The organism is Mesorhizobium sp. B2-6-4, from assembly GCF_006441495.1.
GTDB lineage: Bacteria > Pseudomonadota > Alphaproteobacteria > Rhizobiales > Rhizobiaceae > Mesorhizobium.
The window spans coordinates 222,369-274,772 of sequence record NZ_VFUE01000007.1 but is presented as its reverse complement, the minus strand read 5'-3'; the positions used below and the strand labels follow the sequence as shown (position 1 = coordinate 274,772).

Here is a 52,404-nt window from a genome sequence, read left to right as displayed (position 1 = left end):
CATGGGTCGGGCTTCGTCATTGCGCATGATGGGCTCGTCGTCACCAACTTCCACGTCGTCGGCGATGCCAGAACGGTGCGCGTGTCGATGCCCGACGGCGCCTCCAGCGAAGGCCGCGTGCTCGGCCGCGACGCCGACACCGACATAGCGCTGGTGCGCGCCGACGGCAGCTTTGCCGATGTCGCTCCGCTGGGCGATTCCAAGCGCCTGCGGCGCGGCCAGATCGCCATAGCCATCGGCAACCCGCTCGGCTTCGAATGGACCGTCACCTCGGGCGTCGTCTCGGCGCTCGGCCGCTCGATGCGCGCTTCCACCGGGCGGCTGATCGACGACGTCATCCAGACCGACGCCGCGCTCAACCCCGGCAATTCCGGCGGACCGTTGGTATCCTCGGCGGGCGAGGTGATCGGCGTCAACACAGCCATGATCCATGGCGCGCAAGGCATTGCCTTTGCCGTCGCCTCCAACACCGCCAACTTCGTCATTTCGGAGATCATCCGTTTCGGCCGCGTACGCCGCGCCTTCATCGGGGTGTCGGCCGACACCGTGAACCTGCCCCGTCGCGCGGCCCTTCTGTCGCAAGTGTCGAGCAAGACCGCGGTTCGGCTGCGCGGCGTCGAGAAGGAGGGCCCTGCGGCCAAGGCCGGCCTCAGGGAAGGCGATATCGTCGCCGCGATAGACGGCCGACCGGTCACCGGCGTCGACGACCTGGTGCGTTTGCTCGACGCCGAGCGGATCGGCCGCGAGACGCGGTGCACGGTGGTGGGCCGCACCGGTGTCAGCCAGGTGACAGTGACGCCAGTGGCAAGGGCTGGTTGAGGGTTTCCACTCAGGCGCTCACTGCACCCTGCGCATACTGTGCCAGGAATTCCTCGCTCGGCGGGATCGGCTTGATGACATCGATCAGGACGCCGTTGGGGTCCCTGGTGATGAAATGGCGCTGGCCAAAAGGCTCGTCGCGCAGGGACCGAAGGATGGGCAGGCCGGCGGCTGTGATCCGCTCATAGACCGCATCGGGATCACGGACTTCGAAGTTGATCAGCAGGCCCGAGCTCCGACCCCGTCCCTCTTCCGGGATCGTCTCATGGTCGTCTTGCACGATACCGAGATTGACGCGCTTGCTCTCCACCGATTGCAGATGCACGTACCAGTCGCTCGTAAACAGCGGCCGGAAGGCGAAATGTTCGACATAGAACGCCGCTGTGCCGGCAACGTCCCCGGTCATCAGCACCGGATAGTAGCTCGTCGTCTTCATCTTTCCTTCTCCCGTCAAGCAACATACAGTCTGCATGTAAATTGAATTAACATACAGGCTGCATGTATGCAACAGAGATCAGCGCGCCGTTCCAACCGTGACCGCACCGAGGCGACACGCGCCGATCTGATCGCCGCAGCGCGAAAACTGTTCATCGAAAAATCCTACGCCGAGACCGGCACACCAGAGATCGTCGCCGCGGCCGGCGTGACGCGCGGCGCGCTCTACCACCACTTCTCCGACAAGCAGGCGCTGTTCGGCGCCGTCGTCGAGCAGGAGGCAGAGGCCGTGGCGCGGGAGATCGAAGGCGCCGCGCCGCCTTCGATCAATGCCCGCGACGCGCTCATTGCCGGCTCCGACGCCTATCTTGCCGCCATGCGCGCGCCCGGCCGCACGCGGCTCCTGCTGCTCGACGGCCCGGCCGTGCTCGGCCGCGCCGAAATGGACGCCATCGACAACCGCCATGGCAATCGCTCGCTGCGCGAAGGGCTGGTCGCGGCGATGCGGGCGAGGACGATGAAGAAGCTTCCGGCCGAAGCGACGACCGCCCTGCTCGCCGCCGCTTTCGACCGCGCGGCACTTGCCATCGAGGCGGGCGGTTCGGCCGAAGACTACCGCAACGTTCTCACGGCACTGATCGATGGGTTGTTCCGCGCCTGATCCGAAGGCTCACCGGTGGTGAGATCCAGGGCAAAGGTTGGAATCAAATCTGCGCGCTTGAAATTTCCGGCTCTTCGTCGGGCACCTCGCCCGGTTCGAATTCGTTGAAGCAGCCAAGTTGGCGCTTGAACTGGTCGATCAGCCAGGCCGCCGCCGGCTTCGGGCTGCGGTCGGCGCGGTGCATGGCATAAAGCGGCGAACGCACCTCCCTGAAAGGCTCGAGGTCGAGTTCCACGAGACGGCCGGTAGCCAGATCGTCAGCGATCAGCCAACGCGGCAGCCCGCCCCAGCCCAGCCCCTCACGCATCAACATATGTTTGGTGCGCAGGTCCGTCAGTCGCCAGGTTCGGTAGGCGAAGACGCCAAAATCGCGCCCCTTGGTACGCTCGGACTGGTCGGTGACGACGAGTTGTGTGTGTTCGCGCGCGTCCTCGATCGCGACCGGTTTGGGCAGCAGCGCCAGCGGGTGGGTGGGCGCGGCCGCCAGCACTATCGACATGAAGCCTATGCCCACCAGGTGGACGTCGACATCGCCCAGCAGGCCGCCAATGCCGAGATCGGCCTGGCCACCGACAACATGGTCGGGGATCACGCCGAGTGTGCCGATGTGCAGGCGCAGCATCACGGTCGGAAATTGCGCCTCGAACGCCTTGAGCACCCGCACCAGCACTGGCGAAGGCAGCGCCGCATCCACCGACAGCGCGACTTCCGCCTCCAGCCCCCGATGGTGACCATCGACGCGCGAGCGTATGCGGTGCAGCACGCTGATCATCCGCCGCGCGTCTTCCAGCATCGCCCGACCGATCTCGGTCAGCTGCGGCTCTCGCGTGCCCTCGCGCTCGAACAGCTTCAGCCCGAGTTGCGCCTCGAGATTGGCGATGCCGTAGCTGATGACGGATTGCGCCCGGTTGAGCTTGCGGCCGGCGGCGGAAAAACTGCCGGTGTCGGCAACGGCCACGAGGATCTGAAGCTGGTCGAGTGTCGGATTAGGCTGCATCATTCTATCTAATTAATGGATGGATCATATAGAAAATATACCGGTTTATCTGATGGGTTGAAAGCCCATATGTAGCGGGACAATCCAATTCCACTGGAGAGACCCAACATGTCCATTCTTCTCGTCACGTCGAGCCCGCGCGGCGCTGCCTCGCACTCGACCCATATCGCCACCGAATTCGCTCAGAAGCTGCTCGCCGCCGACCCGTCGAACACGCTTGTCGTGCGCGACCTCGTCGCCAATCCGCTGCCGCATATCGATACCGACTATGCGACCGGCATATATACGCCCGCCGAAGCCCGCACGCCGCGTCAGGCCGAAGTGGTCGGAGTCTCGGATGCCGTGCTCGACGAACTGTTTGCCGCCGACACGGTGATCCTGGCGACAGGCTTCATCAACTTCAACATCTCCTCGACGCTGAAGTCCTGGGTCGACCATGTCGCCCGTTCCGGAAAAACCTTTGCTTACGGCGAAAACGGCCCCAAAGGCCTCGTCACCGGCAAGAAGGTCTATATCGTGCTGGCATCCGGCGGCATCTACTCGGAAGGCGCGGCCGTGCAGTTCGATCACGCCGTTCCCTATCTGCGCTCGGTGCTCGGTTTCATCGGCATGACCGACGTCGACGTCATCCGCATCGAAGGCGTCGCCAAGGGTCCTGACGCAGTAAGCGAAGCGCTCGCCAAGGCAACCGCCAAGGTCGACGCCGTGGTGGCTGCCAGCCGGGATGTCGCGGCAGCCGCGTAAAAGCTCTGATTGCCAACCAGATCGAAGGCAGGCGCCCGCGCCTGCCTTTTTGGCCTATCCAATGATGTGCCGCAGCAGTCCCGCCGAAGCGACTCCGATCAGCACGGTCGGCAGCATTGAAAATCGCGTGGCGGCAATCAGCGTGGCGGCCAGGGCCAGAAGATCAGCCGGGTTTTTCGATACGAAGGCAGGCGCGATCACCGAGATCAGCACGCAGCCGGGCGCCGCCTCCATCACGGCCGTTGCCCGCGCGCTGAGCACCCGATTGCGCAGCACGACATAGCCGCCGACGCGGCTGAGGTACGTGACACCAGCCATCAACACGATGGTGAGAGCCGTCTGCGCGTCGATCATGCCTCATCCCTCGACAACAGCCAGGCCGAGACCAGCCCCGCCAGCGCGCCCGCCGCTACATACCAGGCGCCGGGAACGAAAAGGTAGGTCAGCGCCGCGATGATCAGACTGACCAGCCACGGCCGCGCAGCGGCAACATCCTTCCACATGCCGCGCAGCAGTACCAGGAAGACGGCCGCGAACGCCATGTCGAAGCCGTAGGTCTCGGCGTCGCCCAGCACCGGGCCGAGCAAGGCGCCAATTGTGGTGAAGGCCACCCAGGTCAGGTACATCGCCAGTGCCGCGCCCATATAGTAGCGCCGGCTGAAGGCCGGCGCGACGCCGTCGGCGGCGCGCCGTTTGGCGTCGGCCAGGCCGAGCGCCCAGCTTTCGTCGCACATGAAGAACAGCGCGGAAAACACCTTGCGCCGCGGCAGGTCGCGCAGGAACGGCGCCAGTGCCGCCCCCATCAGGAGATGGCGGCTGTTGACCAGGAAGGTGATGGCGATGATGAGCAGGACATGCGGCGGCGACGTCCACAGCTGGATCGCCGCGAATTCCGAGCCGCCGGCGAAGTTCAGTCCCGTTAGCAGCGACAGTTCTGCGGTGCTGAGCCCTCTCTGTGTGGCCTGTGCACCAAGCACCAGCGCATAAGGGATGGTGCCGAACAGCACGGGCGCGCAGGAGGCCACGCCGCGCCGGAACTCGGAGTTCAGTCCGCCGCCCGCCGCCGATCTCGTCTCTGCAATGCTCATGATCTTCCTCCGGCCGCGCCGCGCGGCCGCCTCTGCCGGTTCCGTTGGATGTCGCTGATATCAGGGCAATCATAGTCGTCAGGCCTCGCAATTTGGTTGCGAAGATTGTTGTCTTTCACCATATTTTGGCATCTTATGCCATGAATCATCAGATGAACGGAATTTGAAGCCATGAAACTTGACGAGATCGACAGACGCATCCTGCGGGCGCTGCAGCGCGATGGGCGCATGGCGAACAATGAACTGGCCGCTGAAGTCGGCCTGTCGCCGTCGCCGTGCCTGCGCCGCGTCAAGCTCCTGGAGGAGGCCGGCGTCATCGACCGCTACGTCGCAGTGCTCAATCCGGCCCGCATCGGCAAGGGCCTGACCTTCTTCACCCGCATCTGGCTGAAAGCGCAGGACGAAGACACGATCGAGCATTTCGCCACCGAAGTGGCCAAGCTGCCGCAGGTGATGGAATGTTATCTGATGCTCGGCGACTGCGACGCCATGGTGCGCGTGGTGGCGGCCGGCATCGACGACTACCGCCGCTTCCAGTCGGAACATCTCAGCCGCATCAGGGGCGTGCAGAATGTCAAGACCGACGTTCCCAGCCAGACAATCAAATACACATCGGAACTGCCGATCTAGGCGCCGGGAAATGGCCCATCCCGGACTGGATAAAAAATGCAACCGGATTGTAGGATTGGTGCCGGCGCCGGCGTCCTTCGGACGCAAGCGGCAGGCCAGGTCAGGCCGTGCCGCACAACAAATGCCTTACGGCATGGGAGAAAACCATGAACCTTTCCTATCGTTGGGTCATTGTCGCGGCCGGCGCGCTGATGTCCTGTGTCGCCATCGGCACGATGTTTTCGCTGGCGATCTTCCTTGAGCCGATGGCGCTCGATACCGGTTGGTCACGCGCCGGCATATCGAGCGCGATGACGCTCAATTTCCTGGTCATGGGCCTTGGCGGCTTCGCCTGGGGCGCGCTGTCGGACCGCTTCGGCGCCCGCATCGTCGTCACGATCGGCGCGTTGCTTCTCGGCCTGGCCTTGGTGCTGGCCAGCCGCGCGGGCTCGCTTATCACCTTCCAGATCACCTTTGGCGTGCTCGTCGGGCTCGCGGCCAGCGCCTTCTTCGCACCGATGATCGCGCTTACAACAGGCTGGTTCGACACCAATCGCGGCCTTGCCGTGTCGCTGGTCTCGGCCGGCATGGGCGTCGCGCCGATGACGATCTCGCCCTTCGCCCGCTGGCTGATCTCGGCCTATGAATGGCGCACCGCCATGTTCGACATCGGCATCATGGCTTGGGTGCTGCTCCTGCCGGCGGTACTTCTGGTGCGCCAGCCACCGAAGCCTGTCGTGACCGACACCGGCTCCTCGCCGGTTGCCGAGGGCGCCGGCCTGAGCGTCGGCCAAGCGCTGCGCTCGCCGCAATTCATCGTGCTGGGGCTGACCTTCTTCGCCTGCTGCGCGGCGCATTCGGGGCCGATTTTCCACATGGTCAGCTATGCCATGCTGTGCGGCGTGGCGCCCATGGCCGCCGTCTCGATCTACAGCGTCGAGGGCCTTGCCGGGCTTGGCGGGCGTCTGCTCTATGGCGTGCTCGCCGACAGGCTTGGCGTCAAGCCGGTGCTGATCGCCGGCTTGTTGATCCAGGCCGTGGTGATCGCCGCCTATCTCTCGGTCAGCCAGCTCGACCAGTTCTACATGCTGGCCGTCATCTTCGGCGCCACCTATGGCGGCGTCATGCCCCTCTACGCGGTGCTGGCGCGCGAATATTTCGGCCAGCGCATCCTGGGCACCGTGTTCGGCGCCGCGACCATGCTGTCCAGCCTCGGCATGGCGCTCGGCCCGCTGGCCGGCGGCATGGTGTTCGACGCCTACGCCAACTACCATTGGCTGTTCATCGGTTCGGCCCTCATCGGGCTGGGTGCGGCAGGCATCGCCATCGCCTTCCCGCCACTGCCGCGCAGAGCGTTGCAGCCGGCATAGCGGAGCAAACGAAAGGGCCGGCCCAGGATCTGGGCCGGCCCTCGGGTCTGTCGAATTCTTGAGCTGTTCGTCGGCGCCTACCCGAACATCCGCTCGCCCTGCTCGTCGACGAGCTGGATGCCCTTCTTGATCGAGATGTCGACGGCATCGTCCAACCCGGCGAAGCGGTCGGCGCGGATGAATCTGTGTTCCTTCAGGACGCCGTCGACATCCTTGGAGACGACGCCGCAGGTCTGGTACTGGCCATCGGCCTTGTAGGGCGTGGCGCTGATCGTGAAACCCTTGTGCTCGACCTGCTTGGCCGGTGCGGCGCTCTTTGGCTCGGCCGCTTCATCACCGCCACCGCCGAAAAGACGCTTCAGAAAAGACATCGGACTTCCTCCAACAGCATTCATCCCGCACCACATAATCTGGCGCGGGATGAATTTCACTATCGCTCCTTGCCTGAACGGGCAAGGGCCGTGCCGGTTGGACCGAAGCCGGGTTATTTGCGCGACAGCGCTTCGAGCGCCGCGGCGGCGTCTTCGAGGATGCTCATCGCCTCGGCCTGCTTGTCCGCCGGCGCATCGACGATGTCGCTCAGCGCGGCGCGCAGCCGGTGGCGCAGCGCACGGAATTCGTCGCGCTTTTCCGAACGGCCGCCTCGGCCGTCGCGCCGATCCTCGCTATCGTCGTTCCAGCCGAACCAGTCGCGCGCCTTGGCCATCTTGCGGCCGAAGCGCTCGAGATGGTCTAGCACGCCGTCGATCATCTCACGGTTGTCGGCAAGATGCGCCTGCCCGGCCTCGGTGATCGAAAACACCTTCTTGTTGCCTTCGCTCGAGGACACGGCATAGCCTGCCTCTTCCAGGAAGGTCAGCGTCGGGTAGACCACGCCCGGGCTCGGGCTGTAGATGCCGCTGGTGCGCTCCTCCAAGGCCTTGATGATGTCATAGCCATGGCGTGGCGCCTCGGCCAGCAGCGACAGCGTGATCAGCTTGAGGTCGCCGTCGGCCAGCATGCGCCCGGCGCGGAACATGTCGCCCGGGCCGCCGCGTCCGCCGCCCCTGCCATGGCCGAACGGGCCAAAGCCGCCGCCCCCGCCTCTGCCGCCAAATTTGCCGGCCATGTGCATGAAGACGCGCTCGGCGCGATCGCCAAAATGATTGTGTCTGTGCATTGATTGCTCCTTGAGTTCTATCTTACGATATATCTTAGCTAGGCGCACGCCAGCATGGAGTCAAGACATATCTTACGATGTATCGGGCCGGAAGCGAACAGCATCTGTCGGACGCCGACCCGCCGGTCGCGCGCGAACATCTTCACCATGGTTGGAGTAGCCGGCGTTACCAGCGGCCATTGCGTCGGTTCCAGGCATAGAGCAGGTCGGCAAAGCGGTCGTAGCCGAAGCGAGCGAGCGGCAGGGTAAGGGCGTTGCCGAGCAACTTTGCCAGCCAGCCCTCGCCCGGCGTCAGCGCCCACACGGCGATGGCGACATCGGCGCCGACCAGTAGCCTGCCCTGAGCATCGGTCGCGTGCAGCCGGCGGCGGATGTCTTCCAGCGAAGCGCCAAATCCGGCCAGTGCTTCCGGTTCATGATTGATGTCGCGAAATTCGATCCGCCCGGCCTTGACCACCTCGATCAGCCGCCGCTTCTGCCTGGTAATGCCGGCATCGCAGACCGGGCAGCGCGTGTTGTACCAGACGGTCAGCAAGGGCCTGGTTCTGCTATCGATCACTTCAGGCCCATCGCCATCTTCGGCCCTACGCATTTGTTGTCGCGAAACAGCGCCCATTCTTCGCATAGCCGCTGGTGGGACAGCCGGCAAAATCCATATTCATTGCCGGCCTTGTCCTTCTTGATCACCAGGCGCCCGCCGATCTCTCCGCAATGAACCGATGCGGGATTGGACATGCCGACCGGTTTTTGCGGGGCAGTGTCGGCATCGATCGGCATCGACGACTACGCGGCAAGGCTGATAGCCAATATCGAAACTGTCTTCATCGCGATCTCCGCTGGCTGCATTCTATCACGATGAAGCGCACTGTCTTGCCGCAAGGCGCCGTCGAGCCGGCACCTGCTCATCGGCTCCGGAACGTCCCGATTTGCATCATCCAAGCGACGAGATGATCTCGCGGTAAGCAAGCTCCGGGAAAGCCTTCAGGGTCCGTGACTTGACGTTGCCGCCCGCGGCCAGCATCAGCGCGAAACGCGCCAGCACCGCATCGTCGGGCGCTTCGACCACCGCCACCATGTCGAATTCCCCCATGGTCAGGTAGAACGACTTGAACGATCCCCCCATCTCGCCCAGTTGCGTCTTGGCGGCATCGAGGCGCTTGGGGGATTCGCGCACGTTCTTCGCGCCCTGCTCGGTCCAGTTCATCAGCATGATGTAAGTCGTCATGGCACGCCTCCTCCGGGGCCACGGAGCACGGTACTCAGGCCATGGAGATGTCGACACGGCCTTGACCGGGGCGGGCTTCCCGGGTTGTCGCCCAGAAAAATGCATCCGACACCAAATTATCCTCCCTAAGGGCGCGTGCCGCAATGGCGAGCGCCAAAGAAAAAGGGCGCCACGATGGGCGCCCTTGATCTCTTCGCAATCGGTAGGCCTCAGCTATCCAGGAAGCTTCTGAGCTTGCGCGAGCGGCTCGGGTGCTTGAGCTTGCGCAATGCCTTGGCTTCGATCTGGCGGATACGCTCGCGGGTGACCGAGAACTGCTGGCCGACTTCCTCGAGCGTATGGTCGGTGTTCATGCCGATGCCGAAGCGCATGCGCAGCACACGCTCCTCGCGCGGCGTCAGCGAGGCGAGCACGCGCGTGGTGGTCTCGCGCAGATTGGCCTGGATCGCCGCGTCGATCGGCAGGATCGCCATCTTGTCCTCGATGAAGTCGCCCAGATGCGAATCCTCCTCGTCGCCGACCGGCGTTTCGAGCGAGATCGGCTCCTTGGCGATCTTCAGCACCTTGCGCACTTTTTCGAGCGGCATTGCGAGCTTCTCGGCCAGTTCCTCCGGCGTCGGCTCGCGGCCGATCTCGTGCAGCATCTGGCGCGAGGTGCGCACGATCTTGTTGATCGTCTCGATCATGTGCACCGGAATGCGGATGGTGCGCGCCTGGTCGGCGATCGAACGCGTGATCGCCTGCCTGATCCACCATGTCGCGTAGGTCGAGAACTTGTAGCCGCGGCGATATTCGAATTTGTCGACGGCCTTCATCAGGCCGATATTGCCTTCTTGGATCAGGTCGAGGAACTGCAGGCCGCGATTGGTGTATTTCTTGGCGATGGAGATGACGAGGCGCAGATTGGCCTCGACCATTTCCTTCTTGGCGATCGCCGCTTCGCGCTCGCCCTTCTGCACCTGGTTGACGATCTTGCGGAATTCCAGGATCGAGATGGCCGTTTCCGTGGCCAGATTCTGGATCTCGGCGCGCAGATCCCTGATCGCGTCCTTCTCGTTCTTGGTGAACTCCTTCCAGCCGCGCGAGGTCAGATTGGCGATCGAGCGCGTCCAGTTCGGGTCGAGCTCGGAGCCCTGATATTCCTTCAGGAACTCCTCGCGGCGCACGCCATAGCTTTCGGCGAGACGCAATAGCTTGCCCTCGTTCTGCACCAGGCGCTTGTTGATGTCGTAAAGCTGCTCGACCAGCGCCTCGATACGCGCCGTGTTGAGCGACAGCGACTTCACCGCCTTGATGAGCTGGTCCTTCAGCTCCTTCAAGCGGCGGTCCTGGCTGGGCGACAGCGTGCCGGCCGCGGCCAGCCGGTTCTCGACCTGCTGATCCTGCAGCTTGCGCAGCTTCTTGTAGGTGTCGGCGATGACGTCGAGCGTTTCCATGACCTGCGGGCGCAGCTCGGCTTCCATTGCCGCCAGCGACAGGCTGGCCTCGTCCTCGTCCTCCTCGTCGTCATCCCCGATGCCGCGCGTGTCAGCGCCGACATTGGTGATGTCGTCTTCATCGTCGCGTCCGCGGCGCGGCTTTTCCTCGACCTTAGGCGCTTCCTCGACGCGCTCCACCACTGGCGCCTGCTTGGCCTCGGGGCCGGCATAGGTGGCTTCGAGGTCGATGATCTCGCGCAGCAGGATCTTGGATTCGTTGAGCTCGTCGCGCCAGATGATGATGGCCTGGAAGGTCAGCGGGCTTTCGCACAGGCCCGCGATCATCGTCTCGCGGCCGGCCTCGATGCGCTTGGCGATGGCGATTTCGCCCTCGCGCGACAACAACTCGACCGAACCCATTTCGCGCAGGTACATGCGGACCGGATCGTCGGTGCGGTCGGTCGGCTCTTTCTTCGTGGTTGTGGCGGCGACGGCGGTGCCGGTCTGCTCGGCCAGTTCGTTGGCGTCTTCCTCGGCATCCGCCGCGGTGTCGCCGGCCTCGGCCTCTTCGCCCTGCTCGTCGTCCTCGACGACGTTGATACCCATGTCGGACAGCATCGCCATCGTGTCCTCGATCTGCTCGGAGGTCACTTCCTCGGAGGGCAGCACCGAATTCAGCTCGTCCATGGTGACATAGCCGCGCTTCTTGGCGGCCTTGATCATCTTCTTGACAGCATCATCGGAAAGGTCGAGCAGAGGGCCATCGGTGGCGCCTTCGCGTTCGGTCTCGACCTCTTCCTTTTCCTTTGTCGCCATAGTCTTTATCTTCTCCTAGCGGCCCGACATCGAGGCCGCGCAAGCTGTCGGACCGGTCAAATCGGCTGGGCTCGCTTTTGCAACGCGCTTCACCGGGCCAATAACTGCATCATCTCTTTGTTGGTGCCCTGTCGTCGCCCAAAACCGGTTTCCATTTTTGGGCGACATGCATTAAGTCCAGATTAACCCTGATATCTGTGGCAGGCTGGCTGCCTGTCCAGTGACCAAGACCTCACATCGCTGCTTTTCCCGTCGACGCGGGTGCGGGTTAACGTTTCGAATCGTCCTGATTCCGCCATTCTGCCGGAAGGTCAAGCGCCTCTCGCATGATTCGCATGAAAAAAGCGAATCAATTACCCGACTTAGCGCGGTCCGGCTCTAGAAGATCCATGACAACGCCGTCATTCCTGCACTTGCCGGCATGAGCCCGTCCCAACCCTCGGGCCGAAATGAGCTCCGCCTTTCTTCTGCTGGAGTATGATCGTTCCCGAAAACCGGGTCCCGCTTTTCGGAACCATGCTTCAGGCCCGACCAGCCCTGCCCGACGAAACACCGAAACCTTCGATCAGCGCTTCCGTCGCTTGTACATCCCGAAATTGCGCTTGAATTTCGATCAGATGGCGGAAATTCTCGTCCGAAGGATCCGCATCCATCGCCGCTTCCGCCTGTTTCAGCTCCTTATGTAAGGTGCGCGCGCTACGCTGCAAGTGCAGCGCCTGGTTCAGAGCGTCGCGGGCATCCTCGAGCGCTGCCGTCTCCAGCGCCGGCCACTGCCGCGCCCGCCTGATCAGGCCGACGGCACGCTCCCAGATCTCGGCGCAGCCGGCGCGCTCGATCGTCGCCACCACGGCGTGGCGGTCATTGGCCATGTCATGTGCCATCGCGTCGAGGATGGCACCGTGCAGCCGCCTCAGCTCGGGGTTGGCGAGATCAAGGAACTCGACATGGGCGAAATTCTCGTCGATCAGCGCCGGGTGGTTGACCAGTGCCACGATGATCGTCGCTTCGCGCACCGACATTCCTTCGTTGCCGCGCTTGACCAGTGCCGACTGGCCGAGACTTTCCGTGATGGCGATGCGACCACCGCCGGCTTTAGCGAATTGTCCGCCGGGAGCGGGCGCCTTGCCCTGCCCCGGTTTCCAGTCCGGACGACCTTGCCGCGTTGCGCGCTGAGAACCGAAGAAGCTCAGCACGCGCTCGCGCATCTCCTGCTGGTAGTGATATCGCAGGCTTTCATCACGGATGCGGCTGGTCAGTTCGCGCAGCCGCTTCTCCAGTTCGGCCCGCCGCTCCGGCGTGTCGAAGACGCCGCCCGCCGTCTCGCGCATCCATAACAGATCGGCAAGAGGACGCGCTTCCGCCAGCACGGCGCGGAAGGCATCCGGCCCCTCCGCCTTGACCAGGTCGTCGGGATCCTTGCCTTCCGGCAGCAGCGCGAAACGCGCCGTGCGCCCGGCTTGGACTACGGGCAGCACCATGTCGGCGGCCCGCCATGCGGCCTTCAGCCCGGCCTTGTCGCCGTCGAAGCACAGCACCGGCTCGGCGGCCATACGCCACAACAGTTCGAGCTGGTTTTCGGTAAGCGCCGTGCCGAGTGGCGCGACGACATTCTCGAAGCCGGCCTGCGCCAATGCGATGACATCCATATAGCCTTCGACGGCGATGACCGTGCCGCCCTTGGCCAGCGCTTTTCGCGCGCGGGCGAAATTGTAGAGCACGTTGCCCTTGTGGAAGAGCTCGGTATCGGGCGAGTTCATGTATTTGGCGAGCGCATCCGGCGCCAGCGCTCGCCCACCGAAAGCGATGATCTTGCCACGCGAATCCGGAATCGGGAACATGATGCGGTCGCGGAACCAGTCATAGGAGACCGGAATGTCGTCGCCATGGCGCACCAGCCCACAGGCCTCGATATCAGCCTTCGGCACGCCCTTTGCGGCCAGATGCTCCTTCAGCGCATTGCGGCTGTCGGGCGCATAGCCCAGCCGGAAAGCATGCTGCGTCGCGGGCGTCAGTCCGCGGTCGCGCAGATACGCACGGGCCTTGGCGCCTTCCGCGCCCTGTAGCCGCTCCTGGAAAAAGGCAGTCGCCATTTCCATGACGTCGGTAAGGCTGGCGCGTTCCTTCTCGCGCCGCTCCTCCTGCACGTCGCGAACCGGCATCGGCACGCCGGCCATGTCTGCAATCTTCTCGACCGCCTCGGGAAAGCTCAGTCCGTCAAGTTCGGTCAGGAACTTGAAGTGATCGCCCGAGACCGAGCAGCCGAAACAATGATAGCGGCCCTTCTTGTCCTCGCAATGGAAGGACGGGCTCTTCTCGCCATGAAACGGGCAGCAGGCCCAATAATCGCCGCGCGACGCATTGGTCTTCTTGCGATCCCAGGCGACGCGCTGGCCGATGACCTGCGAAATCGGCACGCGATCGCGTATCTCGTCGAGGAAGGCGGGCGGAAAGCGCATCGGGGAACTCGTTTATCCCCTATATAATCATGCCCGCGAAATCCGGCGACCCCTAATGCTGACGATGCCCGGTTTCCACAGGGCAAAAGGAAAGGCGGCCGTTGCGGGCCGCCCTTCCTCCAGTCTGGCACTATCGGGACTTTACTGCGCGGCGATGGCGCCAAAGATGATGCCGGAGAGGGCGCCGACCAGCACATAGTCGTTGCCGACGCGGATCCATTCCTGGCCACGGCCAGGACGATGCAGGCCGTAGCGACCATAATCGCGGACCGGCTGATGCTGCCGCCAGCCGGAATATTTCTGGCCATTGCGCCAGTTGTTCCGCTTCACGACGACCTTCTTTTGAATGATACGCTTCTGGATAACGCGCTTCTGGATGACGCGCTTCCTGACATCCCGGTTGGTGGGCTTCTGCCAATCGACATTGGTATAGTTCGACTGCGGCGCGACCGGCGCATTGAGCGGTGCGGCCTGGCCCGTCAGGGACGTGGCGGCCAGCATCGAGAAAGCAAGACCGGAAAGAACAATGCGCTTCATGAAGGAATCTCCTTGGTTGTCAATGCCGCAGAAATAGCCGTCGAAGAATGAACCGAAACTGAACATGAGCATTACAATTCCGTAATAAATCCGCAGCTTTAGGCCGATTGGTTGAACATCCTCGCAAATTCCGGGCGAAGGGCGGGGGGCAACATCGGCCGATCCGCTGCGTCAGGGCGGCGGGGCTCATGCAACCATTTCGGCATCCGTCCATTCTCCGACACGCCCCGTCGCGCGCCGGCAGCCCTTGAAATCGACAAATTTTTATTATCCGGCTAAAATATTCGAGCTATTATCGGCCAACGCCATGATCATGATTCGCACCCCTCGTCCTTCCCCCGGCCGCCGCGCTGCCCGTGTCGCCGGCTTTGTCCGTATCGGTGCGCCGCAATGAGCGGCTCCGTGGTTCTTCTGCATCTGGCCGGGGCCGTGGCGCTGATGCTGTTTGCCACGCGCATGGTGAAGACCGGCGTCGAGCGCGCCTATGGCGACGTGCTGCGCCACAAGCTGCGCGCCACCATGCGCAATCCTGTCATGGCGGTGCTGGCCGGCACCGGCCTCGCTATAGCGCTGCAGAGCTCCACCGCCGTCACGCTGCTGGTCGGCTCCTTCGCCGGCTCCGGCATCGTCTCGGGCGCGGCCGGGCAACTGGCCGTACGCGGCGCCGAGATCGGTTCGGCTCTGGTGGTCAAGCTGCTCACCTTCGATCTCACGCTGCTGGTGCCGCTCTGCCTGATCACCGGCACGGTCATGTTCATGGCCACCGAGCGGCGCGACTGGCGCCAGACCGGTCGCATCCTGGTCGGCATCGGCCTTTTGATCCTGTCGCTGGAAATGATCGGTCAGGCATCCGAGCCGCTGCGCAACAGCCAGTTAATGCCGGTCATCATCAATTACTTCTCCGGCGATTCCATCACCGCCTATCTACTGGCGGCGCTGATCACCTGGCTGTTCCAGTCGAGCATCGCCGCGGTCCTGTTGATGGCGACGCTGGCGGGCCGCGGCCTGATCACGCCCGAACTCGGCGTCGTCCTCATCCTGGGCGTCAATCTCGGTTCGTCGATCATCGCGCCCATGCTGACCCGCTCCTCCGGCCCCGAAGTGCGCGTCGTGCCGATCGGCAACCTCTTGATGCGCGGGCTTGGCTCGCTGGTCATGCTGATCCTGGTCATGATCTTCAGGCCGCATTTCGCGTTCCTTGGCGCGACGGCAGCGGACCAGATCGTCAATGCCCACATCCTGTTCAACGTGCTGATCCTGCTCGCCGGCCTGCCGCTGGCGGGTCTCGTCTACCGAGCCTCGGAGAAGATCGTGGCGCTCGGCACCAAGACGCCAGCCGCCACGCTCGACGTCGTCGAACTCTCGGCGCTCAACGAAAGCGCGCTCGACGTGCCGAGCCAGGCGCTGGCCAATGCCACCCGCGAGGTGGTGCGGGTCTGCGAGACGGTCGAGATCATGCTCAAGCGCATCATCGAGCTCTACGAGAGCGCCGATGCCGACAAGATCAAGGCGCTGGCCGCCCTTGACGACCGCGTCGACCGCAAGCACGCGGCGATCAAGCTCTACCTCGCCAAGGTCACCAAGAACCCGCTGACCGAGGACGAGGCGTTGCGCTGCCAGGAACTGATCGGCGCCTGCGTCAAGCTGGAGCAGGTCGGCGACATCATCGTGCGCAACATGCTGGTACATGTGAAGAAGAAGTTCGACCGTGGACTGGAATTCACCGACGAGGGTTGGAGCGAGCTGTGCGCCTTCCACGCTTCGGTGCTCGCCAATGCGCGGCTTGCCTTCAACGTGCTGGTGTCGCGCGATGCCGAGACGGCTCGCCAATTGGTGCTGGAGAAGGAACGGCTGCGCGACGCCGAAAAAGAGACCAGCGCCAGTCATTTCCTGCGGCTGCGCGAAGGCACTGCCAAAAGCGTCGAGACCAGTTCGATCCACCTCGACACCATCCGCGATCTCAAACAGATCAACTCGCTGCTGGCATCGATGGCCTATCCCGTGCTGGAAGAACGCGGCCTCCTCGGTGGATCCAGGTTGAAGGCGAGCTGATCAACGACATCTCTCCCTTCTTTGAGACACCTCATCCCACCTCGCTTTGCGACGCCACCTCCCAACAAACAAGGGCAGAAGGAAGAGCGCCGCACTCTGTCGAAAAAATTGTATTGCGGCAGAATTGCATGGCGTCGGTCCTTCGGCGGCAAAATTGCCATTGCCGCGTTTCCATCGCTCGGGCTAGGCATATCAGCCAAAGCTTTCGGAGGAGATCGATGGACACCCATTCGCGCAGTTTCGCCAAGGCGCTTTCGTGGCGCGTGACCGGCACCATCGATACGATGATCATCTCGCTGGTGGTGACCGGAAGCGTCAAGCTGGCGGCCGCCATCGGCGTGACAGAAGTCTTCACCAAGTCGCTGCTCTATTATTTTCATGAGCGGGCATGGCTGAAGGTTCCTTATGGACGCAAGACCCCGTTCTGAACCCGGGGGCAAGATTTTGAACCCGGAGATCAAGAAAAGCTAAAGCGGCGACAAAAATTTCTGGATTGCCGGCAGCGCGCATCCGTGGTTTGAGGCCTGCATTCGAGGATTTAATTCCCGCCATGTCGCTTCCGCTCATCGCCCTGTTCATCGCTGCCTTCGCTTTCGGCACCACCGAATTCGTCATCGCCGGCGTGCTGCCGCAGGTGGCGCAAGGGCTTGGCGTTTCGGTTCCGACATCGGGCTATCTCGTCTCCGGCTATGCCTGCGGCATCGCCATCGGCGGTCCGCTTCTGGCACTTGCCACCAAGTCCTTGCCGCGCAAAACCTTGCTGCTCGGCCTCGCGGTCGCCTTCACCATCGGTCAGGCGGCCTGCGCGCTGGCGCCGGACTTCACCTCGATGCTGCTTCTGCGCATTGCCGTCGCAGTCGCGCATGGCGCTTATTTCGGCGTCGCCATGGTGGTTGCGGTCGGGCTGGTGCGCGGGGACCAGCGCGGCATGGCGGTGGCCGTCATCCTGTCGGGCCTCACTGTCTCCAACGTGATCGGCGTGCCAGCGGGCACTGCCATCGGCAACATCTGGGGCTGGCGCGCGACCTTCTGGGTTATGTGCGCATTGGGCGTGGCGGCCACGCTTGCCATGGCAGCCCTTTTGCCGCGCACCGCAGGCTATCAGGCCAAACCCGCCGGCCTCGCCCGCGAGGTCCGCGTGCTTGCCCGCCAGCAGGTCTGGACCTCGCTGATCCTGATGCTGATGCTGATGATCGGCCAGTTCGGCCTGTTCACCTACATCACCCCGACATTGCTTGAGATCACCGGCCTCGACGAGAACCTGGTGCCCTGGGTGCTCTTGCTCAATGGCGTCGGCGCCACGCTTGGCGTCTTCCTCGGCGGCAGGCTAGCCGACTGGAAGCTGATGCCCTCGCTGATCACCATGCTGGCCCTGCAGGCGGTGACGCTTGCGGTGATCTATGCCGTCAGCCCCTATCCCGTGCCGATGGTCGTGGCGATCGTCATCTGGGGCGGCCTCAACTTTGCCATCGGTACGCCGATCCAGACCCGCATCCTGTCCTGGACTGCGGATGCCTCGAACCTGGCCTCCTCGCTGATCCCATCCGGCTTCAATATCGGTATAGCGCTCGCGGCATCGCTCGGTGCCGCCATGCTCAATGGCGGTTACGGTTATCGCAGCCTGCCGCTGCTTGGCGCTGTGGCGATGCTCGTCGCAGTCGCGGTGGCGCTCGCCTCGCACATCTGGGAGTGGCGCAGCAACGCCACGCCACCGCTGACGGCAGCGGCTGAGTAGATTATCCGCGTCAGGACATCCACCACCGATCATGCCTGATCCGGGCGTGCACCGGCGCAAGCACGACGCGATGAACAGTCATGTCTCGCCCGGCAGCTGCGCAGCTCCAACGCATTACAGATCGATGCGGAACCGCAGGCTCTCCGCTCCGCCATAGGCGGCATCTTCGAGGAAACGTTCGACCAGTCTGCCGCCGTTGGCCAGGATCACTTTGTGCGAGGCCGGATTGCCAGGTTTTGCGGTGATGTCGACATGAGCCAGGCCGACCGCCCTCGCCTCATCCAGCATAAGCCGCAGCGCTTCCGTCGCGTAGCCGCGTCGCTGTTTCCACGGCACCACGGCGTAGCCGATATGGCCAAGCACGTGCGGCGGCAGCGCCGACGTGCCCTTCTGCCAGCGCAGGCCGATCGAGCCTGACGTCTCGCCGTCCCACATCCAGCGCCTGAAGCCCGGCAGGCGCGGGACCTGTCTGCCGTCAGGCAAGGTGATCGGCGGCCCCTTGGCCTCGGGATCATCGAGGCTGGCCAGGAACGCCGCCGGATCCTCCTCGATTGCGGCAAGCTGCTCGCGAGCTGCCTCCATGAGCCGTACATTGTCGGGCGACCAGCCGCGCTCGAGCGCAGCCTTGTAGGACGCCAGATGCTTGAGCCCGGGCTTGACGATTTCGATCATGATCCATGCTCCCTCGCAGGCCAAGCAGGCATAGCGATGGCCACTGGAACGCTCAAGCGGGCTGGAAGCGGATCGCGCCCTTGTTGAGGAAACACGCTTTGCTGAACAGCGACAGATCCAGCGGGTTCGGTAGCCGAACGTCGCTGATATCGGGAAACGGCTTCGTTGACGGATCGTAGGAGCGGTCGATCTGCGAGATGAAGACCAGGATCACGCCCCTGTCACGCGCAAAAGCCTTCAATGTCCGGACCTGGTCCATCAGCTCCGGATTTTCCCGCTTCTGGTCGAGCAGTTGCAGATAGTCGATGACCGCGAGCGTCCCGCGCGCCACCGATCCCAACACCTCGACGATGTAGTCGGCGCTGATGGCTTCGGAAGTGTCGGACGCGAACAATCGGTCGAACTGGGCGGGGTCCGCCCCGATGGCGCGAAACCGGTCCAGCACATCGCGATGTGTGTATTCCAACGAGAAGAACACGCTGCGATGGCCACGCTTCATGGCTTCGACCGCGAGCTCGAGGCTCATCAGCGTCTTGCCGTGGCCTGGTCGCGCACCGACCAGAACCAGGTCGCCGGGCATCAGCCGCGAGAACAGCCTGCCGGCGGCCGTCGTCTCGGCTGCCTTGGCCGCAAGCAGACTCCAACTCGCAAAACCTTCGCGGGCTGCAACACGGTCAAGCGCCTGATGGAGCGGAATCTTCTCCTTGCGGGACAACAGCCTGGCTTGACGCTTCAGATGGTAAATGGGCGCAATCATCGCAAACCTCCTGGTGCGAGCAGTCTTCGCAACCCCTCCTTATGCCTGGTGCTCGAACAGTCGGTTCGATGATCGGATTGCCCCGCATGAATGATGCTTTCCCGACGGAGGGAGGAGGCGTGGGCGCGCCGGAATCAGACAATACCCCAATGCTGACGGGTCGAAAACGCGCATACGTGCCGGGAATGCTGAACAAGATGTGTTTCGCCGGCCGGCATAAGCCGATTTATGATCGTGCCGGGGGTGATTCACCGCCAAAACACAAACGCTTCGACAGGAGAACGGGTCTGGTGCGGTTGAGATCTATCCCGCTGGGTGTCGTCGCCAGCCTCTTCCTCGTTGTCGTCGCTTTGACGGCACGGTCCTTTGCCGCGCCCTCGGCCATTCCGGCCTGGCTGCAGGCCCATGTCGGCGAAGGTGATGGCCAGATCTCAACTGTGGTCCTGGAGCGGGCCCGAGCGCTTTACCTGAAGAAAGTCGGCGCAGGAGCCGTTAACAATCCCTGCTACTTCGCCATGGATGCGACGCGCCCTAGCGATCTGGGCAACAACAAACTGGGTCACCGCTATTACATCATCTGCGAGGCCAGCCAGGCGTTTCGCGCCGTTTCGGCGGGCCACGGCAGCGGCCGGAATCTGAAGGGCGTCGCAGATTTCGCCAATGGCAAGCGCTGCGCGAAGAACTTCGGCAATGCGCTGGATTCGTCACTGACCGCCGGCGGCGCCTATATGACCGGCGAGGCGAAAACCTCGTTCAAGGGCTATTATCGCACCGCAGCGAAGCAGGACGTGGCTTTCATGCGTACCTTCGTGCAGTTCGATGGCGAGGGCGAGGCCGCGAACGCCAGGCAACGCGTGATCGGCGGGCATCCGGCGGAAGTGCTGAAGGGAATGTGTCTTCGCAAAGACCCGGCCAGCTCGCATGCCGACCATGACGGCTACGTGCCGTTCGGCAAACTGGTGGATTATGCCGGCGGCCGCAGCAATGGCTGCACCAGTTGGTCGGCGGCGGATGCGCGGCAGATCATCCCGATGGTGAAGGACAATCCGACTACGCTCTACATCTACCCTGAATCGCGCGACATCGCCGCCGTTGCGCAAATCGTGGCGGCGGGCCGTTCGCTGTCGGACGCTGGGCCCTATTGGAACGCATCCTGCCTGAAGGAAATCGGCGCTCCAAAATTCTGGCCGCGAAAGACGCTCGAGCCGATCATTGCCCAATACAGGAAGGACCACCCGGCACCGCCGCCGCAGCCGGTGCCGATCTGCAAGGAGCCGTGAGGTCCGTCCGGCTCGGGGGATGCGGGGTCTACGGGATCGCATCCCTCAGCGCAGAAAATCGAACACCGCCTGAATGAAACCGGATGGATATTCGACATTCGACAGGTGAACCGCCGGCAGGACGACCAGCTTCGCGCCGGGCACCGCCGCGGCGATCAGTTCGCTATGGCTGGCCGCCGTCACCGTGTCGTGCTCGCCGGCGATCACCAGCGTCGGCCGCGAGATCAGCGCCACGGTGCGGCGAAGGTCGGCGTCGCGCACCGCCGCAAAGAGGCCCGCCAGGCCTTGCCGGTCGATGGCGAGCAGCATGGCGCGAAATTCCTCGATGACGGGCTCGTTGGCCGCCACCATTTTTGCCGGGAACCAATTGTTGAGAAACGTTTCGGCGGTTTCGGCCATGTCGGGCGCCTGCCGGACGGCGGCAATGCGCTCGTCGAAATGGCGTGCCGGTCCGAGATGCGACGAGGTGTTGCTCAGGATCAGCCGGTCGATCCGCTCCGGCGCGTGGATGCCGAGCCATTGCCCGACGAAGCCGCCCAGCGACAGGCCGAGGAAATGCACGCGGCCAAGGCCGAGCGCGTCGAGCAGTTCGATCACGTCGCCGCCGAGCCGATCGAGCGAATAGGCGCCGGCCGGCACGCTCGATCCGCCATGGCCGCGAAAATCATAGCGCAGAAGATGGAAATGCCTGGACAACTCGCCGACCTGTCCATCCCACATATGCAGCGTGGTGCCGATGGAGTTCGACAGCATCAGAACCGGCTTTCGCGCATCGCCGTCGAAACGGTAGGCGATGCGCGTGCCGTCGCCAACAGTCACAAAATTCAGCTCACTCATGATGAAAGATCCTTCTGGAAGGGTTGAATGACAGAGCGTAGTCAGATCGTTGGTTTGTTGATATTACAAAGTCAGGACAATCTCTGTAATCAAAGCTGACATGGCTGAATTCACCTTGCACGACCTGCAGTGCTTCGACGCCGTGATCCGCACCGGCGGCTTTCAGCCGGCGGCGGCCCTGTTGCATCGTTCACACCCGGCTGTATTCGCCGCTGTCGCCAAGCTGGAACGGCAGCTCGACCTCGTTCTCCTGGACCGCAGCGGCTATCGCGTGCGCCCGACCGAGGCCGGGCTGTCGTTCCACCGCCGGGCGCAATCGCTGCTGCGCGAACTGGAAGGCCTGCGCGTGCATGCCGCCCAGCTCTCGATGGGCGAAGAAAGCGAAATCCATGTGGTGATCGGCGACCTATGCCCACGACCGCAGGTGCTGGGCCTGCTCGGGCGGTTCTTCGCGCAATGTCCCGGCACGCGTCTGCACCTGCACTTCGAGGCCGTCGGCGGCCCTTGGGAACGCCTTTTCGACGACGAGGCCGATCTGGTCCTGCACTGGATCGACAAGGGCGATGCGCGGGTGGAATGGATCGATTTGTGCAAGGTGCCGTTCATTCCCGTGGTGGCACCGGGCTTTCTGCCGGAGCGCATCGAGCCGCCGATCACACCCGACCAGATGCAGGCGCTCACCCAATGCGTGATGCGCGACACTGCCCGCCATTCACCGCAACAAGACTACTTCATGGTCGAAGGCGCGCCGCAATGCCTGGTCGCCGACCAGGGCATGAAGAAGGAGATCATCCTGCAGGGCCTCGGCTGGGGCCACCTGCCACGCTTCCTGATCGAGGAGGAGCTGCGTGATGGACGCCTGCGGTCCATCGCCGGCCCTCATATGCCGGGCCGCACCGACGAACTGGTGGTTGCGCGTCGCCGCGACCGTCCCCACGGGCCGGTCGCCAACCGTTTGTGGGATCATATCCAGCAGGAGGCGCCAGCATTGCGCCACGCGTTGGAGCCCCAGAAGGTTGTTTTATAGGCAGGCGAGCGCTGGCGCTCGCGCTCGACGCGCCGACTATTGCAAAAGCCCCTTGATGATGCCGCTTGCCTTGCCGAAATCCATCTGGCCGGCATATTTCTGCTTCAGTGCCGCGATCACCTTGCCCATGTCCTTCTGGCTGGCGGCACCGGTCGCCGCGATCGCCTCGCGCGCCGCGGCGGTGATGGCGGCATCGTCGAGCTGCGTCGGCAGGAAATCGCGGATGATCTCCATCTCGCTGCGCTCCTGCGCGGCCAGTTCCGGACGCTTGCCGTCTTCGAAGGCCTTGGCCGATTCTTCGCGCTGCTTCACCATCTTGGCCAGGATCTGCAGGATCGCCTCGTCGCTGGCCGGTTCCTTGCCGGCACCGCGATTGGCGATATCGCGATCGTGGATGGCGGCTTGGATCAGCCGCAATGTCGGCAGCCGGTGCTTGTCCTGCGCCTTCATCGCGCTCTTCAGGGATTCGGCGATTTTTGCGCGCATCGTGCTCTCTCCTTCGGTCGGCGCGGACAATAGCGCCCGGTGCGGACCAACGCAAACCCTGATATGTCGAGGCAAGCCTATGATATTGCTCAATGAAATAAATCGTAGCGGCATTTCCCATCATCATTGACCGACCTGCCCCCTTCCCCTATGTACTGGGCCTTGCATGAACTGAAGCTTGAGTGCGTGGAGGCAGCGAATTCGCCGCTCCGCGCCGTTTGCCGCGCAAATAGCCCGCCGGGCCTGTTTGAAGCGCGCGGCCTGATAGGAGTGCCGCCATGGCCGACACCGCGTCCACCCCCGCTTGGGCCACCGAGAAACCGACGGCATTGCTGGTGCTGGCCGACGGCACCGTCATTGAGGGTCGCGGTCTCGGCGCAACGGGTTCGGCGGTCGCCGAGGTCTGCTTCAACACCGCGCTTACCGGCTATCAGGAGATCCTGACCGATCCGTCCTATGCCGGCCAGATCGTCACCTTCACCTTCCCGCATGTCGGTAATATCGGCACCAACGGCGAAGACATCGAGGACCTCAATCCGGCTGCTCGCGCCGGTGCCGTCGGCGCCGTGTTCAAGGCCGATGTCACCAATCCCTCCAACTACCGCGCTGCCGGCCATCTCGATCAATGGCTGAAGAAGCGCGGCATCGTCGCCCTCTCGGGCATCGACACCCGCGCGTTGACCGCGTTGATCCGCGAAAAGGGCATGCCCAACGCCGTTATCGCGCATGCGCCCGACGGCGTCTTCGATCTTGACGACCTGAAACGCCGCGCCGCCGCGTGGTCCGGCCTGATCGGCCTCGACCTCGCCAAGGAGGTCACGTCAGGCCAGTCCTCGGTGTGGCGCGAGACGCCTTGGGTGTGGGACGAGGGCTTTGGCGAACAGGACGAGCCCTCCATGCATGTCGTCGCCATCGACTATGGCGTCAAGCGCAACATCCTGCGCCTGCTTGCGGGGCTTGGTGCCAAGGTGACCGTGGTTCCGGCCAAGACCGGCGCCGAGGAAATCCTCGCCATGCAGCCGGACGGCATCTTCCTGTCCAACGGCCCCGGCGACCCTGAAGCCACCGGCGCCTACGCCGTGCCGGTCATCCAGGACCTGCTCAGGACCGAGATTCCGGTGTTCGGTATCTGCCTCGGCCACCAGATGCTGGCGCTGGCGCTGGGCGGCAAGACCGCCAAGATGCATCAGGGCCATCACGGCGCCAACCATCCGGTCAAGGACCACACTACAGGCAAGGTCGAGATCGTCTCGATGAACCACGGCTTTGCCGTCGACGCCGACTCGCTGCCGTCAGGCGTCGAGGAAACCCATGTCTCGCTGTTCGACGGCTCGAATTGCGGCATCGCGCTGACAGGCCGGCCGGTATTCTCGGTCCAGCACCACCCCGAGGCCTCGCCCGGCCCGCAGGATTCGCATTATCTGTTCCGCCGCTTCGTCAACCTGATCCGCGAAAAGCGCGGCGAGGAACTGCTGGCCGAACGGGCTTAGTTCCGACAGATCCTCATATTCGTGCCCCATCTTCCGCGACGCCTTTGGTGACGGTTCCGAGTGCCGCAGGCCTCGCCACTTTCGTAACGAAGACAACGAGCGCCAGCACTAGGAAAACCGCGCCAACCAGGTAAGGCGCACCGCCGAAGGTCACTGGCGCGCTTGGCCCGGTGAACCAGGAAAAGATCGCGGTATAGAGCAGCGGCGTGACGATCGATGTGATCGAGAAGATCGACGTCATCGCGCCTTGTAATTCACCCTGCGCCGAAGGCGGCACCTTGGCGGCGGCGAGGCTCCTGAGCGGCGGGTCGGCCAGCGCTTCCAGGCAGCCGACGACGATCACCGCATAAATCATCCAACCCTGCGTCGCGAAGGCGTAGCCGAAAGCACTGAGCGCCGTGAACGCCAGACCGATCACCGCCGTCCTCCACTCGCCAAGCCTGGGAATGATGCGTGGCAGCACCGTTGCCATGACGATGGCTCCGCACAGGCCGAAAGCGCCGAGCGAAAAACCGATCTGCTGCTCGTTCCAGCCATAGCGATAGTTGGAGACGAACGACCAGACCGCCGGATACATCATGTGGCCGAGCGTCATCAGGAAGAAGACGAGCCCGATCCAGCCAATGCCTTGATATTGGCGCATCTGCAGAAGCGTGCCGACTGGGTTGGCGCGCTTCCACTCGAAGCGGCGGCGGTGCTTTTCATCGAGCGTTTCGGGCAGCAGGAACAGCGCGATCAGGAAGTTCACCAAGGCAAGTCCGGCGGCGAAATAGAACGGCACGCGCGGCCCGAAGGTGCCGAGCAGTCCGCCAAGGACGGGCCCGATGACGAAGCCGACGCCGAAGGCGATGCCGAGCAGGCCGAAATTCTTGGCCCGGTTCTCATCGTTCGAGATGTCGGCGATGAAGGCTGATGTGGTCGAATAGCTGGCGCCCGAAATGCCGGCCAGCACGCGCCCGATGAACAGCATCGGGTAGGACCAGGCTATGGCGCAGATCAGATTGTCGATGGAAAACGTCAGCACGGAGGCGAGAAGGATCGGCCGCCGGCCGAACCGGTCGCTCAACCCGCCCATGACGGGCGCGAAGAAGAACTGCATGGCCGCATAGACGAAGAACAGCCATCCGCCCTCGATCGCCGCCTCCGAGACGCCGACGCCGGTCAATTCTTGCAGGTAGGCCGGCAGCACCGGCATGATGATGCCGAATCCGATGATGTCGAGGAGCAGCGTCGTGAAGACGAGCGCAAGCCCCCGCTTGGCGGTTTTGGGATCGATCATGGTTTCGTCTGCTCCTTCCCGGCGCCTGGCGCGCAGGCGGAGGCACTTATAGGCGAGCAGGCCGTCAGGAACAATGAGGGAACAAGCAGGACGTTCGCATCCTGACACCCCCTGACGACATCCTTGCCGTCAGGTCACCCGTGAAAGAACCGGATGCTCAGATCGGGTTGTTGAACGTATCGCAGTCGGAAAGCTTGCCGCTCTTGTAGCCGCGCGCCAGCCAGGTCTGCCGCTGCGCCGACGTGCCGTGGTTGAAGCTTTCCGGCACTACGTAGCCCTGCATCTTCTTCTGCAGCGTATCGTCGCCGATCTGCCTGGCGGCATTGAGCGCGCTTTCCATATCGCCTTGCTCCAATATGCCCTTCTGCGCCGTGTAATGCGCCCAGACGCCGGCGAAGCAGTCGGCCTGAAGCTCGACGCGCACCGACATTTGATTGGCTTCGGCCTCGCCCATGCTTTGCCGCATCTGGTTGAATTTGGACATGATGCCGGTCAGATTCTGCACGTGATGGCCGACCTCATGCGCGATCACATAGGCCCGCGCGAACTCGCCCGAGGCGCCGAACTGCTGGTCCAGCTGCTGGAAGAATGTCATGTCGAGATAGACCTTGTGGTCGCCGGGGCAATAGAACGGTCCGGCCGCCGACGAGGCGAAGCCGCAGGCCGAGCGGATCTGCCCGCTGAACAGCACCAGCTTGGGGTCCTCATAGGTCAGTCCGTTGGCCTTGAAAATGCCTGTCCATGTGTCCTCGGTCTCGGCCAGCACGGTTGCCACGAACTGCTTCATCTCGTCGGAAGCCGGCGCACCGGTGCCCCCGCCCTGGCTGCCGCTGTTGTCCGTTATCTCGCCGCCGCCAGGCAGCAGGCCTCCACCGCCGCCGCTCAGCACCTGGATCGGATCGATGCCGAAGGCTTTCAGGCCGAAATAGAGCACGACGAGGATGATGATGGTCGAGATCGACATGCCGCCGCCGCTGCTGCCGCCGATCGGAATGCGGAACTGGCCGGGTCCGCCGCCACCAAATCCGCCGCCGCCGCTGCTGCGCTGGTCCTCGACATTGTCACTCTGACGACGGCCTCTCCAGAGCATGGCAACTCCCCGCGCTGCGAATTTACTGGTCGATCCGGCGCGAGGCCGGCTCCACCTCATAAACAATTATCTCAATGGTTGCGCCAAGTCACAGCATTTTTCGCAGCCGTGGCCGTGCTGGCATGTTGGCTCCGCTGCTCTGGCCGCGACTGTGGAATGTCTATGGCATCGCCGGCGAAACGAGCCAACGGCTTGGCAAAGTCCCTAGCCCGCCGTCATCGCCTTGCGGAACGCTTCCAGCGTCTCGGCACTGACATGGTGCTCTATGCCCTCGGCATCGATGCGCGCCGTCTCGGCGCTGACGCCGAGCGAACGCAAAAAAGCCTCCACCGTCTGGTGGCGAATGCGGCTCTCTTCCGCGACCTTGCGACCTGCTTCGGTCAAGAACACGCCGCGATAAGGCTTTCTGGAGACCAGCCCGTCGGCACACAGCCTGGTCAGCATCTTGGCCACTGTCGGTTGGGCGACCCCCAGCCTGGCCGCGATGTCGACCTGGCGAGCCTCGTTGCCGTCCTCGATCAGGTCGGCGATCAACTCGACATAGTCCTCGACCAGCGCGCTGCGGCGCGCTTCGCGCGTCTGCCGGAACCCTTCCGAATGGACATCGGCATCGGGCAGCGGCTCACGCGGGACCGGTCTGTTCTTCAGCGCCAATATGCGCTCCTCCTTGGCTGCCCGAAGATTGAATCGGCCCGCATTCATAGCACGGGCCCCCACAATCCTGGCGTTTATTTGCATTCGGGCCCAGGCGCAACCGCATCGCCGCCGCGTCGGAGCACGATCGATCACATCACAAAAGCATGATCAATGAAATATAGCATATTGCATAATGTTGAGCCGCGACATAGATAGGAGACATCATCCATTGCATCAAGCGGAATTCGCCATGTCCGAGACCGACGCCACCGCCATAGCCAGACCCGCGTGGCGGTTCGACAGGCCAGGCGACGAGCAGCCGAGTCTGCGCGAGGTCAATTCCTCGATCGCCGTGCCGAATTCGGGCGTCTGGTTCCGTCGCCTGTTTGCCTTCATGGGGCCGGGCTACATGGTCTCGGTCGGCTATATGGACCCGGGCAACTGGGCGACAGACCTCGCCGGCGGCGCCCAGTTCGGCTACACGCTGCTGTTCATCATCATGCTGTCCAACCTGATGGCGATCCTGCTGCAGGCGCTGGCCGCGCGTCTCGGCATCGCCACTGACCGCGACCTCGCCCAGGCCTGCCGCGCCTACTACCCGCGTCCGGTGAACTTCGTGCTGTGGATCGCCTGCGAGCTCGCCATCATCGCCTGCGACCTCGCCGAAGTGATCGGCACCGCGATCGCGCTGCAGCTCCTGTTCGGCATTCCGCTGATCGGCGGCGCCATGCTCACCGCGCTCGACGCCTTCCTGGTGCTTTTGTTGATGAACAAGGGCTTCCGCTATCTCGAAGCCTTCGTCATCGCGCTTCTGATCATCATCTTCAGCTGCTTTGCCATCCAGATCTTCGTCGCCGCGCCGCCGGCCGGCACGATCCTGCATTCGATGTTCGTGCCGTCATCCGAAATCGTCACCAATCCGGCGATGCTCTACATCGCCATCGGCATCATCGGCGCCACCGTCATGCCGCACAATCTCTATCTGCACTCCTCAATCGTGCAGACCCGCGCCTATGAACGCACCGACGAGGGCAAGCGCGACGCCATCAAATGGGCAACGACGGACTCGACCATCGCCCTGATGCTGGCCCTGTTCGTCAACGCCTCGATCCTGATCGTGTCGGCGGTCGCCTTCCACAACACCGGCCACCAGGACGTCGCCGAGATTGGCCAGGCTTTCGAACTGCTGTCGCCGCTGCTCGGCCTGAGCATCGCCTCGATCCTGTTTGCCGTGGCGCTGCTCGCCTCCGGCCTGAACTCGACGGTGACCGCCACGCTTGCCGGCCAGATCGTCATGGAAGGCTTCCTGCGCCTGCGCATTCCGCAATGGGCGCGGCGCCTGCTGACGCGCGGCCTCGCCATCATCCCCGTGGTGGTCGTCACCGCGCTCTACGGCGAAAAGGGCACCGGCCAGTTGCTGGTGTTCAGCCAGGTGATCCTGTCGATGCAACTGCCCTTCGCGGTAATCCCGCTGGTCCAGTTCGTCTCTGACAGGAAGAAGATGGGCAGCCTTGCCATCCCGCGCGGCGTTGCGGCGCTCGCCTGGGTGGTCGCCGCCATCATCCTGGTGCTCAACTTCAAGCTGCTCTACGACACGCTGTTCGGGATCGGCTGAGATCGGCCGCGACAAAGACGCGGCCCGCGCTATTTCTCGGTCGATCATGACCACGATAGCCCAATCCCGAAGCTTCTATGCCAAGCTGATGGCTGCCCAGGCGCGTTCCGCCGATCCGCGTCTTGAAGAGGTGTTCGCGGCCGTGCCGCGCGAGGCGTTTCTCGGTCCCGGCCCATGGACGATCGTCGCCGGCCAAGGCGCGGTCGAGACCCCGAGCGCCGACCCGCGCTTCATCTATCAGAACGTGCTGGTGGTGCTCGATGCCGACAAGGGCATCAACAATGGCGAGCCGTTCCTGCACGCCATGTGGATCGGGAAACTCGCGCCCAGGCCCGGCGAGGCTGTCACTCACATCGGCGCCGGCACCGGCTACTACACGGCTTTGCTGGCCAGGTTGGTTTCACCTGGCGGCACCGTTGCCGCCTTCGAACTGGACGCCGATCTTGCCTCGCGGGCAAAGGCAAACCTTGCGGGCTACGAGAACGTCACTGTCATTCCTGGCGATGCCGTCACATCGGATTTGCCGCCGTCGGACGTCATCTATGTCAATGCCGGCGTCGCGGCACCTCCACCCGGCTGGCTCAAGGCGCTGAAGCCGGACGGCCGCATGATCTTCCCGTGGCGCCCGGCCGAGCGCGTTCCCCTGGCCGTTCTGGTGACCCGCACCGAAAACGGTTTTGCCTGCGACCCTTTCATGCGCTCCTGGTTCATCCCTTGCTCCGGCGCGTCGGTTGCAAGTCTCGCGGCAAAAATCCCGACGCGCGACCAGGCCGCGCGCAGCCGCTCGATCTGGCTGACAGCGGACAAGTTGCCGGACCGCACCGCCACCGCGATCTTTGAGCATGTCTGGTTTTCGTCACGCAGCCTCGATGCGCGGCCTCGGGTCTGACGAACCGAAATTCGGCACGCCCTGTCGGACGGCCAGCCAGTCATCCGTCCTTGGGTTGAAGTCCGGCCCTGACGGCGTGGATCGAAACAGGAGGAGCATCCCATGAGAAAGATCATAGCGGCGACATTCGTCAGCCTCGACGGCGTCATGCAGGCGCCGGGCGGCCCGGAGGAGGATCCCGTCGGCGGCTTCAAGTTCGGCGGCTGGACGTTCCACTATTTTGACGAAGTGGCGGGCGCGGCAATGGATGAACTATTCTCCAAACCCTTCGCCCTGTTGCTCGGCCGCAGAACCTACGACATATTCGCCGCATACTGGCCGTATCAGAAAGATCCGATCGCGGATGCCTTCAACCCTGCGACCAAATACGTAGCGACGCATCGTCCGGATTCGCTCACCTGGCAGAACACGCAATCGCTTGGGCCTGATATCGTCCCGGCGTTGCGCCGCCTCAAACAGGAAGATGGACCTGACCTGCTCATCCAGGGATCGGCCAATCTGATCCAGACCCTGCTCGCCAATGGGCTGATCGACGAGATTCGGCTGATGATCTTCCCGCTGTTGCTGGGCAAGGGCAAGCGGCTGTTCGGCGATGACGCGATGCCGGCCGCCTTCAAGCTGACCCGCTCGCAGGCTTCCAGCACCGGCGTCATCATGGCGACCTACGAGCGCGCCGGCGAAATCAAGACCGGTTCCTTTGTCACGGGGGAGCCATCCGACGCCGAGCTCGAGCGGCGCAGGACCTGGAAGTAAACGCTTCTTTTCCTCTCCTCCACGAACGTGGAGGAGAGGAAACCAGGTTCTGAAAATTCCCTCAAGCCGCCTGCGGCCGGCGCGCCAGCCCGTCGCGTATATGCCGTGCGAACGCTTGCGCCGCCGGGCCGACGCCGTGCCTCGGCAGATGCAGGTTGATCGAGAAATTCGGCAGCGGCGGCAGGCCGGACTCGGACGGCAATATGTCGAGATCGGCCGGCACCGTGGAGGCCAGCCAGGTGGTGACGGCCAGATCGGAACGCACCGTTGCGGTCGTCGCGTCGATATTGCCGTTCTCGAACACGGTGCGCCATTCCAGCCCATGCTCGTGGAGCGCCGAAAGCACAACCGGCCGGAAGGCGCAGCTGTCGGCGACCATCGAGACCGGTAGGGGGCGCTTGGCGCGCGCGACACCGCCCTTGGCGCCGACCCACACCAGCCGATCGATGGCGAGGCACTCGCCATCCGATGCCCCCACCCGCTCCTCGATGACCGCCAGGTCGATAGTGCCGGCCGCGAGCGCCGCGGCCAATTCCGGCGAGGAGGCGCAGACCAGCGATATCTCGACCTGCGGATAGGTTTGCGCATAGGCTTTCAGCACCGGCGCCAGCGTCGTGCCGACAAGGTCGTAAGGCACGCCGAACCGCACCTGGCCGGCCACGACATTGGCAGCCATTTCGGCCCAGATCTCGTCGTTGAGGCTGAGCAGCCGCTTTGCCTTGCCGAACAGCCGCTCGCCGGAAGAGGTCAGCCGCAAGCCGCGCCGGTCGCGCTCGAACAGGCTGCGGCCGAGCGCCTCCTCCAGCCGCCGGACTTGCTGGCTGACGGCGCCTTGCGTCAGGTGCAGCGCATTGGCCGCCGCCGTCATGCTGGCCTTGTCGGCGACGGTGACGAAGGTGCGCATGAGCGTCGTATCGAGGTTGCGGATCATGCCTGCATTATAGATGCTAATGCCCATCATCGCAAATATTGCATTTACTGATATTCGGCTGCATCTACCATGGGGCCTCCGACTGAGGACGCCGCATGCTCCAACCCGTCATCCCCCTGATCCTGTTCGCCCTGATGGCGACCAGCACGCCCGGCATCGCCACCACCTTGTCGACGGCGTCGGGCGCGCAGTTCGGCTTTCGCCGCTCCATCCCGCTGGTGGTCGGCAGCGCGGCCGGCTTGGCCACCGTCACCGGGGCGGCGGCCGCCGGGCTGGCCGGCCTGCTTCTCGCCATGCCGTCCTTGCAGCTTGCCATGAAGATCGCCGGCTCGCTCTACCTCGTCTGGCTGGCGCTCAAGATCGGCCGTGCGGGGGCCCCCAAGCTCGATGTGACGATGATCAAACCGAACAGTTTTCTCGGCGGTGCCGGCATTCAGTGGCTGAACCCCAAGGGCTGGGCGATGGGGCTTGGAGCCGCGGCATCCTTCGCCGCACTCGCCGACGGGCCGGCGCGGCTGGCCCTGCTGCTCGGCTCCACCTTCGGCCTCACCGCCGCCTTCTCGCTGTCGCTATGGTGTGTGGCCGGCATGCTGCTCGCCCGGCTGCTGAAGACCGAGCAGCAATGGCGCGCGCTCAATATCCTGCTCGGCCTGGTGCTGGCGGCATCGATCATTCCGATGTGGCGGCAGGCGTAAGATGGGCCTGCAGAACCTGGGTTCCTCGCCCCCGCAAGGCGAGGCGAGGAACCCGAATCCTGTCAAGCCGCGTAGCGTGCGGCTGGCTTGTCGGCGTGCAGGCTGCCGTAGAAGGTCTGCCGGGCGCCAAGGAAGGCGTCCAGCTTGGCCGTATCGGCAAGCGCGGGCACGGTGACGGCTTCGCCCCTGGCCAGGCCGACAAGGGCAGCATCGACCATATCGTCGGCGGTCATGATGATTTCCTTCGGAAGCTGGTCGATATCGCTTCCCGCGACTTCCCAGAAATCGGTCCGGGTCGCCCCCGGCAGCACCACCTGCGCCTGGACATGGGTGCCGGCAACCTCGCGCTGCAGGGCTTCGGTGAAGTTGACGACATAGGCCTTGGTGCCGCTGTAGATGCCGCCGAACGAGGTGTCAAAGGCCAGCACCGAGGCGATGTTGACGATAGCGCCGCGGTTGCGCGCGAGAAATCCCGGCAGCACAGCACGCGTCAACCGCGTCAGGGCGATCACATTGACCTTGATCATGCGTTCAGCCGCATCGGCGTCCGCCGTCGCAACCACCTGCGCACCACCAAGCCCGGCATTGTTGACCAACAGCGTGACGCTGTCATCCGTCGACACCGTCCGCTCCACCCGCCGCACATCATCGTCGTTGGCCAGATCGGCACTGATCACGCTGACCTTGCGGCTGTAGGCATAGCGCAGCCTTTCAGCCAATTCCTCGAGCCGGTCCGCGCGGCGCGCCACCAGCACCAGGTCATAGCCCTGCCCCGCCAGCCGGTCGGCATAGACAGCGCCGATGCCGGAGGAAGCGCCGGTGATGACGGCGGTGCCCTTGTTCTCATTCTTGCTCATTGTCCTGTTCCTTTCGCGCTCTTCGCTCTGGTTCGGCTTCGACGGATGCGCCGGCTGCCGAGCTTCTCGATCGTCAATTGGTGGCATATGCCACTTTCGGCGAAGTAGGTATATGCCACTATCTTGTCAACGGCGGCCGCGAAAACTATTTCTGCGGCAGGCTGGCACAGGCTTTGCCAGCGAGGAGTTGACATGACCGATCTTCAGCAACCGGGATTCAGCCGATGCAACAATGCCACCTTGCGGCGCACCGCGCGCAGGCTCGGCCGCTTCTACGACGACGCGCTTGCGCCTTCCGGGCTGAAAGGCACGCAATTTGGCCTGCTCTTTCAGATCAGTGCCAGCAGCGAACCGGCGATGGGGACCGTTGCCGAGGCGCTGATCATGGATCTCTCGGCGCTCGGCCATACGCTGAAGCCGCTGGTCCGCGACGGCTATGTCGAAACTTTCCCCGATAAGGACGATCGCCGCGTCAAGCGCGTCCGGCTGACGCCGCACGGCCAGGCCAAGCTCGAAGAGGCGATCAGGCTGTGGAGTGTCGCCCAGCAGCGCTTCGAGGAGATGATCGGCGCGGAGCAAGCCGCGAAGCTGCGTGCGACGCTGGATGATGTGGCCTCTCTGGACCTCGAAACGCCGGCGGCCGCTCCCTCCAGTTGAAGCGGCCGCGTAAGAACCAGTGACGAAAAGCTCGGCGCCCTCTACTCCGCCGGCATGGCGACCGGCCGCGCCAGCATCCGGCCGGCCAGCACGATGCCGAGCCCGACGACGGGGAAGACGGCCGCGATGAGGCCCAGATCGGCCGGACCGCCATAGCGCAGCACGGCGCCGCCAACCACCGCGCCGAGCGCCACGCCGAGGTAGAGCGCCGAGGCATTGAGCGACAGCACGATCGGGGCAGCGTCGGGGGCGAGCTTGATGATGCGGCTCGCCTGCGCCGGCGGAAAGGCCCAGCCGACGATGCCCCATGGCACCATCATGCCCATCAGCGCCGGCCCGGCGAGATGATGCGGCAGAAAGGCCGGGATCAGCGAGAAGGTGACGAGCATGGCAGCGCTCAGCGCCAGCGACCAGCCGACGGTGCGCGTCGCGCCAAACCGGTCCGCGGCCTGGCCGCCGGCGATGTTGCCGATGACGGCGCCGACACCGAAGGCGAGCAGCATGCCGGGCAGCGCTATCGGGGAGAGCCCGCTGGCTTCGATGGCCAGCGGCGCGATGAAGCTGAACACGGTGAAGGCGCCGATGAGGGCAAGCGTGGTCGTCACCAGGATCGGCATCACGCCGGGACGCATTGCCGCCGCCAGCCGGCGCTTCAGCGGCAGCTTGGTGCCGATGATGCCGCGCGGCAGCCGATACCAGAGGATGGCGCCGGCGAGCGCGCCGAGGCCTGCGATGGCATAGAACGTGCCGCGCCAGCCGGCTATCGCCGCGACCAGCGCGCCGAGCGGGGCGCCCACCGCTACCGCCACCGTGGTGCCGCCGACGACGACGGCAATGGCGCGGGCCCGGTGATGGTCATCGACCAGCGCCACCGCCGTGCCTTGCGCGGTCGCCGCGAACAGGCCAGACGACAGCGCCATGATGATGCGCGCGGCGAGCAGCACTTCGAAGGAGGAGCTCAAGGCCGCGGCAACGTTGCCAATGACGAAGAACACCAGCGTCCACAGGATGACGCGGCGCCGGTCCCATTCGCCGGTCAGCGTCGCCAGGATCGGCGTGCCGACCGCATAGCGAGCGCGAAGGCGGTGATCAGCGTGCCGGCGAGCGGAACGGAGATGCCGGCATCCCTGGCGATGTCGGGCAGAAGGCTGGAGACGACGAAGCCTTCGGTCGAGATCGCAAACGATCCGAGCGCAAGCCAGAAGATCCGCTTGTCCATGGCGATGTGTCCTTAGTTCAAAGGTTATTGAACAATTGGACATAACCCGGCAGGATGTCAATGAAGCCAGGAAAAAATAGCACAACCATCCTGACAGCCCTGTGTCAGCACGATCGTGAAAGGGAGAGCGGTGTGCACGGCAGACGCGGAGCGGGTGCGTTGAAATCGGCCGGAACTGTGCTTAGGTTGCAGCCATGAGCCTGCCACATCCCAATACGGACCAGATCAGCCTGCCGATCGTGCTCGCCGTGCTCGGCGACCCGACGCGGCTGGCGATCGTGCGTTATCTCGCCAGCAAGGAAGGCGTGCCGCTGAACTGCAGCAAATTCCTCGATCTCGCCTCCAAGACCAATTTGAGCTACCACCTGGCAAAGCTGCGCGAGGCCGGCGTGACCCGCGCAGAAGTGGCCGGCACCAACCGCATGATCACGCTGCGCCGCGCCGATCTCGATGCCCGCTTCCCCGGCCTGCTCGACAGCATTATTGCCGCCGCAGGCGACGATCCAGCGCTGCCGGCCGTCGGCGGCCATGATATCGAAGTGACGGCCTGACTCGCGGGATCTGGGTTCTCGCCCCACGGCAGTGGGGAGAGGAAACGCTGCCTCACAACCGGAGTTCCCATGCGCATTGCTGTCCTCGCCGATATCCACGGCAATGTGCTGGCGCTTGACGCCGTGCTCGCCGACCTCGAGCGGCGCGGCGGCGCGGATATCACGGTCAATCTCGGCGACAGCGTTTCGGGTCCGCTCTGGCCGCGCGAGACGTTTGCGCGGCTGGAAGCGCTGGACCTGCCGACCGTGCGCGGCAATCATGACCGCCGCGTCGCCGCCGATCCGGCCGATGAGACCATGTGGGCCTCCGACATCTACGCGCGGGAACGGCTGACCGGGGCGCAGCGCGAGGTGCTGTTCGCCCAGCCTCTGACGCTGGAGATCGCGCCCGGCGTGATCGCTTTCCATGCCAGGCCCGATCATGACGAGAAATACCTGCTCGATGCGATCACCGATGGCCGGCTGGTGCGTGCGCCGCTGGCGGCGATCCGGCGGCGGTTGAAGGCGCTCGATCCGGCCTGCCGCCTGGCCCTGTGCGGCCATAGCCACCGGGCCGAACTGATCCGCTTGCCCGGCGGTCCGGTGATCTTCAACCCGGGCAGCGTCGGCTGTCCCGCCTATGAAGACTCGACGTCGCCGGCGCATTCCTCCGAGCAGGGCGCGCCGCATGCGCGCTATGGCATCGTCACTTCAGGCGAGCCCGGCCGGCCCGACCGTTTCGAGGCCATCGCCGTCGACTACGATCACGAGGCGGCCGCCAGCCAAGCCGAACAGGCGGGACGGCCCGAATGGGCCCATGCGCTGCGAACCGGCTTCATGCCCGGCTGAATGCTCTTCGCATTCATGCCGCCCGGCTGAATGCTTTTTGCGTTCATGCCGCCAGGCTGAATGCTCTTTGCATTCATGCCGCCAGGGCTGAATGCTCTTTGCATTCATGCCGCCAGGCTGCTCGCTCCCCCGCTCCTCCGATCATCGCCCTCACGCAGCTCCGTCCCTGCCGGAAGAAAATCTCGCTTCTGGACATGGCGCAGCGTCGTCGCCTATAAAATCGGCTTCGCGTGTGGCGGCGTTTTCGTATCTGGCGGTGCCTTTGGTAATGCAATCTATCGGCCACGGCGAAGCGATGAAGCGCTGGTCTACGCTCCGAACGACGCTCTTCGCGCTGATCGCCGCTCCTTTGCTTCTGACGGTGGCCCATGCCGAAGAGGGGCCGTTCATCTCCATCGTCACCGGCCTCGCCCCCGACGATCTCCTCAACGTCCGCGCCCAGCCATCGCCGATCGGCAAGACCGAGGCGCGTCTGGCCAATGGCGCCAGCGTGAACAATCTCGGCTGCATCGACGTAGACGGCCGGCAATGGTGCAAGGTCGAGGCCGAGAACCCGAAAATCAGCGGCTGGACCCCTGCCCGCTACCTGAACCCCGTCAATCCGGCTTCGCCGCCCGATCCGGATCAGGCGGATGCGGCCGCTGCCGCGACCAACAATGCAGGCCAGGCGCTCGGCGCCGCCAGCCCCGCGGCCGCTCAGCCGCCCGACCTGACGGCGCGGCTAGGCGGAGCCGACAATGCGGCTGCCCCCGCAACCACGCCGAAATCCGCCGCGGTGATCGCCATGCAGGATGCTTACGGCCTGGCGCTGGTGGCGAATGAACCGCGCACTGGGGAGAATCCGGCACAGGCGGAGGCCACCGCCGGAGGCGCCGCCATTGAAATTCCCTGTGCGCGCAATGTCGGCCAGCCGATGACCCTTTGCGCGGCAAGCGTCGAGCACAAGGGCAGCGACAAGGCCGACGTCACCGTGACCTGGCCGGACGGCGGCAGCCGCGTCATCTCCTTCTATGGCGGACTGCCCGCCGGCTCCGACGGCGACAGCGATTTCCGCTTCACCCGCGAAGGCAGCCTCAGCATGATCCGCGTCGGCGTCTCGGAGCGATTCGAGATTACGGACGCGGTGGCGTTTGGGCATTAGTTTGGAAGGCAATAGGGCAGTAGGGCTGTGTGAAGTGGCTGGAGTGACTGCCCTACTGCCCTACTGCCCTACTGCCCTACTGCCCTACTGCCCTACTGCCCTACTGCCCTACTGCCCTCATTTTCGGGGTTACATCAGGCAAAACTCTTCCCTATAAGGCCCTCCTAGCCTGATACCAGAATCGCAAGCACAACCGGCCGGGTCTCCCGTCCCGGTTTTTCGTGCAAGCCGCTCGCCGAACGGAATTCATAAAGATGCCAAGACGCACCGACATCAAGTCGATCCTGATCATCGGGGCCGGCCCCATCGTCATCGGCCAGGCCTGCGAATTCGACTATTCCGGCACCCAGGCCTGCAAGGCGCTGAAGGAAGAGGGTTTCCGCGTCATCCTGGTCAATTCCAACCCGGCCACCATCATGACCGATCCGGAACTGGCCGATGCCACCTATATCGAGCCGATCACCCCCGAGGTCGTGGCCAAGATCATCGCCAAGGAACGGCCCGACGCGCTGCTGCCGACCATGGGCGGCCAGACCGCGCTCAACACCGCCCTGTCGCTGCGCCGCATGGGCGTGCTGGAGCGCTATAATGTCGAGATGATCGGCGCCGACGCCACGGCCATCGACAAGGCCGAGGACCGGGCGCTTTTCCGCGAAGCGATGAAGAAGATCGGCCTGGAAACGCCGAAGTCGATGCTGGCCAACGCCACCGACGTCAAGAATGCCGACCGCAAGACGCATGAAGCCGAACGCGCGGCACTGAAGGCCGAAAAGCCCGACAATCTCGACGCCGCGCTCGACGCGCTGGAGACAAGCTGGAACCTCGGCGAAGGCGACCGCAAGCAGCGCTACATCAGCCACGCCATGGCGATCGCCGCCCAGGCGCTCGACCATGTCGGCCTGCCCGCCATCATCCGCCCCTCCTTCACCATGGGCGGCACCGGCGGCGGCATCGCCTACAACAGGGCCGAATTCTTCGACATCGTCCAGTCCGGCCTCGACGCCTCGCCGACCACCGAAGTGCTGATCGAGGAGAGCGTGCTCGGCTGGAAGGAATACGAGATGGAGGTCGTCCGCGACAGAGCGGACAATTGCATCATCGTCTGCTCCATCGAGAACATCGATCCGATGGGCGTGCACACGGGCGATTCGATCACCGTCGCGCCGGCGCTGACCTTGACCGACAAGGAATACCAGATGATGCGCAACGCCTCGATCGCGGTGCTGCGCGAGATCGGCGTCGAGACCGGCGGCTCCAACGTGCAGTTCGCCGTCAATCCGGCCGATGGCCGTCTCGTCGTCATCGAGATGAACCCGCGCGTCTCCCGCTCCTCGGCGCTGGCCTCCAAGGCGACCGGCTTCCCCATCGCCAAGATCGCGGCCAAGCTAGCCGTCGGCTACACGCTGGACGAGTTGGAGAATGACATCACCGGCGGCGCGACACCCGCCTCGTTCGAACCGAGCATCGATTACGTCGTCACGAAAATCCCGCGCTTTGCGTTCGAAAAATTCCCCGGCGCGGAGCCGGTGCTGACCACCGCCATGAAGTCGGTCGGCGAAGTCATGGCTATCGGCCGCACCTTCCAGGAATCCCTGCAGAAGGCTTTGCGTGGCCTGGAGACCGGCCTCACCGGCCTCGACGAGATCGAGATCCCCGGCCTTGGCTCCGCCAACAGCGCCGACGACCGCAACGCGATCCGCGCCGCCTTGGGCACGCCGACGCCCGACCGGCTGCGCATGGTGGCGCAGGCGATCCGCATGGGCACCTCGCTCGAAGACGTGCACGCAATGTGCAAGATCGATCCGTGGTTCCTCGAGCAGATCGCCGGCATCCTCGCCATGGAAGCCCGCATCCGCGAGCACGGCCTGCCTGAGGATGCCGCCAATCTGCGCATGCTGAAGGCCATGGGCTTTTCGGACGCCCGCCTCGCGTCGCTGACGAAGAGCGACGTGGAAGTCGTTCAGAAGATTCGCGAAAAGCTCGACGTTCATCCGGTTTATAAACGCATCGACACCTGCGCGGCCGAGTTCGCCTCGCCGACCGCCTACATGTACTCCACTTATGAAGTGCCCTTCGCCGGCGCGCTTGCAAACGAGGCGCAGGTTTCGTCGCGCAAGAAGGTGGTCATCCTCGGCGGCGGGCCGAACCGCATCGGCCAGGGCATCGAGTTCGACTATTGCTGCTGCCATGCCGCCTTTGCCCTGCGCGACGCCGGCTATGAAGCGATCATGATCAACTGCAACCCGGAGACGGTGTCGACCGACTACGACACGTCGGACCGGCTCTACTTCGATCCGCTGACGGCGGAGGACGTGCTGGAGATCCTGCGCGCCGAACAGGCCTCGGGCGAGCTGGTCGGCGTCATCGTCCAGTTCGGCGGCCAGACGCCGCTGAAGCTGGCCGACGCGCTGGAGAAGGCCGGCATCCCGATCCTCGGCACCTCGCCCGACATGATCGATCTGGCGGAGGACCGCGACCGCTTCCAGAAACTGCTGCACAAGCTCAACCTTAGCCAGCCGAAGAACGGCATCGCCTATTCGGTCGAGCAGGCCCGCCTCGTCGCCGGCGAGCTCGGCTTCCCCCTGGTGGTGCGCCCCTCCTATGTGCTTGGCGGCCGCGCCATGCAGATCATCCATGACGAGGGCATGCTGCAATCCTACCTGCTCGACACCGTGCCCGGCCTGGTGCCGGAGGACATCAAGCAGAAATACCCCAACGACAAGACCGGCCAGATCAACACACTGCTGGGCAAGAACCCGCTGCTGTTCGACACCTATCTCAGTGGCGCCATCGAGGTCGATGTCGACTGCCTCTGCGACGGCAAGGCGACCTTTGTCTCTGGCATTCTCGAGCACATCGAGGAGGCCGGCATCCATTCGGGCGACTCGGCCTGTTCGCTCCCCGTTCACTCGCTGCCTTCGGAGCTGGTCGACGAGTTGGAGCGCCAGACGGCGGCCCTTGCCCGCGCGCTCAATGTCGGCGGTCTGATGAACGTGCAATACGCGATCAAGGACGGCACGGTCTATGTGCTGGAGGTCAACCCGCGCGCGTCGCGCACCGTGCCCTTCGTCGCCAAGACCATCGGCCGCCCGATCGCCAAGATCGCCGCCCGCATCATGGCCGGCGAGAGCCTGGAAGACGCCTTCGCCCATTACGGCGCCATGCCCGACCCGCGCAATCCTGGCCACATTGCGGTCAAGGAAGCCGTCTTCCCCTTCGCCCGTTTCCCCGGCGTCGACATATTGCTCGGCCCGGAAATGCGCTCCACCGGCGAGGTCATGGGCCTCGACCGCGATTTCGCGCTTGCCTTCGCCAAGAGCCAGTTAGGGGCCGGCGTCGATCTCCCCCGCTCCGGCACTTTGTTCGTCTCGGTGCGCGACGAGGACAAGAAAGGCATATTGCCCGCGGTCAAGCGCCTCGCCGGCCTCGGCTTCAAGGTGATGGCCACCTCAGGCACCGCCCGCTTCCTCGCCGAAAACGGCGTCGTCGCCGAGAAGATCAACAAGGTCCTGGAGGGTCGCCCCCACATCGAAGACGCCATCCGCAACCGCCAGGTGCAGATCGTCTTCAACACGACGGATGGCCAGAAAGCGGTGTCGGACTCCAAGTCGCTGCGCCGCGCGACCCTGATGCAGAAGGTGCCGTATTATACGACGCTGTCAGGCGCGGCGGCTGTGGCGGAGGCGATCGCGGCGCTGAAGGCGGGGAGCCTGGAAGTGAGGCCGCTGCAGGAGTATTTTGGCTAATTACTTGGACTGACGTCGATACCTTGCCCGACGTGGTCCGTGCTTAGATTTCGCCGCGCTCTGCGCTTCTCCCCAATCACCTAGCGTTATGTATCGGAAAAGTCTCTCCTCTGCCCTGTCAAGCATCGCAGAGTGAATATTTCTCGATAAGAATTTTATCCGCTCGTAATACTCTTTTGCGAAACTCTTAGCCGCATCCGCCTGCGAGTGCTTCACTAACGCTCCAACATGCCCCAGTGATAGTGTGACAATCGGATATTGATCAATTTTCAGAGATTGCTGCGAATCCATCACTCTAAGAGTTTTAACAGCAACATCAATGAGATCCCGCGTTACCGCGTCGTATTGAGTTCGTTGTCGCGCGGAGCGCAACTGCAGATCAGCAAGCGCGTGGACTGCGTACGGGTTGCCGGAATAAGCGCTTATCGATCGCTGCATCATAGATACAGCCTCCGGAAGATTACCTTGCTCAGCTAAATAAAGACCATATTGAAGCCAATAATGTCCATCAAGTTGAAAGTCAGTCTCAAAATCAGCATAAACAACAGAGCCATCCTCATGTCGGCCCTTGCGCCGAGAAATCTCACTAATAAATGTGTGATTTAGCAAGAATCTGAACAACTGCGCATCTTGCCTGTGAACATGCCTAACGATAGGCATATTGTATTTCACATAAGTTCTAAGAATCTCTCTCAGGGCGTCACGTATATCCTCGAAGGCCGCAACCTCATCAAATATATGCCTTACATATAAGTCATGCCTGGCGATTAGCCTTTTGCTTTCCGTGTATGACACTATGCCGTCAAGAGCTTCCAACGCTTTATCAAACGTCCTCGTAGGCTTCAGTTTAGAATAAGCCTCTCGGGCCACATCAGCGCTCACACCAATTCTGGCCAAGGTTGCAACGCCAACGATTAACAAAAGACGCCTTGTGTCTGCGTCCGGGAGTTTCTCAAACTCATTGGTAATAATGTTATCAAAATTTTCCGAATCTGTAGCTTCTCGAAGGGCGATTAGTAGTTGGCTTTTCGATTTCGCTAGCTCTGCATGCTGCTGCAACCGAGTCATCTTTCGGAAGCGAGGCGCAGGTACGTATTCAACAAGACGATCGATCAAAGGATCATAATCCCGCCTGACAAATCGCTCGAACGATGCCGGACGCGCAAATTCACCTAGATATCGAGAAAGGTGCTCGTTCCACTCACCAGTGCGAGATGAAGAGACGACTGTTATATTACCTGCCTTTATTGAGACAAGAGAGTCAGAGAATCCGTCACCCAAAATAAAAAGATCTCCGGCAAAAACTATGCACCGATCTCCATGCAATCTACTTAGCAAAGAAAGTGCCTTCATAGGCGACACCACGTCTCTGCTCATTTCATAAATGGGTACTTCCGGGTTATCTTTGGCGTAGTCAAGCATTGCCATCATTGTAGCAGTTGTCTTACCACTGCCGGCCTGCCCTGTGGTGACGAAAAGCCGATCACCTCGTCCAATCGACTCAAAGAGCTCTTTTTTTAAACTTTCAAACGCCTCAAGTCGAACAGGGATCTTGGATGCCGCAAGGGTCCAACTCGGAGGAAAGCCTTGAAGGAACTGCCGTCCCATTAGCGCTTCTTCACTCGGGCGCATCCGTTTCAGGCGCTCAGCGAGCACTTTAAATGAAATAGGGTAAAGGGAGTGGGCAACATCTATGTCAGAGGCTGTAACCAAGTTAAGCGCCGCAGCACCAAACTCGTTAGCTTTAGCCACTACCTCGCGGGCGTCATTTCCGCTTGGAAATGCGGATTTGACCCAAGCCGCAAAATCTTTGAGAGTGCCCTCAACGTGCACCAATCCCTTTGACTTTAACCCTTCTTTTTTAATAGGAGACAACCTATCCGGCGTGATCACATAGCCGCGCCCGGAAGAGAGTTTTCCGTTGATTTTAGCCCTTTCGATTTCTGCTAATAAGATGGGCTCATCTATCGACGTACCAATAAATATTGGACATGAAGAGATGTAATCCTGACCGCATCTTTCGTACCAATAGTTTTTATTACTTAGAATATGCCCTCGCGTACTCCGTATCTGAAAGTACAAATCCGTGCTCTGGCTTGCTTATATCTCCATGAAGGTGAATAACATGGAGAAAACGAGGACCCTCAAATTCAGCCGCAGAGTCAATCATTCCGTTGTAGTACCGGCGGACCTGCGCAGTTCTTTTCTGAATATTTTCAATAGAGTCATCGTAGTTGAACGTATATATTCTCTTCCAACATACTTGTAAAAGTGATACGATTTCATCGGATGGAGATACGCCTTTATACTCTCTAATAAGAATTGAATTGATCTGAACATCGCTCAGATATTGACCGCGCACTGCGGACATCACTTCTGTTAAAGTTTCAGAATCATAGGGAAGACCAGCACGTTCGGCGAACAGCTTGGCCAGAGCTCCTCCCGTTTTAACGGGATGGCCGTAGGAATTTTTACTTGAAGCCGATGCACCGGCGCCAATAATTAGAAGGGCATCCCCCTGCATAATGGTTTTTATTAGAAAGGCTTCATCGCCAGAATCGAGTTCCATGGATCCCCCTGAAGTTTATTCGATATTGCTTTTTTTCGTGACTCAATCAATGCCCCAACTCAAGACGGTGCTAGGTGCGCTTGGCAGTTTTCGGACCAATGGAATGGGGTGGGGTTTCCAGTTTCTATGCGCAAATGTTGAGAAGTTGCATGGTTGAGGGAGAAGGTGTGCTCAAGACTGGCTTTTGCAAGAGTTCTTCACGCCACCGCCACACACTCAATCTCAATATCAAACTCCATCGGCCAGGACGCCACAGGCACGAAACTCCGCGCCGGCGGGTTCACGCTGAAATACTTCGCATAGACCCGGTTGATCGCGTTGTAGAATCCCGAATTGACGGCGTAGATGCGCACCATCACCACGTTTCCAGCGAGGTGCCGGCCGCTTCCAGGCAGTGTTTCAGCGCCTTCAGCGATGCCTCGGTCTGCACCTCGATGTCGCCGCGCACCATCTCGCCGGTCACCATGTCCACCGGCGGCGTCGCCGAGATGAACACGAATCCGTTGGCCTTCACCGCCGTCGAACAGGGCAGGCCGAGCGCCCGCACCTTGTCCGACATGACGGGCACTTCGATGATTTCTTTTTTCATGGTGATGCTCCCTGGGTTTGGGGGAGCTTATAGTGCCGGCCGGGGAACGCCAGCGCCGACGCGTTGTCCAGCCTTCACCCTTGCCCCGGATAAGGCGTGCCGTCCTTGTGCAGGAACCGGCCGTCCGAACTCGGGCTCATCATGTCGATGTCGGAGCAGGTGATGACATCGTCCGGGTTGCGCGAGCCGACCTCGAGGTAGAGCGCCGTCGTGGACGAGCGGTTGATGAGATGGTGGCCGTTGCCGCTGTTCTTGGCGAAGGTGGCGCAGTCGCCGGCGCTCAGCAGCGTCTCACCGCCATCCTCGACCAGCGTTAGCTCGCCTTCCAGCACATAGACGAACTCGTCCTCATGGCTGTGCCAGTGACGCTGGCTTGACCAGCCGCCGGGCGGCAGCGTCATCAGGTTGACGCCGAAATCGGTGAGCCCGCCGGCATCGCCAAGCCGGCGGCGCGTGCGGCCGGCGCAAGGGCCATCGAAGGGCGCGGGATAGCCCGAGCCCTTGCGGAGGGGCAGGGATGCGAGGTCGAGTTTGGGCATGGGTGCTCTCAGGGTGGTGGTGCGGCACTGTAGTCCCACGCAGGCATGGGAAGAACCCTGTTGCGAGATGTGAGCCGTCGCGCCCTACGGCGCCCCCCTCTGTCCTGCCGGACATCTCCCCCACGAGGGGGGAGATTGGCAGCTTCGGCGACGGCGCTCTTTCTTCCAGCGCTGAAGATTAGCGAAAGCATTCGCGACAGCCAATCTCCCCCCTCGTGGGGGAGATGTCCGGCAGGACAGAGGGGGCGCCGTAGAGTGCTGTCGTCTGCGGTTCAGCTCCCTCTCGACCGCCCTCACCCCTGATGCGCCGCGCCCAGTTCCTTCACATGCTTCTCGTGCATCTTCAGCGTCGGCAGCGTCTTCTTGGCGAATTCCTTCATCGCCGGATCATCGCCCGATTGGGCGTAGGTGCTGAAGAGCGCGACGGCGTCCTTGTGAGCGGCTGTCTGCATCATGATGTATTTGGTGTCGAAGTCCTTGCCGCTGGCGGCCTTGAGCTCGTCGAGCTGGCCCTGTTCTTTCGGCTGAAGCGCCGGGCCGGCCGGCTTGGTCGAGGCGGTGGTCTGGCCCTGCGCGAGTGCCGCCTTGAAGTCCTCGCCGGTCTTCGTGTGGTCCTCGATCATCTGTTTGGCGAAGGCCTTGACGTCGGCCGACGCCGATTTCTGCTCGGCGAGCTTGCTCGACTGGATCTCGAACTCGTTGGCGCCGGGCACCGTCTTGATGAAGGTCTGCGTGTCGACCTTGCTGTCGGCCGCCAGCGGCGTCGTTTGGGCGGTGGATTGGGCAAGCGCGGCGGGCGCGGCGGCGAGCAAGGCCGCGGCGGTCATGGTCAGAAGCGTTTTCATCTGCAATCTCCGATCGGAATGGTTCCCTCGGGATTCCAACGCCGCAGATGCACGGAAGTTGCGCAAAGCACCTTGCCGTCAATGGCAGCATGCCTCGCCATATTGCAGCTGCTCGTGCCAGTTCGGCCGGCCCTCCGGGGTGAAATCCATCAGGTTCCACAGGATCTCGCAGGTGCCGATGGCGCGCGGGTCCTGGCCGGGTTCGGGCGGCGCGAAGCCGAGTTCGGACGACCAGAAATGCCTGATGCCGTCAGCGTCGCGGTGGAACACCGAGAGCAGCGGGATCTGCGCACCGTCGGCATCCTCGGCGTTGTAGTCGCGCTTGAAGCTGTTGGAGGCCGACGACACCAGCCGCATGTTCTTCCAGCCACGGTCGCGGCCGAGCGTGACGAGGTTTTCGAGCGCGGTTTTCGCCACCACGGCGAAGTTGAAGCCGGCCGCCTGGAGATGGCCGACGGCGCCGTCGAACTGGTCGAGCAGCGCCGTGCAGGACGGGCATGGCTGGTCCGGCCGAGCCAGCTTCGCCGTGCCGCCCGTCATTGCCACGTCGCGCGTCTCCTGCGGATGGCGCGGAAACATCATCTGGTAGAGGATCAGCGTGTCCTTGCCGGGTGCGAACAGTTGCGACAGCTTTATCTCGGCCGCCCTGCCCTCGGCATCCAGCCCCTCGAACACGTAATCCTGTGGCACCAGCCCGCCCGGCGGCAACGCGCGGCGCGCCACGGCCACATCCTCCATGGCGCGGCGCAGCGCGATTTCCTTCTTCAGCAGCTTTTCGCGGGCGGCGCGGTATCTGGCGGATTCGTTGGGGAAGGTGATCATGATCGGCTCCTTGGGTCACAGCGCCGGCGTCCCGGCGCGGTTGCTCTAAGACCTAAGGACGCGCCGCTGCGGCCGGTTCCGACATTTTCTCCTCACCCCTTCACGCCGCCGGCGGTGAGGCCGGAGACGATCTTGCGCTGGAAGATCAGCACCAGCAGCACCAGCGGCACGGTGACGATCACCGATGCGGCCATGATGTTGCCCCACGGGATCTCGAACTGCGAATTGCCCGAAAGCAGCGCGATCGCCACCGGCACGGTCCGCTGGGCGTTGTTGGAGGTGAATGTCAGCGCAAACAGGAACTCGTTCCACGCGCCGATAAAGGCGAGCAGCCCGGTGGTCGCCAGCGCCGGCCACATCAGCGGCAGGAAGATGCGCGTGATGATGATCCACGGCGTCGCGCCGTCAAGGATCGCCGCCTCCTCGACCTCGACCGGCAGGTCGCGCACGAAGGCGGTGAGCACCCAGACGGTGAACGGCAAGGTGAAGATCATGTAGGAGAAGATCAGCGCGAGAAGCGAATTGTAGAGGCCGAACATCCGCACCAGTTCGAACAGTCCGGCCAGCACCGCCACCTGCGGGAACATCGATACCGACAGGATGGCGAATAGTAGCGCTGAGCGGCCGCGAAAACGGATGCGCGCCAGCGCGTAGGCCGCGGTGACGCCGAGGAACAGCGAGAGCGCGACGACCGCGCCGGAGACCACCAGTGAGTTGATCAGGTTGCGTGCGAAGGCGCCTTCGGTCAGCACGTTGCGATAATTGCCGAGGCTGAACGTCTTCGGCCAGAGGTCGGCCTGGAACAGTTCGGTGCCCGATTTCAGGCTGGTGACGATGGCGTAATAGAAGGGGAATACCGCGACCAGCACGATGGCCGCGACCAGCAGGTAGAAAGCCGTCCGCTTCAGGATCCACATCTCAGCGCCCGCCCTCGAGGCTGACCCCGCCGATCCGGATATAGGCCATGGTGAGAAGCGCAAGAATGAGGAACAGCAGCGTCGAAGCGGCCGAGCCGTAGGCGAATTTGTCGAACTCGAACAGGTTCTCGCGCGCGAACACCGACATCGACTTGGTGTGCACGTTGTTGGGCGTCAGCACATAGATCAGGTCGAAGATGCGCAGCGCATCGAGCGCGCGGAAGATCACCGCCACCATCACCGCAGGCCGGATCAGCGGCAAGGTCACCCGCCAGAAGATCTGCCACGGATTGGCGCCGTCGAGCCTGGCGACCTCGATGATCTCGCGCGGCAGCATCTGCAGCGCGGCAAGGATGAGCAGCGCCATGAACGGCGTCGTCTTCCAGATGTCGACGACCAGCACGGCGGCCATCGCCGTGTCCGCGTTGGCCGTCCAGGCGATCTTGGTGTCGATCAGGCCGAGATTGAGCAGAACCACATTGATGATGCCGAACTGGTCGTTGAGCATCCACTGCCACATCTTGGCCGAGACGATGGTCGGGATCGCCCAGGGGATGAGGATCGCCGCCCTGACGATGCCGCGGCCCGGGAATTCGGCATTGAGCACCAGCGCGACGACCATGCCGAGGATCGTCTCGCAGGTAACCGAAAGGGCCGCGAAACGCACCGTGTTCCAGACGGCGCTCCACCACACCGGGTCGGCCAGCACGCCATCGTAGAGCACCCGGCCGCTCGGCATGCGCAGCACCGAGAAGTAATTGGCGAAGCCTGCCCACTGGCGGGCGTCAAGATCGGCCAGCGAAGCGTCGGTGAAACTGAAATAGACCGTGCGGGCGAGCGGCCAGCCGGCAGCGGCGGCGAGCACCAGGAGCATCGGCGCCAGGAACAGCCAGGCCGAACGCACGCGCTGGCGCATCAGCCGCGAGCGCGGGCGGTGGGTCGCGACGGCTTCAGTCCTCGGCTCCGCTTCTGTCATCCCTCGCGCCGGGCGGGACATGGAGGCGCGTTGTGGCGTCACCAGCCACGCCCCTTCAGCCTGGTCAGCATGGCTTCGAGGTCGGCCAGATTGTCGCCCGCGGTGCCATCGCCCGACAGCGTCTTGTGGACGGCGTTCCAGAATTGGCTCGACGCCTCGTTGTACTTGATCCTGGCCGCGGCCGAGGGACGCGGCACCGCATTGAGGAAGATCTGCTTCCAGCGCGGAACGATCGGCTGTTGTCTGGCGATGTCGGTATCGTCATAGAGCGCCTGGATGGTCGGCAGGCTGGAGTTCCTCAGCGCGCGGTATTTCTGCATCGCGGGCGAGGCGATGAATTTGACGAGCCCGATCGCAGCGTCCGGGTGCCTGGAATATTTGGACACGGCAAGATTCCAGCCACCCAGCACCGCCGCCGGACGCGCGCCTTCGCCGGTGCCGGCCGGCAGCGGCGCTACGTCGAACTTGCCCTTGATCGGCGAGCCTTCGGAATTGCCTAGTGCATAGGCGTAGGGCCAGTTGCGCATGAAGACCGCATTGCCGGTCTGCCACACGCCGCGCGATTCCTCTTCCTGATAGGCCAGCACGCCGGGTGGCGCGATGGTTCCGACCCAGCCTTTGGCCGTGTCGAGCGCTGCCGCCGCTTTTGGATTGTTGATCGAGATGGTGCCGTCCGGCTCGATGATCTGGCCGCCGCCGTTCGACATCACCCATTCCAGCGCGTCGCAGGTCAGCCCCTCATAGGCATTGCCCTGGAAGACGAAGCCCCAGATGTCCTTGTTGCCGGCAGCCCGTTCCTTGTCCATGACCAGCCTGGCGGTGTCGGCCAGCTCCTTCCAGGTGGCAGGCACCTTGGCGCCGTATTTGTCGAGCAGGTCCTTGCGGTAGTAGAGCGCCGGCGCATCGGTGAAGATCGGCAGCGCCACCAGCCTCCCGTTGACGGTCTGCGACTGGATGATCGAGGGGAAATGGGCGCCGACGACATCCTTGGTCGCCGCGGTCAGGTCGACGAGCTGGCTGGCGAGCTGCGGCGCCCAGATCACATCGGTCTGGTAGACGTCGATATCGCTATTGCCGGCGGCAAGCCACAGCCTGTACTGGCCGAACTGGTCGGTCCCGGATGCCGGCATGACGACGATGCTGACCTTGTTGCCGCTGTCCTTCTCATAGCGGTCGAGGATTTCACGCAGCACCTTGATGCCGATTCCTGTGTCGCCCGATACGATCGACAATTCGACGGCTCGCGCAGGCACAGCCGCAATCATCGCGGCAGCGACCAACGTGGCAAATGCGTGAAAGAGCCTCATGGCGGCGGAGGATCTCCTTTCGGAACGGCGACGCAAGCCTTCGAGGCTCCGGAAGCTCGTCGGACCCCTCCACCATTCTTTGAATGCGGAGCGGCGCTCTGGGTTCCCGAGCGATGCCCGCGAGCGGCGGTGGGCCGGGCCGCGGCTTCAGCCTTCCCAGGCGACAGGGCTCATCCCAAGCCGCTGATAGAGCCTGACAGCGGCGGCGTTTTCCACCGTGTTGGTCTTGAGGTCGACATGGTCTGCGCCGCGTTCGCGAAAGACGGCGAAGGCGTGCCACATCAGCGCCTCGCCGATGCCCCTGCCGCGCGCCTGCGGATGCACGGCGAGATCCCTGACGAAGGCGCTCGTCCAGCACAGCGCCGCCGCCACCAGCAGGCCCTTGGCGTCGATGACGAGGAAACAGAGCGCAGAATCGAATTCGGGGTCGCCTGAGATGCGTGGCCACCATTCGTCGAACGGGCCGTCGGCGCCATCGTCGAACACTTCGGTCAGCAGCGCATGCAAGGCCGGCGCATCGCCGGGCTCGAGGGTGCGCATGACAAAGCCATCCGACCAGTGCGCGGGAACCAGCGTCTCGTCGAGGATCTTGCGCAGCCGGATGTCGTTCGGAGCCGGCGGGCGCGGTTCGGGCATTTCGCTCAGGCGTCGGGCAGCAGGCGGCGCCGCTTGCGGTCGACGCCGAGGCCGGTCGCCTCGAGCAGGCCTTTGCGCTTGGCGTCGAAATAGTAGCCGGTCTGATAGAGCCAGTCGGCGCGCTTGGCGTTGCCGTCCGACACCAGCCAGGCGCCACGCAGGTATTTGACGGCGTATTTCAGGTTGGTTTCGGCATCGAACAGGCCCCTGGCCGGTCCGTCATAGCCCATGCCGCGCGCCGTCGCGTGCTTGATCTGCATCAGCCCCCAATGGCCGTTGTTGTAGGCCTTGGGATTGAAGGTGCTTTCGCGGTTGACGACATGGCGCACAAGGTCGACCGGCACCTGATAAAACGCGGCGTATTTTACGATCAGCCGGTCGATATCGCCGCGCACGCCGGTCGCATGCTCTTCCTGCACCGGAGCGGCAGGAAACTGGACGAGGGCAGCCGGATTCTGCGGCACAACATAGGCCGCCTGCTGCACGCCGGGCATGGCTTTCTGATCGTTCCTGGCGATCGCCGGCACGATGAGCCCGGCGGTGGCGTAGGTGGCTGCCGCCTTGATTGGTGCGCCGGCGCCAGCCGGCGGCGGCGCCTGCCAGGCATTGGCGGTCATCACCGCCGGCACGGCCGGTGCGGTTGGGGTCGCTCCGGCAAAGGCCGCGGTTGCCGCGGCCGCCTGTGTGGTCGGGCCGGCGGGCAACTCAGCGGTTTGAACGGGCGTAATCCCCGACGGTTCCGGCAGCACCGAAACCGTCTCCGGCAACGGTATGGTGAAGCCGGCATCGGTGCCGGCGACGGTCGCTGTTTCGGTGAGGGAAGACGCGGATTTCATCTGCGATGTCGACGTGCAACCGCTGACGCAGGCCATGGCCGCGATCACGCCGAGCGCGATAAGGGTTTGTTTTGCTGGCAAGCCGCGTTCGGGTCCGGTTCGTCGGATGTTAAGAAATCCCTTACACCAGCGATTCCTGGCGAGCAATCGGGGCGCTCAGGTGGTTTTCGGGTGGCGAGACTCGGGCCGAAATGCCATATTGTTCCTGATATGTACCGGCATGAATGCCGGTTTCTGGCCATTTTGCGAAAGGAGCACGCCATGCAAACGCCGTCGCAGATCACAGCCGGCCACGCAGTGTTAGAAACAGTGATCGGCTTCATGGGCATTGCCTGGAGCGAAAAAGGCCTGATCCGGCTCTGCCTGCCCGAACGCAGCCGCGAGGCAGTGGAACGGCGGCTGCTGCGCCATGCCGGCGTTTCGGCCGCTACCGTGCAGCCGCCGTGGGTGGTCGAGCTGATCGCCTCGATCAAGGCCTATGCGGCAGGCGAGGACGTCGATTTCTCCTCCGTGCCGGTCGATCTCGACGGCATCGACGATTTCCGCCTCGCCATCTATGGCGCGGCGCGAAAGCTAGCCTATGGTGAAACCACCACCTATGGCGAACTGGCCAAGCGCGCCGGCCATGCCGGCCTGCCGCGCGAAACGGGTGCCGCGCTTGGCGCCAATCCGGTGCCTCTGGTCATTCCGTGTCACCGCATCGTCGCCGCCGGCGGCAAGATCGGCGGCTTCTCCGCGCCCGGCGGCTCGACCACCAAGGAAAAGATGCTGGCCATGGAAGGCGTGCGCGTCGGCCCGCCGCCGCCAGCGC

52 protein-coding genes and 3 pseudogenes (1 of these 55 cut by a window edge) are annotated in these 52,404 nt (G+C 63.3%); 22 read left to right on the top strand and 33 right to left on the bottom strand.

From position 1 onward, the window contains the following. A partial coding sequence (locus FJ426_RS12475; RefSeq protein ID WP_140825218.1) for a trypsin-like peptidase domain-containing protein occupies positions 1-819 on the top strand: 819 nt, incomplete at its 5' end. A gap of 10 nt (positions 820-829) precedes the next feature. Here FJ426_RS12475 and FJ426_RS12470 read toward each other — a convergent pair. Continuing rightward, positions 830-1,255, bottom strand: a complete 426-nt coding sequence (locus tag FJ426_RS12470) for a VOC family protein (RefSeq protein ID WP_140560666.1) — start codon at positions 1,253-1,255, stop codon at positions 830-832. Between the two features lie 66 nt (positions 1,256-1,321). On the opposite strand from FJ426_RS12470, the gene FJ426_RS12465 reads away from it, so the two are divergent. Further along, on the top strand, positions 1,322-1,915 hold the full coding sequence (locus FJ426_RS12465; protein ID WP_140560665.1) for a TetR/AcrR family transcriptional regulator: 594 nt from the start codon (positions 1,322-1,324) through the stop codon (positions 1,913-1,915). A 43-nt stretch (positions 1,916-1,958) separates the two neighbouring features. On the opposite strand, the gene FJ426_RS12460 is transcribed toward FJ426_RS12465, so the two are convergent. Continuing rightward, entirely contained in the window at positions 1,959-2,912 is a 954-nt protein-coding gene (locus tag FJ426_RS12460; RefSeq protein WP_140560664.1) for a LysR family transcriptional regulator, read from the bottom strand. Positions 2,913-3,020: 108 nt separating this feature from the next. On the opposite strand from FJ426_RS12460, the gene FJ426_RS12455 reads away from it, so the two are divergent. Beyond that, positions 3,021-3,656 (top strand): FMN-dependent NADH-azoreductase, encoded by a 636-nt coding sequence (locus FJ426_RS12455; RefSeq protein WP_140560663.1) that lies wholly within the window; start codon positions 3,021-3,023, stop codon positions 3,654-3,656. A gap of 54 nt (positions 3,657-3,710) precedes the next feature. Here FJ426_RS12455 and FJ426_RS12450 read toward each other — a convergent pair whose 3' ends face one another. Continuing rightward, a complete protein-coding gene (locus tag FJ426_RS12450) occupies positions 3,711-4,010 on the bottom strand; it encodes an AzlD family protein (RefSeq protein ID WP_140516733.1) in 300 nt (99 codons plus the stop codon). After that, on the bottom strand, positions 4,007-4,744 hold the full coding sequence (locus FJ426_RS12445; RefSeq protein WP_140560662.1) for an AzlC family ABC transporter permease: 738 nt from the start codon (positions 4,742-4,744) through the stop codon (positions 4,007-4,009). Before FJ426_RS12445 ends, FJ426_RS12450 begins: the two co-directional genes overlap by 4 nt. Positions 4,745-4,915: 171 nt before the next feature. Between FJ426_RS12445 and FJ426_RS12440 the strand changes: the two genes are divergently transcribed. Together FJ426_RS12440 and FJ426_RS12435 are read left to right on the top strand one after the other, a co-directional pair. After that, the gene (locus FJ426_RS12440; RefSeq protein WP_140524836.1) at positions 4,916-5,374 is read left to right on the top strand and encodes an Lrp/AsnC family transcriptional regulator; all 459 of its coding nucleotides are present in this window, start codon (positions 4,916-4,918) and stop codon (positions 5,372-5,374) included. A 146-nt stretch (positions 5,375-5,520) separates the two neighbouring features. Beyond that, entirely contained in the window at positions 5,521-6,723 is a 1,203-nt protein-coding gene (locus FJ426_RS12435) for an MFS transporter (protein WP_140560661.1), read from the top strand. Positions 6,724-6,800: 77 nt separating this feature from the next. On the opposite strand, the gene FJ426_RS12430 is transcribed toward FJ426_RS12435, so the two are convergent. The 8 genes from FJ426_RS12430 to FJ426_RS12395 form a co-directional block, all read right to left on the bottom strand. After that, complete coding sequence (locus tag FJ426_RS12430) at positions 6,801-7,094, bottom strand: HlyU family transcriptional regulator (RefSeq protein WP_140495907.1); 294 nt, start codon at positions 7,092-7,094, stop codon at positions 6,801-6,803. A gap of 113 nt (positions 7,095-7,207) precedes the next feature. After that, complete coding sequence (locus FJ426_RS12425) at positions 7,208-7,882, bottom strand: PadR family transcriptional regulator (RefSeq protein WP_140555979.1); 675 nt, start codon at positions 7,880-7,882, stop codon at positions 7,208-7,210. Between the two features lie 166 nt (positions 7,883-8,048). Next, entirely contained in the window at positions 8,049-8,417 is a 369-nt protein-coding gene (locus tag FJ426_RS12420; RefSeq protein ID WP_140556197.1) for a DCC1-like thiol-disulfide oxidoreductase family protein, read from the bottom strand. Between the two features lie 20 nt (positions 8,418-8,437). Beyond that, a complete protein-coding gene (locus FJ426_RS12415; RefSeq protein WP_181167697.1) occupies positions 8,438-8,659 on the bottom strand; it encodes a DUF333 domain-containing protein in 222 nt (73 codons plus the stop codon). Between the two features lie 154 nt (positions 8,660-8,813). Next, a complete protein-coding gene (locus FJ426_RS12410) occupies positions 8,814-9,107 on the bottom strand; it encodes a GYD domain-containing protein (protein ID WP_140495910.1) in 294 nt (97 codons plus the stop codon). Positions 9,108-9,316: 209 nt separating this feature from the next. Then, entirely contained in the window at positions 9,317-11,341 is a 2,025-nt protein-coding gene (gene rpoD / locus FJ426_RS12405) for an RNA polymerase sigma factor RpoD (protein ID WP_140495911.1), read from the bottom strand. Between the two features lie 521 nt (positions 11,342-11,862). Beyond that, the gene (gene dnaG / locus FJ426_RS12400; RefSeq protein ID WP_140560660.1) at positions 11,863-13,797 is read right to left on the bottom strand and encodes a DNA primase; all 1,935 of its coding nucleotides are present in this window, start codon (positions 13,795-13,797) and stop codon (positions 11,863-11,865) included. Positions 13,798-13,938: 141 nt separating this feature from the next. Next, a complete protein-coding gene (locus tag FJ426_RS12395; protein WP_140495913.1) occupies positions 13,939-14,334 on the bottom strand; it encodes an RcnB family protein in 396 nt (131 codons plus the stop codon). A gap of 390 nt (positions 14,335-14,724) precedes the next feature. Between FJ426_RS12395 and FJ426_RS12390 the strand changes: the two genes are divergently transcribed. The 3 genes from FJ426_RS12390 (at position 14,725) to FJ426_RS12380 (ending at position 18,121) form a co-directional block, all read left to right on the top strand. Continuing rightward, on the top strand, positions 14,725-16,386 hold the full coding sequence (locus FJ426_RS12390) for a Na/Pi cotransporter family protein (protein ID WP_140495914.1): 1,662 nt from the start codon (positions 14,725-14,727) through the stop codon (positions 16,384-16,386). Between the two features lie 218 nt (positions 16,387-16,604). Beyond that, complete coding sequence (locus FJ426_RS12385; RefSeq protein WP_140495915.1) at positions 16,605-16,814, top strand: DUF2061 domain-containing protein; 210 nt, start codon at positions 16,605-16,607, stop codon at positions 16,812-16,814. 122 nt (positions 16,815-16,936) lie between these two features. Continuing rightward, positions 16,937-18,121, top strand: coding sequence for an MFS transporter (locus tag FJ426_RS12380; protein ID WP_140495916.1), 1,185 nt, complete (start codon positions 16,937-16,939; stop codon positions 18,119-18,121). A gap of 114 nt (positions 18,122-18,235) precedes the next feature. Here the strand turns inward: FJ426_RS12380 and FJ426_RS12375 are convergent, their stop codons facing one another. Together FJ426_RS12375 and FJ426_RS12370 are read right to left on the bottom strand one after the other, a co-directional pair. Beyond that, positions 18,236-18,793, bottom strand: coding sequence for a GNAT family N-acetyltransferase (locus tag FJ426_RS12375; RefSeq protein ID WP_140582017.1), 558 nt, complete (start codon positions 18,791-18,793; stop codon positions 18,236-18,238). Between the two features lie 52 nt (positions 18,794-18,845). Beyond that, on the bottom strand, positions 18,846-19,550 hold the full coding sequence (locus FJ426_RS12370; protein WP_140524844.1) for a DNA helicase: 705 nt from the start codon (positions 19,548-19,550) through the stop codon (positions 18,846-18,848). 290 nt (positions 19,551-19,840) lie between these two features. Between FJ426_RS12370 and FJ426_RS12365 the strand changes: the two genes are divergently transcribed. Beyond that, a complete protein-coding gene (locus FJ426_RS12365; RefSeq protein ID WP_140560715.1) occupies positions 19,841-20,830 on the top strand; it encodes a hypothetical protein in 990 nt (329 codons plus the stop codon). A 45-nt stretch (positions 20,831-20,875) separates the two neighbouring features. Here the strand turns inward: FJ426_RS12365 and FJ426_RS12360 are convergent, their stop codons facing one another. Further along, a complete protein-coding gene (locus tag FJ426_RS12360) occupies positions 20,876-21,667 on the bottom strand; it encodes an alpha/beta fold hydrolase (protein WP_140560659.1) in 792 nt (263 codons plus the stop codon). A 100-nt stretch (positions 21,668-21,767) separates the two neighbouring features. Between FJ426_RS12360 and FJ426_RS12355 the strand changes: the two genes are divergently transcribed. Next, on the top strand, positions 21,768-22,694 hold the full coding sequence (locus FJ426_RS12355; RefSeq protein WP_140560658.1) for a LysR family transcriptional regulator: 927 nt from the start codon (positions 21,768-21,770) through the stop codon (positions 22,692-22,694). Between the two features lie 36 nt (positions 22,695-22,730). Here the strand turns inward: FJ426_RS12355 and FJ426_RS12350 are convergent, their stop codons facing one another. Further along, positions 22,731-23,180, bottom strand: a complete 450-nt coding sequence (locus tag FJ426_RS12350; protein ID WP_140524847.1) for a GatB/YqeY domain-containing protein — start codon at positions 23,178-23,180, stop codon at positions 22,731-22,733. A gap of 278 nt (positions 23,181-23,458) precedes the next feature. Here FJ426_RS12350 and carA point away from each other — a divergent pair, with 278 nt between their 5' ends. Further along, positions 23,459-24,670 (top strand): glutamine-hydrolyzing carbamoyl-phosphate synthase small subunit, encoded by a 1,212-nt coding sequence (gene carA / locus FJ426_RS12345; protein WP_140555988.1) that lies wholly within the window; start codon positions 23,459-23,461, stop codon positions 24,668-24,670. A gap of 13 nt (positions 24,671-24,683) precedes the next feature. Here the strand turns inward: carA and FJ426_RS12340 are convergent, their stop codons facing one another. The 3 genes from FJ426_RS12340 to mntR all read right to left on the bottom strand — a co-directional run bounded on the left by FJ426_RS12340 (position 24,684) and on the right by mntR (position 27,693). Next, a complete protein-coding gene (locus FJ426_RS12340; RefSeq protein WP_224680421.1) occupies positions 24,684-25,985 on the bottom strand; it encodes a TCR/Tet family MFS transporter in 1,302 nt (433 codons plus the stop codon). A 121-nt stretch (positions 25,986-26,106) separates the two neighbouring features. After that, entirely contained in the window at positions 26,107-27,039 is a 933-nt protein-coding gene (locus FJ426_RS12335) for a neutral zinc metallopeptidase (RefSeq protein WP_140555992.1), read from the bottom strand. Between the two features lie 204 nt (positions 27,040-27,243). Beyond that, positions 27,244-27,693 (bottom strand): manganese-binding transcriptional regulator MntR, encoded by a 450-nt coding sequence (mntR, locus tag FJ426_RS12330; RefSeq protein WP_181165236.1) that lies wholly within the window; start codon positions 27,691-27,693, stop codon positions 27,244-27,246. Between the two features lie 232 nt (positions 27,694-27,925). Here mntR and FJ426_RS12325 point away from each other — a divergent pair, with 232 nt between their 5' ends. The 3 genes from FJ426_RS12325 to FJ426_RS12315 all read left to right on the top strand — a co-directional run bounded on the left by FJ426_RS12325 (position 27,926) and on the right by FJ426_RS12315 (position 30,932). Then, the gene (locus FJ426_RS12325; RefSeq protein WP_140524851.1) at positions 27,926-29,290 is read left to right on the top strand and encodes an Nramp family divalent metal transporter; all 1,365 of its coding nucleotides are present in this window, start codon (positions 27,926-27,928) and stop codon (positions 29,288-29,290) included. A 46-nt stretch (positions 29,291-29,336) separates the two neighbouring features. Beyond that, a complete protein-coding gene (locus FJ426_RS12320) occupies positions 29,337-30,179 on the top strand; it encodes a protein-L-isoaspartate O-methyltransferase (protein ID WP_181167698.1) in 843 nt (280 codons plus the stop codon). A gap of 102 nt (positions 30,180-30,281) precedes the next feature. Next, a complete protein-coding gene (locus FJ426_RS12315) occupies positions 30,282-30,932 on the top strand; it encodes a dihydrofolate reductase family protein (protein WP_140524852.1) in 651 nt (216 codons plus the stop codon). Positions 30,933-30,993: 61 nt separating this feature from the next. On the opposite strand, the gene FJ426_RS12310 is transcribed toward FJ426_RS12315, so the two are convergent. Then, the gene (locus FJ426_RS12310) at positions 30,994-31,863 is read right to left on the bottom strand and encodes a LysR substrate-binding domain-containing protein (RefSeq protein ID WP_140524953.1); all 870 of its coding nucleotides are present in this window, start codon (positions 31,861-31,863) and stop codon (positions 30,994-30,996) included. A gap of 95 nt (positions 31,864-31,958) precedes the next feature. Here FJ426_RS12310 and FJ426_RS12305 point away from each other — a divergent pair, with 95 nt between their 5' ends. Then, positions 31,959-32,558 (top strand): LysE family translocator, encoded by a 600-nt coding sequence (locus tag FJ426_RS12305; protein ID WP_140560657.1) that lies wholly within the window; start codon positions 31,959-31,961, stop codon positions 32,556-32,558. A gap of 62 nt (positions 32,559-32,620) precedes the next feature. Here the strand turns inward: FJ426_RS12305 and FJ426_RS12300 are convergent, their stop codons facing one another. Then, entirely contained in the window at positions 32,621-33,415 is a 795-nt protein-coding gene (locus FJ426_RS12300; RefSeq protein WP_140560656.1) for an SDR family oxidoreductase, read from the bottom strand. Positions 33,416-33,607: 192 nt separating this feature from the next. On the opposite strand from FJ426_RS12300, the gene FJ426_RS12295 reads away from it, so the two are divergent. Next, positions 33,608-34,072: a MarR family winged helix-turn-helix transcriptional regulator gene (locus FJ426_RS12295; RefSeq protein ID WP_140495930.1), complete on the top strand. Its 465-nt coding sequence runs from the start codon at positions 33,608-33,610 to the stop codon at positions 34,070-34,072. A 41-nt stretch (positions 34,073-34,113) separates the two neighbouring features. Here the strand turns inward: FJ426_RS12295 and FJ426_RS12290 are convergent. Continuing rightward, positions 34,114-35,291, bottom strand: a pseudogene (locus FJ426_RS12290) (MFS transporter). Positions 35,292-35,485: 194 nt separating this feature from the next. Between FJ426_RS12290 and FJ426_RS12285 the strand changes: the two are divergent. The 4 genes from FJ426_RS12285 to carB all read left to right on the top strand — a co-directional run bounded on the left by FJ426_RS12285 (position 35,486) and on the right by carB (position 41,557). Continuing rightward, positions 35,486-35,842: a helix-turn-helix transcriptional regulator gene (locus tag FJ426_RS12285; protein ID WP_140495932.1), complete on the top strand. Its 357-nt coding sequence runs from the start codon at positions 35,486-35,488 to the stop codon at positions 35,840-35,842. Between the two features lie 69 nt (positions 35,843-35,911). Further along, complete coding sequence (locus FJ426_RS12280) at positions 35,912-36,670, top strand: metallophosphoesterase family protein (protein ID WP_140560654.1); 759 nt, start codon at positions 35,912-35,914, stop codon at positions 36,668-36,670. 295 nt (positions 36,671-36,965) lie between these two features. Further along, the gene (locus FJ426_RS12275; protein WP_140560653.1) at positions 36,966-37,811 is read left to right on the top strand and encodes an SH3 domain-containing protein; all 846 of its coding nucleotides are present in this window, start codon (positions 36,966-36,968) and stop codon (positions 37,809-37,811) included. Between the two features lie 254 nt (positions 37,812-38,065). Further along, positions 38,066-41,557: a carbamoyl-phosphate synthase large subunit gene (gene carB, locus FJ426_RS12270; RefSeq protein ID WP_140560652.1), complete on the top strand. Its 3,492-nt coding sequence runs from the start codon at positions 38,066-38,068 to the stop codon at positions 41,555-41,557. Here the strand turns inward: carB and FJ426_RS12265 are convergent, their stop codons facing one another. From FJ426_RS12265 to FJ426_RS12250, 4 genes and pseudogenes are all read right to left on the bottom strand, one after another. Beyond that, positions 41,558-43,639, bottom strand: coding sequence for a hypothetical protein (locus FJ426_RS12265; RefSeq protein ID WP_140825217.1), 2,082 nt, complete (start codon positions 43,637-43,639; stop codon positions 41,558-41,560). It lies immediately after the preceding gene. Next, a complete protein-coding gene (locus FJ426_RS12260) occupies positions 43,596-44,126 on the bottom strand; it encodes an SIR2 family protein (protein WP_140560650.1) in 531 nt (176 codons plus the stop codon). The genes FJ426_RS12265 and FJ426_RS12260 overlap by 44 nt, the downstream gene beginning before the upstream one ends. A 197-nt stretch (positions 44,127-44,323) precedes the next feature. Beyond that, positions 44,324-44,715 (bottom strand): annotated as a pseudogene (locus tag FJ426_RS12255) (RidA family protein). 74 nt (positions 44,716-44,789) lie between these two features. Next, positions 44,790-45,254 (bottom strand): cupin domain-containing protein, encoded by a 465-nt coding sequence (locus tag FJ426_RS12250; RefSeq protein WP_140547156.1) that lies wholly within the window; start codon positions 45,252-45,254, stop codon positions 44,790-44,792. 89 nt (positions 45,255-45,343) lie between these two features. On the opposite strand from FJ426_RS12250, the pseudogene FJ426_RS31805 reads away from it, so the two are divergent. Continuing rightward, a pseudogene (locus FJ426_RS31805) lies at positions 45,344-45,499 on the top strand (precorrin-3B synthase); the annotation flags it as partial. 48 nt (positions 45,500-45,547) lie between these two features. Here the strand turns inward: FJ426_RS31805 and FJ426_RS12245 are convergent. The 7 genes from FJ426_RS12245 to FJ426_RS12215 all read right to left on the bottom strand — a co-directional run bounded on the left by FJ426_RS12245 (position 45,548) and on the right by FJ426_RS12215 (position 51,674). After that, positions 45,548-46,099: a DUF4142 domain-containing protein gene (locus tag FJ426_RS12245; RefSeq protein WP_140560649.1), complete on the bottom strand. Its 552-nt coding sequence runs from the start codon at positions 46,097-46,099 to the stop codon at positions 45,548-45,550. Positions 46,100-46,177: 78 nt separating this feature from the next. Continuing rightward, on the bottom strand, positions 46,178-46,921 hold the full coding sequence (locus FJ426_RS12240; RefSeq protein ID WP_140560648.1) for a DUF899 family protein: 744 nt from the start codon (positions 46,919-46,921) through the stop codon (positions 46,178-46,180). Positions 46,922-47,013: 92 nt separating this feature from the next. After that, positions 47,014-47,838 (bottom strand): carbohydrate ABC transporter permease, encoded by an 825-nt coding sequence (locus tag FJ426_RS12235; RefSeq protein ID WP_140582062.1) that lies wholly within the window; start codon positions 47,836-47,838, stop codon positions 47,014-47,016. A gap of 1 nt (position 47,839) precedes the next feature. After that, on the bottom strand, positions 47,840-48,754 hold the full coding sequence (locus FJ426_RS12230; RefSeq protein ID WP_181171778.1) for a sugar ABC transporter permease: 915 nt from the start codon (positions 48,752-48,754) through the stop codon (positions 47,840-47,842). A 98-nt stretch (positions 48,755-48,852) separates the two neighbouring features. Then, on the bottom strand, positions 48,853-50,121 hold the full coding sequence (locus FJ426_RS12225) for an ABC transporter substrate-binding protein (protein ID WP_140631929.1): 1,269 nt from the start codon (positions 50,119-50,121) through the stop codon (positions 48,853-48,855). Positions 50,122-50,268: 147 nt separating this feature from the next. Beyond that, positions 50,269-50,757 carry a GNAT family N-acetyltransferase gene (locus FJ426_RS12220; protein WP_140516793.1) on the bottom strand — a complete coding sequence of 163 codons (489 nt, stop codon included), beginning with the start codon at positions 50,755-50,757 and terminating at the stop codon, positions 50,269-50,271. A gap of 5 nt (positions 50,758-50,762) precedes the next feature. Next, positions 50,763-51,674 carry a lytic transglycosylase domain-containing protein gene (locus FJ426_RS12215; RefSeq protein ID WP_140675538.1) on the bottom strand — a complete coding sequence of 304 codons (912 nt, stop codon included), beginning with the start codon at positions 51,672-51,674 and terminating at the stop codon, positions 50,763-50,765. Positions 51,675-51,854: 180 nt separating this feature from the next. Here FJ426_RS12215 and FJ426_RS12210 point away from each other — a divergent pair, with 180 nt between their 5' ends. Beyond that, positions 51,855-52,404, top strand: partial view of a methylated-DNA--[protein]-cysteine S-methyltransferase gene (locus tag FJ426_RS12210; protein WP_140524866.1) — the 5' portion only. Its footprint extends 20 nt past the window's final position; only the first 550 of its 570 coding nucleotides appear in the window; its start codon is at positions 51,855-51,857; the stop codon falls past the right edge of the window.

Excerpts from the sequence above, each read along its gene's own strand:
- FJ426_RS12410 (WP_140495910.1), bottom strand. The coding sequence starts at position 9,107 with ATGACGACTTACATCATGCTGATGAACTGGACCGAGCAGGGCGCGAAG.
- FJ426_RS12220 (WP_140516793.1), bottom strand. The coding sequence starts at position 50,757 with ATGCCCGAACCGCGCCCGCCGGCTCCGAACGACATCCGGCTGCGCAAG.
- FJ426_RS12415 (WP_181167697.1), bottom strand. The coding sequence starts at position 8,659 with ATGCCGATCGATGCCGACACTGCCCCGCAAAAACCGGTCGGCATGTCC.
- FJ426_RS12230 (WP_181171778.1), bottom strand. The coding sequence starts at position 48,754 with ATGCGCCAGCGCGTGCGTTCGGCCTGGCTGTTCCTGGCGCCGATGCTC.
- FJ426_RS12425 (WP_140555979.1), bottom strand. The coding sequence starts at position 7,882 with ATGCACAGACACAATCATTTTGGCGATCGCGCCGAGCGCGTCTTCATG.
- FJ426_RS12315 (WP_140524852.1), top strand. The coding sequence starts at position 30,282 with ATGAGAAAGATCATAGCGGCGACATTCGTCAGCCTCGACGGCGTCATG.
- FJ426_RS12320 (WP_181167698.1), top strand. The coding sequence starts at position 29,337 with ATGACCACGATAGCCCAATCCCGAAGCTTCTATGCCAAGCTGATGGCT.
- FJ426_RS12355 (WP_140560658.1), top strand. The coding sequence starts at position 21,768 with ATGGCTGAATTCACCTTGCACGACCTGCAGTGCTTCGACGCCGTGATC.
- FJ426_RS12295 (WP_140495930.1), top strand. The coding sequence starts at position 33,608 with ATGACCGATCTTCAGCAACCGGGATTCAGCCGATGCAACAATGCCACC.
- carB (WP_140560652.1), top strand. The coding sequence starts at position 38,066 with ATGCCAAGACGCACCGACATCAAGTCGATCCTGATCATCGGGGCCGGC.
- FJ426_RS12235 (WP_140582062.1), bottom strand. The coding sequence starts at position 47,838 with ATGTGGATCCTGAAGCGGACGGCTTTCTACCTGCTGGTCGCGGCCATC.
- FJ426_RS12385 (WP_140495915.1), top strand. The coding sequence starts at position 16,605 with ATGGACACCCATTCGCGCAGTTTCGCCAAGGCGCTTTCGTGGCGCGTG.
- FJ426_RS12310 (WP_140524953.1), bottom strand. The coding sequence starts at position 31,863 with ATGATCCGCAACCTCGATACGACGCTCATGCGCACCTTCGTCACCGTC.
- FJ426_RS12350 (WP_140524847.1), bottom strand. The coding sequence starts at position 23,180 with ATGCGCGCAAAAATCGCCGAATCCCTGAAGAGCGCGATGAAGGCGCAG.
- FJ426_RS12455 (WP_140560663.1), top strand. The coding sequence starts at position 3,021 with ATGTCCATTCTTCTCGTCACGTCGAGCCCGCGCGGCGCTGCCTCGCAC.
- FJ426_RS12445 (WP_140560662.1), bottom strand. The coding sequence starts at position 4,744 with ATGAGCATTGCAGAGACGAGATCGGCGGCGGGCGGCGGACTGAACTCC.
- FJ426_RS12375 (WP_140582017.1), bottom strand. The coding sequence starts at position 18,793 with ATGATCGAAATCGTCAAGCCCGGGCTCAAGCATCTGGCGTCCTACAAG.
- FJ426_RS12225 (WP_140631929.1), bottom strand. The coding sequence starts at position 50,121 with ATGAGGCTCTTTCACGCATTTGCCACGTTGGTCGCTGCCGCGATGATT.
- FJ426_RS12430 (WP_140495907.1), bottom strand. The coding sequence starts at position 7,094 with ATGTCTTTTCTGAAGCGTCTTTTCGGCGGTGGCGGTGATGAAGCGGCC.
- FJ426_RS12325 (WP_140524851.1), top strand. The coding sequence starts at position 27,926 with ATGTCCGAGACCGACGCCACCGCCATAGCCAGACCCGCGTGGCGGTTC.
- FJ426_RS12300 (WP_140560656.1), bottom strand. The coding sequence starts at position 33,415 with ATGAGCAAGAATGAGAACAAGGGCACCGCCGTCATCACCGGCGCTTCC.
- carA (WP_140555988.1), top strand. The coding sequence starts at position 23,459 with ATGGCCGACACCGCGTCCACCCCCGCTTGGGCCACCGAGAAACCGACG.
- rpoD (WP_140495911.1), bottom strand. The coding sequence starts at position 11,341 with ATGGCGACAAAGGAAAAGGAAGAGGTCGAGACCGAACGCGAAGGCGCC.
- FJ426_RS12370 (WP_140524844.1), bottom strand. The coding sequence starts at position 19,550 with ATGATTGCGCCCATTTACCATCTGAAGCGTCAAGCCAGGCTGTTGTCC.
- FJ426_RS12305 (WP_140560657.1), top strand. The coding sequence starts at position 31,959 with ATGCTCCAACCCGTCATCCCCCTGATCCTGTTCGCCCTGATGGCGACC.
- FJ426_RS12450 (WP_140516733.1), bottom strand. The coding sequence starts at position 4,010 with ATGATCGACGCGCAGACGGCTCTCACCATCGTGTTGATGGCTGGTGTC.
- FJ426_RS12260 (WP_140560650.1), bottom strand. The coding sequence starts at position 44,126 with ATGGAACTCGATTCTGGCGATGAAGCCTTTCTAATAAAAACCATTATG.
- FJ426_RS12250 (WP_140547156.1), bottom strand. The coding sequence starts at position 45,254 with ATGCCCAAACTCGACCTCGCATCCCTGCCCCTCCGCAAGGGCTCGGGC.
- FJ426_RS12395 (WP_140495913.1), bottom strand. The coding sequence starts at position 14,334 with ATGAAGCGCATTGTTCTTTCCGGTCTTGCTTTCTCGATGCTGGCCGCC.
- FJ426_RS12380 (WP_140495916.1), top strand. The coding sequence starts at position 16,937 with ATGTCGCTTCCGCTCATCGCCCTGTTCATCGCTGCCTTCGCTTTCGGC.
- dnaG (WP_140560660.1), bottom strand. The coding sequence starts at position 13,797 with ATGCGCTTTCCGCCCGCCTTCCTCGACGAGATACGCGATCGCGTGCCG.
- FJ426_RS12460 (WP_140560664.1), bottom strand. The coding sequence starts at position 2,912 with ATGCAGCCTAATCCGACACTCGACCAGCTTCAGATCCTCGTGGCCGTT.
- FJ426_RS12435 (WP_140560661.1), top strand. The coding sequence starts at position 5,521 with ATGAACCTTTCCTATCGTTGGGTCATTGTCGCGGCCGGCGCGCTGATG.
- FJ426_RS12360 (WP_140560659.1), bottom strand. The coding sequence starts at position 21,667 with ATGAGTGAGCTGAATTTTGTGACTGTTGGCGACGGCACGCGCATCGCC.
- FJ426_RS12470 (WP_140560666.1), bottom strand. The coding sequence starts at position 1,255 with ATGAAGACGACGAGCTACTATCCGGTGCTGATGACCGGGGACGTTGCC.
- FJ426_RS12335 (WP_140555992.1), bottom strand. The coding sequence starts at position 27,039 with ATGCTCTGGAGAGGCCGTCGTCAGAGTGACAATGTCGAGGACCAGCGC.
- FJ426_RS12465 (WP_140560665.1), top strand. The coding sequence starts at position 1,322 with ATGCAACAGAGATCAGCGCGCCGTTCCAACCGTGACCGCACCGAGGCG.
- FJ426_RS12390 (WP_140495914.1), top strand. The coding sequence starts at position 14,725 with ATGAGCGGCTCCGTGGTTCTTCTGCATCTGGCCGGGGCCGTGGCGCTG.
- FJ426_RS12275 (WP_140560653.1), top strand. The coding sequence starts at position 36,966 with ATGAAGCGCTGGTCTACGCTCCGAACGACGCTCTTCGCGCTGATCGCC.
- FJ426_RS12285 (WP_140495932.1), top strand. The coding sequence starts at position 35,486 with ATGAGCCTGCCACATCCCAATACGGACCAGATCAGCCTGCCGATCGTG.
- FJ426_RS12245 (WP_140560649.1), bottom strand. The coding sequence starts at position 46,099 with ATGAAAACGCTTCTGACCATGACCGCCGCGGCCTTGCTCGCCGCCGCG.
- FJ426_RS12440 (WP_140524836.1), top strand. The coding sequence starts at position 4,916 with ATGAAACTTGACGAGATCGACAGACGCATCCTGCGGGCGCTGCAGCGC.
- FJ426_RS12280 (WP_140560654.1), top strand. The coding sequence starts at position 35,912 with ATGCGCATTGCTGTCCTCGCCGATATCCACGGCAATGTGCTGGCGCTT.
- FJ426_RS12240 (WP_140560648.1), bottom strand. The coding sequence starts at position 46,921 with ATGATCACCTTCCCCAACGAATCCGCCAGATACCGCGCCGCCCGCGAA.